Raw genomic sequence first — 47,141 nt, 5'->3', positions numbered from 1 at the left:
GCGGACCTGACGGCCCGTCCGACGTGCTGAACTTTAGCCCAGCCCCGCTCCGAAAAGCGAATCCGGCCTCACTCCCCAGAATTACCGGCACAGCAGAACAGGCGCCTCCGCGCGGGCCCGTAAAAGGGCATGCCAGCACGAAAAGCCGCGAGGGACTGCTGAAGGGTGTTTCGAGGGAGTGGCCGCTCCGGGACCGTCCGCGCAGACACGTGTCCGGTGCTCCCAGCCGAGCGACTAGAGAACACTACTCCTCTTCAGCGGCTGGGGCAAACCGGGCCACCCGGACAGTGCGGGTGCAGCGTGGCCTGCTCAGTTTCACGTACTCGCCGTTCGGCTGGTCGTTCGCCCGTACCCAGGTGCGGGCCTGCGCGAGATCGCGGCCACCGGCCAGGTGACGGGCGGTCAGACGCTCCGCACGAAGGTCGTCGGCCGCATCCAGGTACCAGACCTCGTGCAGCAGCTCGCGTACCTCGGTCCAGCCGGGTGCGTCGGCGGCGAGGTAGTTGCCCTCGGTCACGACCAGCCGGGTGCTGGGCGTGACCAGATGGCGAGCCGCCACCGGCTCGTCGAGGACGCGGTCGAAGTCGGGAACGTAGATGTCATGGAACCGGTCGCCGGCGAGCCTGCCGAGCAGGGCCACATAGCCACGGACGTCGAAGCTGGGCGGCGAGCCCTTGCGGTTACGCAGGCCGAGCCGGTCCAGTTGGCCATTGGAGAGGTGGAAGCCGTCCATCGGTGCATAGGCGGCCGTACCGGTGCCCGCCGCGCGGTTGACCCCGTCGACCAGGTAGCGGGCGAGAGTCGACTTTCCCGCGCCGGGCGCACCGGTCAGGCCGAGCAGCAGTCGCCCGCCGGACCGGGGGCTGCCCAACCTGCCGAGCAGTTCGGCGACCAGTGCGCTCGGCTGGACCTCATCGCGATGTTCGGTTCGACCGTTCTCCATCGCTCCATTGTCCAGTGAGCAGAAACGATCCAGCTGTTCAGGCAAGGGCCGGCAGGTCCAGCGTGAGGGTGCCGGCATCGGCGTCCAGTACGGCGGGCAGGCCGAGCGGCACGGTGAGGGTGGACGGACCGTGCCCGAAGCCGAGCTCCCAGAGGACGGGTACCTCCAACGGGCCGAGCCGCTCAAGGATCACGTCACGCACCCGGTCCGGCGCCCCGCACCCCTCCCAGGAGCCGAGGACGACTCCCCGCACGCCCTCCAGCGCGCCCGATCGGATCAACTGGGTGAGGATCCGGTCGAGCTGATAGGGGTGCTCGTTGACGTCCTCGAGGATCAGCAGACCGCCCGCGAAGGAAGGGCGGGCGCTGGGCGCGCCGCAGTCGGCGGCGAGCACCGACGCACAGCCGCCGGCGAGCACGCCGTGGGCCCGGCCGGGGACCAGCGGGCCGGCCTCCGGGCCGGTCAGGACCCGCACCGTCCCGGGTTCGAAGAGGGTGCGACGCAGGTGTTCGGCGGTGGCGGAGTCGGTGACGAAGGAAGCGGACGCGGCCATCGCTCCGTACAGCGAGACGAGGCCGAGGCGCTGGGCCACCTGCTCGTGCAGCACGGTGACATCACTGAACCCGATCAGCACCTTGGGCGGCACGGCACCGAGCGCCGGCCAGTCGACCAGGTCGACGACCCGCTGGGCGCCGTAGCCGCCACGGGCGCAGATCACGGCGGATATGCCGGGGTCGAGCCAGGCCTGCTGGAAGTCGGCGGCGCGCTCGGCATCGGTACCGGAGAAGTGGCGCAGCCGCGGGTGGGTGCCGAGGACATGGGGAGCCACCACCGGTTCCAGCCCCCAGGACCGGAGCAGCGCACAGCCGGCGTCGAGGCGGCCGGAGTCGATCGGGCCGCTGGGTGCCACCACGGCGACCCGGTCGCCGGGGACGAGCCGGCGCGGGCGGGTGAGGCCCCCGGGTGCGATGGAAGGGGTGGCCATGTGCGTCGTCCTTTGCGCCGGTTCAGGTGTTCGACCTTATTCTCACCGCTCAGCGGGCATCTGATGTCTGGGTGTGGACGACCGCGGACCGGGCGTGCCGGCTGATGGGTGGTCAGTTCGGCGCCGTGGCGGGAGTGGTCCGCAGGACGGCCCGTTCAGTTGACCCGGTCGCACCATGGACGTTCCCCCTCCGGTACGGCAGGATTCGGGCGGACTGTACAGCGGAGGACCTACCGATGAGCTCGTCGTTCATACCGATGGACACACCGAATCAGCCCTGTGCTGCTCCCGAGGAGTCCGCGCTGCCCCGGGTCTGCCCGCCGAACGGACCGCGCCGGTCGGATCCATCTGACGAACCGTCGGTTTTCGGTTCGGCCAACGACTCCCCGGCTGGGTCCTCCCAGGCCGGTGGCGCCGCTGCCGGGCCGGCGGCCGCTGCCCGGAGTGCCGTCGAACGGCCGGACGCAGGCGTGACGACGACGGCCAACCTCCGTGCCGGGCTTGCCGAACGGTTGCGCTCCGCGTACGAGCAGGGGGCGGACCTGGCCGATCTGGCGGTGGCCAGTCATCAGTCGGTGAGCGAAGTCCGGGACTTGCTCGCGCTCGCCGGTGCCGCGGACGACGGCCGGGCGCCGGGCGCGCCGCCGGACGGTTCGGTGCCGGCCCAGCGGGACGGCGCCCGGGCGCTGCACGCGGCGCCCGACGGCTGGACACCGCGCAGCGGGCGCCCCCGGCCGCGGGTCCGGCGCCAGCTGCCGCCGCGTCGCGCGGGCCGTCCCGGCGCGCCGAGCAGCTCAGCCGTCGGGGAAGGACACGGCTGGGCCCTGGCCGAGACCCAGGCGCCAGCGGTACCGGTCGAGCCGGAAGGGCCGTCCGGCCGCGGGGCCGGGGAGTCGGCGCCGCTGTCGGAGGCCCCGCTGGGAGTGCTGATCGGCAGTCCCCGTCCGTCGGTTCCGTTGGGCGGGGCGCGCGCGGAGGATTCCCGCCGCCGGATCGGCGCGCAACTGATCAAGGTGCGCCGCGGCACCACCCTCGCGGTGCTGCCCGCCTGGCGGCCGTCGATCGCGATCTCGGTGTCGACCGAGCTGCTGCTCGACGCCACCGGGTTGAGCCTGGCGGAGCTGGCCGGGGCCGAACTGACCGTCGTGGTGAACACCGAGGCCCTGCACGACCGGGAGCTGCGGCCCCGGGGGTGGCAGGTGGTATCCGAGCGGCCCGCGGCCCGGCGGCGTCACTGACCCTGCCTCAGTCAGGTGCGGCCTTCAGCGCGGCGGGTTCGGGACGTAGCCGTAGTGCACCGGGGTGATTCCGTCGCGTCCTTCGGCCCAGGCGGCCTGGACGGCGGTGACCAGTTCGGCGAGGGCCGGTGGCCAGAGCGGTTCGGCCTCCGGGTCGGCCAACTCAGCGGGCGTCCACCAGCGCCAGTCCAGGATCCGGTCCCGGACGTGGGCCGCGCTGACGTCTCCGACCGGACCGCGGTGGGGGCCTCGGGTGACGTAGACGTGCTCCGTTTGGCGGACCGGGATGCCCTTCCGGGTGAAGTCGTGCTCCCAGGTGCAGAGCAGCGGACCGGGAGCCAGGTCGTGCCAGCCGGTCTCCTCGCGCAGTTCGCGCCGGGCGCCCTCCTCGGGGGTCTCGCCGGGGTCGAGGCCACCGCCGGGCGGGTTCCAGTGCGGGCCGACCTCGTCGTTGTCGGAGCGGAGCAGGAAGACCGCGCCGTCCGGGTCGATCACCACGGTCCTGGCGGCCTGACGGGGAGTTCGCATCCGAGCAGCTTGCCAGTGGGGCGCTCCCGGTGTCGACTCGCCCATCCGATGCGCCCTCCTCACCATCAGAGCACCCTCTCGAGCTCCTGGTGCACACCCCGGCGCGTCGATCGGCGGACGCGCCTGCCGCGCAGCGTGGTCAAACCGACGGTTCGGCAGCCGCTGCCCCGCTACCCTGTGGGCCATGCCAGCCCCGACCATCCTGCTGCCGCAGGATCCGCTGAACCCCCGGCGCGTCGACCCGCACTACTCCTACGAGGCCCAACTGGTCCGTGGGCTGGGCGGCGAGACCGCGCTGGTCGACCATGACGCGCTGCTCGCCGGTGCGGCCGCGGCAGCGGTGCGGCAGGTGCCGGTCGGCACCGGGCCGGCCTGGTACCGGGGCTGGATGCTGCCGGTGGCCGCCTACGCGGAATTCGTCCGGGCCCTCGCGGAGCGCGACTGCCAACTGCTGACCAGCGCCGCCGCCTATGCCACTGCCCATGAACTGCCCGGCTGGTACAGCACGTTCGAGGGGGCCACGCCGGACAGCGTCTGGCTGCCTGCCGCGGCCGGCACGGAGGAACTCGCGCAGGCCGCGGCCCGGCTGGGCGGGCAGGGGCCGGCCATCGTCAAGGACTACGTGAAGTCGCGCAAGCACGAGTGGCACGAGGCCTGCTTCATCCCGGACCTCGCCGATCTTCGCGCGCTCACCCGGGTGGTCAGCCGATTCGTCGAGCTGCAGGGCGAGTTCCTGGCCGGCGGGGTGGTGCTGCGGCGGTTCCACGCGTTCGCACCCGCCGAAGGCGGTGCCCGCGGCTCGGACACCGCGGACCGGCCGGTGCGGACGACCGAGGCCCGGGTCTGGTGGGTGGACGGCGAGCCGGTGCTGACCGGGCCGCACCCGGACACGCCCGAGGTGCTCCCCGCACCGGACCTGACGGTGGTCCGCTCGCTGGTGCGCTCGCTCGGCTGCCGCTTCGTCACCACCGACCTGGCGCGACTGGCCGACGGCACTGGCTGGATGGTGGTCGAGGTCGGCGACGGCCAGGTCAGCGACCTGCCGCGGGGCACCGAGGTCTCCGGCTTGATCTCCTCGCTGATCTCGACCTAGGACTCCAGCCGACTCCGAAGCTCCGGCGTTCAGCCCTGCGGCGTCCGCTCGCCGGGTGGCCGCTGGACGGGCAGCCCCGTCTGGTTCGTGCCCTCGGACGGCGACGCGGCGGCCCGGGCCGCGGTGCGGGCGACCAGGGTGAGCGGGATCGCGGTGAGCAGCAGCACCGCACCCAGGGCGGCGCCGAGCCATCGGTAGCCGGCCCAGGCGGTCAGGGTGGCGCCGGTCAGTGGGCCGCCGGCCAGGCCGAGGGCACAGGCGCAGCCGGCCAGCACGGTCCACCGGCCGGCCGGGTCGAGGGCGGCGGCGGCCCCGATCAGGTAACTGAGCACCAGCGGGTAGAGCCCGTTCCAGAGCACCTCGCCGCCGGCGAAGCCGCTGGCTGAACGAGTCACCGCGCTCACCGTGACACAGGCCGCGATGGCCGCCGTGCCGACGCCGACCGGGAGCGCCCCGCCCACCCGGTCGCCCAGTGCGTCGGCCGCCAGTACGCCGAGCAGCCCGCCGCCGAGGGCCACGGCGAGCACCAGGCCGAGCCGACGTTCCGTCAGGCAGGCTTGGTGCAGTCCGATCTGCGCGCTCACCGCCCAGAGCGCGTTCTGCGCAAGTGACCAGAGCGCCAGGCTCGCCACCAGCGCCAGTCCGGCGCCGCGGCGCGGCAGGCGGGGCGGCGCCGGTTCGGTCGCGCGCCGGGACGGGCGGGCGGGCAGTCGCATGGTCAGCGGTAGGGCCAGCGCACCGAGCAGCATCAGGGCCAGGAACGGCAGTGCGGGATCCTGTCCGAGCCTGGGCAGCAGTAGGTAGAGGAGGCTGGCGGTGCCGGAGGTCGCGAGCAGGGCGCGCACCGAGGTGCGGTGAGGCTCGACCGCGGCGGCGATGCCGGTGGCAGCGACCGCGGCGGCGGTGCCCGCGCCCAGTCCGCCGAGCAGGCAGCCGGTGATCAGTACCCGGGGCTGCCCGGGTGGCGCGGTGCCGGCCGTCGTGGCGCCGAGCAGCAGCAGGACGAGGCCGAGCCGGGCCAGCCGTCCCTCGCCGAGCGCGGCGACCCGGCCGGCCAGGGCGATTCCCGCGCAGGCCGAGGCGAGCAGCAGGGCGCTGCCGACGGCACCGGCCTGAGCCGCCGTCAGGCCGGAGTGGCCGATCAGGCGGCTGACGATGACCGGGGCCAGGTATCCGGGCAGTGAGCCGACCGTGAACAGGGCGATCAGCGGGAGGCTGGTGACGGCGGCCGGGCGGGGAGCGTGGTGCGCAGTACTGCGGCCCGCCACGCGAAGGCGCGGGGACATGGACTCGGGGCCTCTCGACCTCAGGGGATTCAGGAGCGCGCCCCGCTCTCCCCGCACGGTCGCCCCGCATGTTTACCAGGTCGGGGCGCCACCCGCGTACCAGATGGCGCCCCGCTCCCCGGAAGTCGGCCGAGTCGGCGCTGAGCCGAAACCGCCGCGAGATCCGTCCGTAATCGAACGACCCGTCAGACGGCGACTTCGGCGGGCACCCGACCGTCGGCGACGAAGGCCCGCCAGAGTCGCGCGTACACCCCGTCGGCCGCCAACAGCTCGGTGTGCGTGCCGTCCTCCACCACCCGTCCGTGGTCGAGCACCACCACGCGGTCGGCGCGCTCCGCCGTGGTCAGGCGGTGGGCGATCACCAGGGTGGTGCGCCCCTGCGGCCGGTTCGGGCGACCCTCCCGCAGCAGGTCCCAGGCACGGTTGACGGCCGCCTCGGTGGCGAGGTCGAGGGCGGCGGTCGCCTCGTCGAGCAGCAGGATGTCCGGGTCGACCAGCTCGGCGCGGGCCAGGGCGATCAGCTGGCGCTGGCCGGCGGAGAGGTTGCGGCCGCGGCCGGTCACCTCGTGATGGTAGCCACCGGGCAGGCCGCTGATCATCTCGTGGGCGCCGACCGCCTTCGCCGCCGCCATCACCTCGGCGTCGGTTGCCTCGGGGCGGCCGTAGGCGATCGCGTCGCGCACCGTCCCGGCGAACAGGTAGGCCTCCTGCGGGACCACGCCGAGCCGGCGGCGGTAGGCCGTCATGTCGAACGTGGTCACATCGGTGCCGTCGATCCGGACCGTGCCGCCGGTGGCGTCGTAGAACCGGGCGACCAGCTTCATCAGGGTGGACTTGCCGGCGCCGGTCTCGCCGACCAGGGCGACGGTCTGGCCGGCCGGGATCCGCAGGTCGATGCCGGTCAGCACCTCGGGATTGCCCTCGCCGCCGCCGTTGTAGGCGAAGGTGACGTTGTCGAAGTCGATCTCGCCGCGCAGTTGCTCGACCGGCACCGGCGCGGTGGCCGGCGGGGTGCTGGTCGGGGTGCGCAGCAGCTCGCGGACCCGGCTCAGGCCCACCGCGGCCTGCTGGTAGCCGTCGAAGAGCTGGGAGAGCTGGTTGACCGGGGCGAAGAACAGGTCGATGTAGAGCAGGTAGGCGACCAGCGCACCGACCGTCAGGGTGTGGTCGTGCACCCTGGAGGCGCCTGCGATCAGCACCAGGGCGGCGGCGACGCTGGACAGGAACTGCACGAACGGGAAGTACAGCGAGATGTACAGCTGGGCCCGGGCGCGGGCGTTGCGGTACTCGGTGGAGCGTTCGACGAACCGGTCCACGGTGTCGTGCTCGCGCCGGAACGCCTGCACGATCCGCATCCCGGCGACGTTCTCCTGGAGGTCGGCGTTGACCACGCTGATCAGCTCGCGCGACTTCTGGTACTGCGTCTTGGACTTGCGGCGGAACACCACGGTGGCGACGGCCAGCACCGGCAGCACCGCGAAGACGGTGAGGGCCAGGCCGGCGTCGATCAGCAGCAGGGCGACGAAGATGCCGAAGAAGGTGATCAGGCTGACCACCGCGGTGACCACGCCGGTCTGCAGGAACGAGCTGAGCGCGTCCACATCCGTGGTCATCCGGGTCATGATCCGGCCGGACAGCTCGCGCTCGTAGTAGTCCAGGCCGAGCCGGTTGAGGTGCGCGAAGATCTTCAGCCGGAGGGTGTAGAGCACCCGCTCGCCGGTCCGGCCGCTGACCCTGGACTCGATGCTCTGCACCAGCCAATCGAGCAGCACCACGACCAGTGCGGTCACCGAGGCCGCGGTGACGCCGGACATCGCGGCCTTGGTGACGCCGTTGTCGATGCCGTGCCGGATCAGGATCGGCAGCACCAGGCCGGCCGCGGCGTCCAGCGCGAGCAGCATGAAGGCCAGCGCGAGGGCCGGGCGGAACGGCTTCAGCAGGCGGGCCAGCGAGAAGTCCGGGTCGCCGGCGGCGGCCTCGGCGATCGGAACGGCCGGGGTGTCGGTCGCCGGAGGCAGCGCCGCGACCTTGGCCAGCAGTTCGGCATCGGCCGAGCCCGTCCCGGTGCCGGTTCCGGCGTGCGACGCGGCGGCCGGAGCGCGCCCGGGCGTCTGGGCCGCGTCCGGGCCGGGGGCGTCGTCCGGGCGGGCCACCGGAGCGGCCTCCGGGTCGGTGATCAGCGCGCGGTACTGGGGGCAGCGCTCCTCGAGCTCCTCATGGGTGCCGATGTCGAGCAGCCCGCCGCGGTCCAGCACGGCGATCCGATCGGCGAGCTGCAGGGTGGAACGGCGGTGGGCGATCAGGACGGTGGTTCGGTCGGCCATCACCTGGTGCAGCGCCCGGTGGATCTCGGCCTCGATCTGCGGATCGACGGCCGAGGTTGCGTCGTCCAGGAGCAGCACCTGGGGGTCGGAGAGGATCGCGCGAGCCAGCGCGATCCTCTGGCGCTGGCCACCGGAGAGGGTCAAGCCCTGCTCCCCCACCTTGGTCCGGTAACCCTCGGGCAGTGCGCGGATGAACTCGTCGGCCTGGGCGGCGCGGGCGGCGGCCTCGACCTCCTCATCGGTGGCGGTCGGGCGGCCGAAGGCGATGTTGGCACGGACCGAGTCGGAGAACAGGAAGCTGTCCTCCGGAACGATGCCGACCACCGAGCGGACCGCGTCCAGGGTCAGGTCGCGCAGGTCCTGGCCGTGCAGCCGCACCGTGCCGGCGGTCGGGTCGTAGAACCGCGGGATCAGCTGGGCGACGGTCGACTTGCCCGATCCCGAGGCGCCCACCAGGGCCAGGGTCTCGCCCGGGGCGACGCTCAGCGACAGGCCGCGCAGGACGGCGGGGAGTGCGGCCGCGCCTTCGGCGTCCTCGAGGGCGGTGCGGGGCTGGTCGGCTGCCTGGTACCGGAAGTCGACCTGGTCGAACTCCAGCGCCGGGGCACCCGGCACCGGCCGCAGCTCCCGGGCGCCTGGGGCCTGCCGGACCACCGGGCGCTCGTCGACCAGTTCGAAGACCCGCTCCACGCTGGCCCGCGCCTGCTGGCCGACCGTCAGCACCATGGTGAGCATGCGGACCGGGCCGGTCATCTGGGCCACATAGGCGGAGAAGGCGACGAAGGTGCCCAGGGTGACCGAGTGGTGGACCGCCAGCCAGCCGCCCAGCGCCAGCACGGCGACCTGGCCGAGCGCCGGCACGGCCTGCAGGGCCGGGGTGAAGCGGCTGTTCAGGCGGATCGAGCGCAGCCGGGCACCGTACAGCTCGCGGGAGGCACGCTCCAGCTTGCCGAGCTCCTGCTCCTCCTGGCCGAAACCCTTGACCACCCGGACGCCGCCGATCGCGCCGTCCACCACGCCGGCCACGGCCGCCGCTTCCTGCTGCGCCGCCCAGGTGGCAGGAAAGAGCCGCTTGCGGCTGCGGTCGGCGAGCCACCACAGCGCAGGCGCCATCACCAGGGCGATCAGGGTGAGCAGCGGCGAGAGCCAGAACATCACCACGACCGACATCAGGAAGAGCAGCAGGTTGCCGGTCATCATCGGCAGCATCGAGAGCAGGCCGAGCACCAGCTGCAGGTCGGAGGTGGCCCGGCCGACCACCTGGCCGGTGTCCAGACGGTCCTGGCGGGCGCCGTCGAGCCGGGTCAGCGACCGGAACAGGTCGGTGCGCAGGTCCTGCTGCACGTCGAGGGCGAGCTGGCCGGCGGAGTAGCGGCGCACCTGGGTGAAGAGGAAGACCAGCAGCGCGGCGACGACCAGCGCGACGGCCCAGGGGCCGAGCGAGCGCTTGTGGGTGGTGATGACGTCATCGATGATCAGCTTGACGATCAGCGGAACGAGCGCCGTCACCGCCATCCCGGCGAGCGAGGCGCCGAAGGACAGCAGGAAGTTGCGGCGGTAGCGCCAGCAGTACTCGTTCAGCCGGCGCAGCCAGCCCTGGTGCGCGGGACTGCTGTCGGCTTCGGTGGACGGTGTGGGGGTCTGCCTTGCGGCGGTGGTGTCCGACGCTGTGGATGTCTCCCCAGTGGAGCCGTGAGTGTCAGGCATATTTAGGGATACTAACCATTTCCTGAGGCGGTCGTCCACGATGTTTTCGGGGCCGACGAACGAGCGCTGCGATGGGTGTTGGGCCGGCTGGATCAACAGCTCCGGGCCGGCTTTCCTTCCCGTTCAGCCTTGCGCTCTGGTGCACAAGGGCGCACCGGTCGCCGGACGGGGGTGCGCCCGGGCGCTCGTCCTAGGACCGAAGGAGCGGTCCCTGGCCTGCGGGACGGCCCGTTCGGGCGGTCCGGGTGCTTCGGGTGCTTCGGGCGGTTCGGGCGGTCCGGGCGGTCCGGGTGCTTCGGGCGGTTCGGGCCGGCAACCCAACCGACCGGCGGGGTCGTGAGCGCGTCGCTCGACCGACCGACTTGGGTGGGCAGCCCGGTTCGCCGGCTCTCGCTCGCTCCCGAATCCCTCGGACTCGCCGGCTGCCCGGGCCCACTCGGCTCGCCCGGCTTCCCGGGCTACTCGGCTCGCCCGCCGTCGGGACGGGCTGCGGCTGTGAACGCGCCTTGGGCCAGTCGGTGCAGCAGGGTCGCCATTTCGCCACGCGGCAGCAGGTCGATCCGGCCGCCACCGTCCCGGTCGGCCGACGTCGAACCCGGGGTCGACGTCGAGATCGCAGCCGGGCCCGGGACCTGACCCGGGGCCGGGACCGGGGCCGGGGCCGGGACCGGGGCCGGGGCCGGGGCCGGGGGGCGAACGCCCAGGCTATGCGGAGTCGAGTTGAGCAGCCCGAAGACGGCGTGCACGGCGGCCCGTGCGGCCGACCCAGCGGCGGGTGCGGCGAGCGCGGGGAATGCGGCCCGCACGGTGGCGACCCACAGCTCGACGTACTCGCGCTGCAGGCGGCGCACCTGGCGCCGGTCCTCCTCCTTCAGGTGAAGCAACTCGCGGTCATGCAGGATGATCAGGTCGGAGTCGTCCAACGCGAAGTCGACATGGCCGCTGATCAGCGCGTCCAGCGCGGCCGCCGGATCCGCCGCAGTGGCCGAACGGCGGCGGCCCTCGTCAAGCAAGCGCTCGCTGATGCCGATCAACAGATCGGCGAGCATCGCGTCCTTGCCGGAGAAGTGCCGGTACAGACCGGGGCCGCTGATGCCGACCGCCTTGCCGATCTCGTCCACGCCGACGCCCAGGAAACCCCGGGCGGCGAAGAGCCGTGCGGCCTCCCTGCGGATCTGGTCTCGGCGAGGGGTCACAGATGCGACAGGACTGTTCGGCATGGGCTCCATCGTAGACAGCGCCGGTTATCGGTGGTTAACCTGGCACCCGGAGTTAACCATCATTAACTTGGGGGCGAGAAGCCGATCCGGCTCTCCGCCCGCTGGTTCCCGGGCGCAAGGGAGCTCTTGGGATGACCCTGTCGACCCCCGGCTTCGTCTCTCCGCATTCACCGGAGACCGCCGGACCGCCGCGCGCTGGCGGGCCCGCGGCTCCCGGCCTGGTCCAGGTCGCGACGCCCGGTGGTCCGGGCGCGGCGGCTGCCCCGGCCCCGCGACTGCGGTCCGCCATCGACACCGGGTCGGCTGCCTTTCGGACCAACGTGGAGGCGCACGAGGAACTGGTCGCCGAACTGCGCGCCAAGCTCTCCACCGCCGCGCTGGGCGGCGGCGCCAAGGCGCGGGAGCGGCACACCTCACGCGGCAAGCTGCTGCCGCGCGATCGAGTGGACACCCTGCTCGACCCGGCTTCGCCGTTCCTGGAGATCGCCCCACTGGCTGCCGACGGCCTCTACGACGGCGCGGCACCAGCCGCCGGTGTGATCGCGGGCATCGGCCGGGTCGCCGGTCGCGAGGTGATGATCGTCGCCAACGACGCCACCGTCAAAGGCGGCACCTACTACCCGATGACGGTGAAGAAGCACCTGAGGGCGCAGGAGGTGGCACTGGAGAACCGCCTGCCGTGCATCTACCTGGTGGACTCCGGTGGCGCCTTCCTGCCCAAGCAGGACGAGGTCTTCCCCGACCGCGACCACTTCGGCCGGATCTTCTACAACCAGGCACGCCTGTCCGCCGCGGGCATCCCGCAGATCGCCGCCGTGCTCGGTTCCTGCACCGCGGGCGGCGCCTACGTGCCGGCGATGAGCGACCAGGCCGTGATCGTCCGCAACCAGGGCACCATCTTCCTGGGCGGACCGCCGCTGGTGAAGGCGGCGACCGGTGAGGTCGTGACCGCCGAGGAACTGGGCGGCGGTGAGCTGCACTCCCGCACCTCCGGCGTGACGGACCACCTGGCCGAGAACGACGAGCACGCCCTGTCCATCGTGCGCACCATCGTGGCCGACCTCGGCCCGCGCACCCCGCAGCCTTGGTCGCTGGCTCCGGTGGAACCGCCCGCGGTGGACCCGGCCGAGCTCTACGGGGCTGTCCCGGTGGATCCGCGCACCCCGTACGACGTGCGCGAGGTGATCGCCCGCCTGGTCGACGGCAGCCGGTTCGCCGAGTTCAAGGCGGAGTACGGCGCCACCCTGGTGACCGGCTTCGCCCGGATCCACGGTCACCCGGTGGGCATCGTCGCCAACAACGGCGTGCTGTTCGCGGAGTCCGCGCTGAAGGGCGCGCACTTCATCGAACTCTGTGACCAGCGCGGCATCCCGCTGCTCTTCCTGCAGAACATCACCGGCTTCATGGTCGGCCGCCAGTACGAGGCGGGCGGTATCGCCAAGCACGGTGCCAAGATGGTCACTGCTGTGGCTTGTACCCGCGTCCCGAAGCTGACCGTCGTGATCGGTGGCTCCTACGGCGCCGGAAACTACTCGATGTGCGGTCGGGCGTACTCACCTCGCTTCCTGTGGATGTGGCCTGGCGCCAAGATCTCGGTCATGGGCGGTGAGCAGGCCGCTTCCGTCCTCGCCACCGTCCGCCGCGACCAGTTCGAGGCCCGCGGCGAGGAATGGCCGACTGAGGCGGAGGAGGAGTTCAAGCGGCCCGTGCGCGAGCAGTACGAGCGCCAGGGCAACGCGTACTACGCCACCGCACGGCTCTGGGACGACGGGGTCATCGACCCGAAGGACACCCGCACCGTGGTCGGCCTGGCCCTGACCGCCTGCGCCAACGCGCCGCTGGCACCTCCCGCTCCCTACGGCGTCTTCCGGATGTGACCGCCATGGCCGGCACGGCAGGCTCCGGAGTCGCACCCTCCGGCGCGGCAGGCCCTGGAGCCGCACCCTCCGGGTCAGCTCGTCGGCGGCCGCCTGCTCGGTGGTCCCGGACGGGCCAGGCCGCGCGGGTCGGCCACCGGGTGCTTGCCGGCCGGCCAGCGCCGACCGGCCGCCGGGCACCGGGCGCCTGCTGGGCTCCGCCGGGCAGGCTGCCGTCGTCCGGCAGTCGGACAGTTACCGGCTGCCGGGCGTCACCCGGTCACCGCACATCGGCAGCAGCCGCTCCCCGAAGAGGCACGCCGCCTCCGTCGGCTCCCCCTGGTCACATCCGCTGACCGCCTTTCGTCGCCTCCCTTCCCTCGCTCCGGAGGAATGCCTCCCATGTTCGACACCGTCCTGGTCGCCAACCGCGGCGAGATCGCCGTCCGGGTCATCCGTACCCTGCGCCGGCTCAGCGTCCGGTCGGTCGCCGTCTACAGCGACGCCGATGCCGACGCCAGGCACGTCCACGAAGCCGACCTCGCCGTTCGCCTCGGTCCGGCCGACCGCAGTGACAGCAGCGCTGCGGAGACCTATCTCCGAGGTGACCAGATCATCGCCGCGGCCCTGCGCACCGGTGCGCAGGCCATTCACCCGGGATACGGCTTCCTTGCCGAGAACCCGGGCTTCGCCCGAGCCTGCGCAGAAGCCGGCCTGGTGTTCATCGGCCCGCCCGCCGAGGCCGTCGAACTGATGGGCGACAAGATCAACGCAAAGGAGGCCGTTCGTGCCGTCGGCGTGCCCGTGGTGCCCGGCAGCCGCGGCGGCGCCGGCTCCGACGAGGAGTTGATCCGCGCCGCGGAGGAGATCGGCTACCCCGTGCTGATCAAGCCGTCGGCCGGCGGCGGCGGCAAGGGCATGCGATTGGTCCGCGACCCGGCCGAGCTGCCCTCCGAGTTGGCAGCCGCCCGTCGAGTGGCCCGCACCGCGTTCGGCGACGACACCCTGCTGTTGGAGCGCTGGGTGGACAACCCCCGGCACATCGAGGTGCAGGTGCTGGCGGACGCCCACGGAACCACCGTGCACCTCGGCGAGCGCGAGTGCAGTCTGCAGCGCCGGCATCAGAAACTGATCGAAGAAGCACCCTCCGTCCTGTTGGACCCGCAGACCCGGGCCGCCATGGGCGCGGCAGCCGTCCAGGCGGCACAGGCGTGCGGGTACACCGGTGCCGGCACGGTCGAGTTCATCGTGCCCGGCGGCGAGTCCGCCGTGGACGGCGGTGACGGCGCGGTCCGCGAGTTCTTCTTCATGGAGATGAACACCCGCCTCCAGGTGGAGCACCCCGTGACCGAGCTGGCCGTTGCGGTTACGCGTCCTGCCCTGGTGGACGCCTCCGCGAGCACCAGCGCCGGCCTTCCCGGTGCGGCCACCGGCTCGGCACCCGCAGGCGCTCCCAGCGTTGAGCGTCTCGACCTGGTCGAGTGGCAGGTCCGGATCGCCGCCGGGGAGTCACTCTCGTTCGGCCAATCTGACATCTCCTTTCTCGGGCACGCCATCGAGGCGCGCATCTGCGCCGAGGACCCGGCACGTGACTTCCTGCCGACCGGCGGCCGGATCCTGCTGCTGGAGGAGCCTGCCGGGGAGGGTGTGCGGGTCGATTCCGGCCTCACGGCAGGGACCACCATCACCAGTGCGTACGACCCGATGCTGGCCAAGGTCATCGCCTATGGTCCTGACCGCCAAACCGCCCTGCTCCGCTTGCGCAGTGCCCTTGCCGAGACCCGGATCCTCGGCCTGACCACGAACGCCGGCTTCCTGCGCCGACTGCTCGCGCACCCGGACGTCGTGGCAGGACGCCTTGACACCGGCCTTGTCGAGCGGGCCGTCCAGCAGCACCCCGAACTGCTGGCCGACCAGCGCGACCGGTACGCCTCGCGGGACACTCGCGAGTCCGCCCCGAACGGCACCCCTGGCACTGCTCCGGGTGCCACGGTCACCGATGCCGCCGCTTCCGGCCACGGGCCGACGCCCGCGGCTACGGCACCGGAAGCCGTCTACCTCGCCGCAGCACTCGTGCGGCATCTGAACCTCGCTCCGGCCGCCGCCTCCGACGGCTGGACCGACCCGTATGCACTCCCTTCCGGTTGGCGCCTGGCCGGCGAGCCGGCCTGGACGACGCATCGACTCCGGATCTCCGGTCAGGACCCGGTCTCGGTACGAGTACGACCTGTCAGTGCGGACACGGTTATCGAATCCTCTGACGTCAAGTCAACTGCGTTCCCCGAGCTGCTAGTCCGTCTGGGTGAAGGTCAGATCCGCCGGGCCCGCGCCGTGCTCGGCGCCACGGATCTGTCCCTCACCCTCGACGGCCTGCGCACCACCTTCGCTCTCGCCACTGACAACACCCCTTCAGCCGCGACGTCCGGCCCGGTGGTCTGGCTCGGCGTCGACGGCGACAGCTGGGCCGTCCACCCGTACGACCCGGTGGCCGACCGAACCGCCGACGCCGCCGCCCACCATGGCGCCCTGACCGCGCCGATGCCCGGAACGGTCACCGTGGTCAAGACCTCGGTGGGCGACCAAGTCCGGCGAGGACAGCCGCTGCTGGTGCTGGAGGCCATGAAGATGGAGCACGTGATCGCTGCGCCGCACGACGGCACGGTCAGCGAACTCCCGGTCGCGGCAGGTGGCACCGTGGCGATGGAGCAGTTGCTCGCAGTCGTCCTTCCCGTGGAGGTGGCCCTCCCCACCGGAGCGGACACCGCCGCCGACGCCCAGGAGGTGGCTTCGTCATGACCAACGTCCAGGCAACGCCCAGTGCTGGGAACTCGGTGCCCGGAACGGCGGATTCCACCCGAACGGAGCAGTCTCGCGAGCCCGGGACCCTCGAGCTGGGGCTGCCCGTCATGGTCCGGGACGCGGACCTGCCGGCCCGGGTGCGGATCCACGAGGTCGGTGCGCGCGACGGCCTGCAGAACGAGAAGTCCCTGGTCCCGGTCGAGGTGAAGGCCGAGTTCATCGCACGGCTCGCCGCCGCCGGGCTGCGGACCGTCGAGGCGACCAGCTTCGTCCACCCCAAGTGGGTGCCTCAGCTGGCCGACGCCGAGGAGCTGCTGCCGCGGATCACCGGCCTGCGGGAGCAGTACCCCGGATTGCGGCTGCCGGTGCTGGTCCCCAACGAGCGGGGGTTGGAGCGGGCACTCGCCGGCGGGGCCGACGAGATCGCCGTCTTCGCCAGCGCCACCGAGTCCTTCGCCCGGCGCAACCTGAACCGCTCGATGGACGAGGTCATGGAGATGTTCCGCCCCGTCATCGCCCGGGCCCAAGGCTCCGGGGTGCCGGTCCGCGGCTACCTGTCGATGTGCTTCGGCGATCCGTGGGAGGGCCCGGTCGCGCCCGAGCAGGTGGTGGCCGCAGGCACGCGGCTGCTCGAGCTCGGCTGCGCCGAGCTGAGCCTGGGCGACACCATCGGCGTGGCGACGGCCGGACAGGTGGCCGAGCTGCTCGCCGCGTTCGGCCGCGCCGGGGTGCCGATGGCGCAGCTGGCGGTGCACTTCCACGACACCTACGGCCAGGCGCTCGCCAACACGCTCGCCGCGCTGCGCTGCGGGGTCACCGTCATCGACTCCTCCGCCGGCGGGCTCGGCGGCTGCCCGTACGCGAAGAGCGCCACCGGGAACCTGGCCACCGAGGACCTGGTCTGGATGCTGCACGGCCTGGGCATCGAGACGGGCGTCGACCTCGCCGCCCTGGTCGCCACCAGCTCCTGGATCGCGGGGGAATTGGGCCGACCGAGCCCCTCCCGAGCGGTGCAGGCCCTGGCCGGCTCCGTCAACGCCAACTGAAGCTCCGGCAGCTGAGGTGGCGCGCCGCCACCTCGCACGCCGGCAATCAGCACCGCCACACGCTGACAACACCGCGCGCTGTCATCGCACGCCATCGCGCCCGTATCACCCTCTCGGGCGAACCACTGGAGGATCAGATGCTCGACCACCGACTGGATTCCGAGTACGAGGAACTGCGGCGCACCGTCGCCGAGTTCGCCAATGACGTGGTCGCGCCGAAGATCGGCGAGTACTACGAGCGCGAGGAGTTCCCGTACGAGATCGTCAAGGAGATGGGGCGGATGGGCCTGTTCGGCCTGCCGTTCCCGGAGGAGTACGGCGGGATGGGCGGCGACTACTTCGCGCTCTGCCTCGCCCTTGAGGAGCTGGCCCGGGTGGACTCCTCGGTCGCCATCACCCTGGAGGCCGGCGTCTCGCTCGGCGCGATGCCGATCTACCGGTTCGGCACCGAGGAACAGAAGCGCGAGTGGCTGCCGCGACTGGCCACCGGCGAGATCCTCGGCGCGTTCGGCCTGACCGAGCCGGAGGGCGGCTCCGACGCCGGCGCCACCCGGACCACCGCCCGGTTCGACGAGGACACCCGGGAATGGGTGATCAACGGCACCAAGTGCTTCATCACCAACTCCGGTACGGACATCACCGGTCTGGTCACGGTGACCGCACTCACCGAACCGATCGCCCGTTCGAGTGAAGAAAGCACTGACCACTCGTCAAAGCGTGAGATTTCCTCCATCATCGTGCCTGTCGGCACCCCCGGGTTCCAGGTGTCGAAGAAGTACAGCAAGGTCGGGTGGAACGCCTCCGACACCCGAGAGCTGTCCTTCACCGATTGCCGAGTCCCTGAGGCCAACCTCCTCGGTCAGCGTGGCCGGGGCTTCGCCCAGTTCCTGCGGATCCTCGACGAGGGCCGCATCGCCATCGCCGCCCTGTCCACGGGACTGGCCCAGGGCTGCGTCGACCAGTCACTCAGCTACGCCGCGACCAGGCGCGCGTTCGGGCGTCCGATCGGGGCCAACCAGGCGATCCAATTCAAGATCGCCGACATGGAGACTCGTGCGCACATGGCCCGCCTCGCCTGGCGGGACGCGGCGTCCCGTCTGCTGCTCAGCGAGCCGTTCAAGAAGGAGGCCGCCATCGCGAAGCTCTACTCCTCCGAAGCCGCGGTCGACAACGCCCGCGAAGCCACCCAAATCCACGGCGGCTACGGCTTCATGAACGAGTACCCCGTCGCCCGCTTCTGGCGCGACAGCAAGATCCTGGAGATCGGAGAGGGCACCTCCGAGGTCCAGCGGATGCTGATCGCGCGGGAGCTGGGCATGACCCCCTGATGTCCACAACCGACCGGTGACAGGCTCCGATGGGCCGTGGCCGGAACGACCGGGCTACCCCGACCGCTGCCGTACCAGCAGCCCGGTCACCGGAGCCATCACCATGACGAGCTCTCTGGGTAAATCTGCTCGAAGCGGGTCGGCGTCAGCTGGAAAGCGGTGCGGCCGGAAGCTCCGGCCCCGTGCCGTACGGGCCGCTGTGCTGGACCGCCTACCCCACGGGGAGGTCTCGGTGGCCCCGACGCGACCGTGACCACCAGGACTACGGGAGGCGGCCGTCACGGGAGCCAGCCAGACGCCCACTGCGTAGGCGCCTGAGCGGCTGCTGTCCGCCGGGTGGCTCCCTTGGGTGGGCGGCTTGGGCAGAGCAACGGCGGGCCAGGGCAAACCCGCCCCGATGGGCGGCTCGCTCAGAGCGACGGCGGGCCAGGGCCAACCCGCCCCGATGGGCGGCTTGCTCAGAGCGACGGCGAGCCGGGGCCAACGCGAAAGCCCAGCAGCAGGGAGTGAGGCGGGGTCCTGCAGCGAGCGGGTGGCATCGGCGAGCGGTTCGAACCGGGCACTCGAGACCATGTCCCGGTGTAGGAGGTTGCCGCGGCATGCGGTGAACCGGGAGCCCAGGGCGTGGCTGGCTGTTTCCGGCCACCGTCGTGATGTGGTTCCCGTCGGGCGGTGCGAGTGTGGGTGCGGCGCTCCTGAATTCGAGGGCGCCGACCATCAAGCGAAGTACCAGGGGGTCGGACAGCCGCGGTCCCGTGGTGCGCCCTGGCGCTGCGGGACCCCCGGCGGCTACGGCAGGCAGCGGATACTCGGCGCGGCTGGTCGGGCGGAACCCCTAGCAGCTCGCTGCCACGCGTTCCCGCGGAAGAAGCGGCCCGGAGTTGCTGTTCGCGGTCGCCCGCGGTCACATGGCCTCCCTGGGCCTCACCTCGGGCGCCTCGACCCCCGACGCACCCGTCAGCCCTCTACCCCCACTCGACCCGCTCACCGCGGCCCGCCCGGATCCACCAGTCGCCGCCCCGCAGCTCTACCAGCGCCACCGCACCCATAACGATCGCGCTCAACGCCAAGCCACCCGGAATCGCCCCGACATCAGGGCCAACGCAGCCGATCGCTCCCCACGCCTGCCCCCTCGCCGGAGCCCAGCTGCCAAGCTGCACGCCGCCGCAGCCTGGGAGCCGCTGCCTCCCGGCCCATGCTGACGGCGAAGGCCTCCGGCGTACCCGCGCTTCTAAATCTCCGAGCTCTCGGTACGCACACTGACCGAACGGGGCATCGCGACTGCTAAGTCAGCATCGGGCAATTGCTTTCTCGGGTCATTCGCGTACCGCCGAGCGGATCCCGTAACTCGTCCCCGGGATCCGATCGGTGCTGACCGCCGCCATGGCTGACTGAGGCTCAGGGAATGACGATCACGGGACGATTGGCCCGCCGCGCGAGACGCCCGGAGACCGAACCGAAGATCCGACCGATCAGGCCGCGAGTCGTCCCGACGACGATGGCGTCGGCGGCGTACTCCTTGCCGACCTCCTCGATCTCGTGGCAGATGTCGCCGCCGCGCTCCACCAGGACCCAGGGGATGCCGCTCAGGAACTCGGCGCAGGCAAGTTCCAGGCCGAGCACCTCGGTCCGATGATCAGGCATGTCGACGAAGACCGGGGGCTCGCAGCCGGCCCAAACGGTGGCGGGGAGCCGGTTGGCCACGTGCACGATCACCAGCCCGCAGCGTGACCGGCGGGCCATGCCGACCGCATAAGCGAGAGCACGCTCGCTGGAGAGCGAGCCGTCGAACCCCACCACCACGCCGTGCTGGAACGCCGGGTCGCAGGAGCGCGCAGGCTCCGGCTGGAGGACGGGATCGCGCCCGTCGAGCGGAGCCGTCTGCTTGGAGTGCCGGGACTTCACGTCGCCTCCGCCATCCTCGCCGGCACCCTTCGTGGGACCGGCACCATCAAGAACCTGGGCCGCCGCCGGTGCCGGGCGGAACAGCCGTGACGCGAACCAGCCGCGACGCGACCCGCTGCCACCGGTGCGTGGCGGCAGCGGCTGCGGAGTCCGCGAAACGTCCGGCAGGGAATCCTTGGCGGAGAAATCCGCCGCGCTGAGAAAGCGAAACGGGTCTGCAGATCGGGGAGACTCAGAACCGGCCATGAATCGAGGCTCTTCGAGTGAGAGGGGCCGACAGGAAGGACTGCGCTGCCCAAGCGGCAGGCCATTCATGGGCACGGGGTCGGGAGAAGCCGAGCGGCACCGTAAGTGACCTGTTCCTTTCAGAGTACGACGGGCGACCTTGGCCGCCCAGCCTTTCCGACCGAGTACGACCACGATCCCGCTAATGGCGGCGGCGTGAAGTAATCAGCGCGCGCCCCGTAACGGCGGTATGTCACCCGCCTTCGCGCGGTTCCCAGGAGCTTGCCTGACGGAGTCAGTCGACGCAACAGGTCGGACACATACCGTAGGTGCGATGTTCAACTGGATGTGGGGCAGCTGGTGCGGCTGTGATCAACGGGACCGATGGGGTCCGCTGCGGACCGTGACGACCGCTGCACCGATCGGATCGAGTCGATCACTTGGCCGACAACCACCCCGAGCTGCGGGTTCCCTTCCTCGCCGCCACCGCCGCTGGCAGCATGCACACCATGCCGTTACTGATGCTCGACCTCGACAACACACTGCTCCCACGAGACGCAGCCTTCACGGCGTGGGCCGAGGAATTTCTCGCCCGGCATCGGCTCCCCCTGTCCGAACTGGACTGGCTGACCACGATTGACGGCGGCGGCTACATCCCGCGGAGCACCGTGCTGGGTGCCGCCCGGCGACGCTACCGCCTGGACCTTTCGGTGGAGGCCCTCCTCGCCGACTACCGACAGGGCATCAACACGCACATCCACTGCCCGGACAGCCATGTCGCGGCCCTGCGCGCGGCCCGGTCGGCAGGGTGGACACTGGCCATCGTGAGCAATGGCGGGACCGGCCCCCAGGTCGAGAAGATCCGCCGGACCGGACTCGACTCCCTGGTGGACGCCTGGGTGGTCTCCGAGGAGGCCGGCTGCGCCAAGCCCGATCCGTTGATCTTCGACATCGCGGCTCAGCGATGCGGCCTCCCAGTCGTCGGTGACTGGACCGCCAGCGCCTGGGTGATCGGTGACCACGGCCCGGCTGACATCGCCGGCGCCCAGGTGGCGGGTCTGCGCAGCGTCTGGCTCCACCACGGGCGCCCCTGGTCCGAGCTGGGGTACCGCCCCACCCTCACCGCCGCCCAGTTGCCCGAGGCCGTCGGATTGGTCCTGGCCACCCCCGCACCGCTGGCAAGCTGCACCATCGGTTGAAGCGCGCCGCCCGGCCGGAGCGCGTCCACCGGGGGCGGGCCCGCCGAGGCCGACCACGTCGAGATGTCCACGCCCACAGTCGAACGGTTCGCCAGTCCATTAGTTCAAGTTCCAGCGGCCCCCGGCCGGCGAGGCCGGTATGCCCGCCGTACCCGGTGTGCCCGCCGTACCCGGTGTGCCCGGTGTGCCCGGTCGTGCGCCCGGTCCCCCTGAGCGTCGGGGGCGACAGGCGAAGCGCAGTTGCATCGGAGGGGAATGGGGCGGGAATTCGCCCGTGGGTGAATCACCGAATGGCCAGAAGAGCCGTCAGATGCGATGAGATTGTTTTGCGATCCTTCCGCCCTCACCCCCAGTGCCGCGGCTGCCTCCGCCATGCTCCCGGCCCCTGAAGCGCCCTGCCTCCAACCGAAGTGGGAGCCGTCCGAGGGCGGGGTACCCGAAGTGGGAGCCGCCCAAGGGCGGGGTGCCCGAAGTGGGAGCCGTCCGGGGGCGGGGTGCCCGAAGCGGGCGTCACCCGAAGGGCGGAGCGCCCGAAGCGGGTGTCGGGGGACTCCGGAGCAGGTCCGGCACGAGCGCCGTGCAACACCACCGGCGCCCCGCCCACCGGGGAGCGGAAGCGCCCGGCGCAGCCCCGGCGCCGTCGCGCAACGGTCAGTCGGCTCTGGTGCGCGTGGGCCGGGGCTGACAGGGGTAGGCGACTGGCCGTGAGTGGGGGACGGAAACAGGCGGCGGACACGGCGACCGACCGGCGGCAGTGGCGACAACGCCATCGGCAGCCGCCGCACCGCCCACACTGCGACAGTCATCACACCGCAGCATGGCGAGGCGCTCAGGGCAGCACTCGCGGGCGCGCGCGTGCACCGCGCGCCCCGCAAACGCAACACCGATTTTCAGTCAGTTTCGCCCCCACCTACAGCAATTGGACAACAGGCCTGGCCACCGGCATCACCGAGGGCGCTGACCCGCCGCCACCACGGGTCAGCCGTACGGCAACCAGCCACCGGTCCACCCGACCCCTTCCCAGGGGGGTCGACGGGTGCCACGCTTCGTGATCGAATGCATCACGCCAAATTGCCATGTCGACATAGCGTCGGATGGTGAACTTGTCACAACGGTGACGGTCCACCCAGTAGATTCGATCTTGTTGAGCGTTCAGCAGTGCCGCATCACCACACCACACCACCGAGGGGGCTTGGGCGCCTTGAACAGGGTGAGCAGGAGCGAGACAGGTCCTGACAGCGGCCAGTCGCCCGCCGGTCGCGGTGGTCAGGCGCGCTCGAGTGCCCCGAGAAATGCCGTCCCGTTCAACTCCCCTTTCCGCTCCTCGCCGCAGCCCATAGCCGCCCCCTCTGCCCAATCGCCCGCCACTGCGGCACCGTTCCAGCCCGGCTCCCGACCCGTCGTCAGTTCAGTCCCACTCGGTCTCCGACCGCTCGTCAACTCGACAGCGAATCGCGCCCGTCCGATAGCCGGCCCCGCTCAGCGCGCCGCGTTCGCGGGCCCGGCGGCGACGACGATGGCTGGATCCAGCGGCCGGCCTGGTACCCAGTCCGCCTGGCCCCCCGGCACCACCGGATCGCTGGGCAGCACTGGCATGACCGGGTCGGCCGGTCCCACGGGCGGCACGCTCGGCGGGGAGGTCCAGCCTGCGGGCGGCAACCCCCTCGGTGGTCCAGCCAGCAGCCCCCTCGGTGGCCCGGCCAGCGGCTCCCACGGCGGCCCGGTCAACGGCCCCACCGGCGGCAGTCCGCTGGGCACGGCAGTCCTGAGCACCAGCGCCCAACCGACCGTCAACTCGCAGGGCGGCGCCGGCACCCCTGGCACCGCGAACGCCCCCCGGAAGCTCGCCGGCCGACGGCGCCGCGAGACCGTGGCCGTCCTGATCTTCAGTGGGGCGCCGATCTTCGAGAGCTCGATCCCGCTCTCCGTCTTCGGCGTGGACCGCCAGGACGCTGGCGTGCCGCGCTACCGGCTGCTGGTCTGCGCGGGCGAGGAGGGACCACTCACCACCACGGGCGGTGTCACCCTCACCGCTCCGTTCGGCCTGGAAGCACTGGCCCGGGCGGGCACCATCGTGGTTCCGGCATGGCGGTCGATCTCACAGCCGCCACCGGTCGAGGCGATCGCCGCGTTGCGCAAGGCACACCACGAGGGCGCCCGGATCATCGGCCTGTGCACCGGCGCCTTCGTGCTGGCCGCGGCGGGCCTGCTGGACGGCCGACCGGCCACCACGCACTGGATGTACGCGCCGACCCTCGCCAAGCGCTACCCGCGGGTCCACGTGGATCCGCGCGAGCTCTTCGTGGACGACGGCGACGTGCTCACCTCGGCCGGCACCGCCGCCGGCATCGACCTCTGCCTGCACGTGGTGCGCAGCGACCACGGCGCCGAGGCGGCGAACGCGCTGGCCCGCCGCCTGGTGGTGCCGAACCGGCGCGGCGGCGGTGGTCAGGCCCAGTACATCGATCAGTCTTTACCGGAGGAGATCGGGAACGACCCGCTGGCAGAGGTCGTCACCTGGGCACTGGAGAACCTCAACCAGCAGTTCGACGTCGAGGTGCTGGCCGCCCGTGCCTACATGAGCCGGCGCACCTTCGACCGCCGGTTCCGCACGCTCACCGGCAGTGCGCCGTTGCAGTGGCTGATCACCCAGCGGGTGCTGCAGGCGCAGCGGCTGCTGGAGACGTCCGAGCTGTCGGTCGACGATGTGGCACGGCGCTGCGGGTTCCGTTCGCCGGTGGCGCTGCGCGGGCACTTCCGGCGTCAGCTCGGGGTCTCCCCCGCCGCCTACCGGACCAGCTACCGGGCGCGCCGTCCGAGTGCCGGTCCGGCGACCGGGGTCCCCCCGCAGGGCGGAGCGGCGGCCGGTGCACCGGTCGGCAGCGTCGGGGCGCCCGGGTCGGCGGCAGGCGTCGGCGGCCCGGTGACGGCTCCGGGCGGGGCCACCGGCCAGCCGGGTGGGACCGGCGGGGGCGGTGCGGCCCCTGCCAAGGGGCGTCAGACGGCGCAGCCCGCACTTCCCCCGCCCGGCAAGAACCGGATCCGGCCGCTGGTGCCGCCGCAGCCCGGTCCGGCCACGCGGCGCGGTGCGGCCGCGCCCAGGCAGGTCGAGCACGCGGTGGCGGACGACGGTCTGGCACAGCCCGGCGCACGTGGCCCGGGAGCGGGGCACCGGACCGGGCAGCCGTCGGACGCCCGGGGCGAGGCCCGTCCGGGTGGCCGGCCCGGGACGCCGATGCGCCCGTCGACCGGACTGCCGGCCGGACCGGCGGTGCGCGGCACGGGCGTTCCACCGCTCGCACCCGGCGCGGCGGCCGGAGCCGGCGGGATGTCAGCGCCGAGGCGCGGCACCGGTCTGAACGGTGCGCCCGCGGCGCCCCGATCGGGTGGCGCGAATTCACCGGGCGGTGTCCCCGGGGCTGGGAGCGCCGTCCGCGCCCGGCCGACCGGGTCGGCCGGCCCCGGCGCTGCCGCCCCGGCCGACCCGTCGGCGGACCGTCCGTCAGTGGAGCGCTGACGGGCCGTCGGCCACCCGCTTCGGCCCGCCCGGTGCCGCCCGAGCCCCGTTCGTCGCACCTCAGCGGCGGGCGGGGCCGCGCGGCCTGCGTGCCCGCCCGAGCAACGCGCCCTGCTCGCGTGCCGCCCACCGCGTGCGCCGGTACCCGCGTGCCGCCGATGCGGCAACCCGCTCGGATCACCAAGCGCGACCGGCGCGCATGGGGGCGGCGTGACGGGCACGCACGATGCAGACAGTGGTGCGCCGTAGGCTGGGACGGGTGAACGACCGTTTGGTATGGATCGACTGTGAAATGACCGGCCTCGACCTCGAGCGCGACGCGCTGATCGAGGTGGCGGTCCTGGTGACCGACTCCGAGCTCAACATCCTCGGCGAGGGTGTCGACATCGTGATCCGCCCGCCGCAGGAGGCCCTCGCCACCATGCCCGAGGTGGTGCGTGAGATGCACACCGCCTCCGGCCTGCTCGGCGAGCTCGCGGACGGCGTGACGCTCGCCGAAGCGGAGGCGGAGGTGCTCGCCTACGTGCGCCGGTGGGCCCCGGAGGCCGGCAAGACGCCGCTGGCCGGGAACTCGGTGGCCACCGACCGCGGCTTCCTGGCCCGGGACATGCCCGCCCTGGAGGGCCACCTCCACTACCGGATCGTGGACGTCTCCTCGATCAAGGAGCTGGCTCGCCGCTGGTACCCGCGGGCGTACTACAACAGCCCGCAGAAGGGGGGAAACCACCGCGCGCTGGCGGACATTCGGGAGAGCATCGCCGAACTGCGGTACTACCGGGAGACGGTGTTCGTCCCGGCGCCGGGCCCGGAGGCGGAGCAGGCCCGGGTGATCGCGGCGAAGCACCAGGTCACCGCCGACTGAACCGCCGACTCCGCCGACGACGGGCGGCCGTTGTGAGCTGCGCCACTCGGCCGCCTCGTCGATCCCGGCCGCGGCACGGTAGTTCGGCCCTCCAGCCGCCGTCGCACGATCAGCCTCGGGAAACCCTGGCGCGAGCACCCTCTCAGATCCTGTAGAGTTCTTCCTGTCAGCGCGGGAACGCGCAAGACAGATGGTGGGCGTAGCTCAGTTGGTAGAGCACCTGGTTGTGGTCCAGGTGGTCGCGGGTTCGAGTCCCGTCGCTCACCCCATCGAAGAGGGCCCGGTCTCCTGGAGACCGGGCCCTCTTCGCATGTCCCCTCCTCCGCCCGCACCGGCATGCCTGTTCAGCAATCACTACTCGTGAGTAACATGGCGGGCATGACGACGACACCCTCGGTCGGCGAGATGCTGGCCGCCACCGTTCCGATGGCCCGCACGCTGAACCTCACCTACCTGGAGACCACCGCCGAGCGGGCCGTGCTGCAGCTGCCGGACCAGCCCGAGTACCACAACCACGTGGGCGGGCCGCACGCCGGCGCGATGTTCACGCTCGCCGAGTCGGCCAGCGGCTGCATCGTGCTGGCCGCGTTCGGCGACCAGCTCTCCCGGGCCGTGCCGCTGGCGGTGAGCGCCGAGATCGCCTACAAGAAGCTGGCGATGGGTGTCGTGACCGCCACTGCCGTGCTGGGCCGCCCGGCGGCGGAGGTCGTCGCCGAGCTCGACGCGGGCGAGCGCCCCGAGTTCCCGGTCACCGTGGAGATCACCCGCGAGGACGGCGCGGTGACCGGTGTGATGACCGTGCATTGGACCCTGCGCCCGAACAGCTGAGCACCGAACCGGGCCGGCCGGCGGCCACCGGGCACCGTCGCACGGCGGCACCCGGTGGCAGCCCAGCGTCCCGCCGACCTGGCGACCGCACCGCGCCGCGCCCGCACCGCGCCGCGCCCGGGACCGGGACCGGGACCGGGGCAGGCTCGCCGGAACGCCCGTCGCACAGCAGCGAATCGGCGCGGCACCGACTCGGCGGCACGTCCACCGCACGCCGGTGAGCGGGCGCGGCACCGACTCGGCGGCACGCCCACCGCACGGCTGCACTGAGCCGGCGGCGTACCAGCTCGCCGGAACGCCCGTCGCACAGCAGCGAATCGGCGCGGCGTCAGATCGCCCGGACATCGCCTCCGCCGGTCGTGAGCCACTAGTGCGTTCCGCTGACGGATCGCATGAACTCCGGCGCGCCGCCGTGACTTTCGCCCGGCGCGGCTCGTTCTCGTCTCACGTGCGAGCCAATCACCCGTCACCCGCGCCCGATTCCCCGCCTGCCGGGCCGTCGGCCTCCGCCCGTACGGGGGGCGGGCGGGTGTCCCGGCGCCGGCTGGGCCTGCTGGCGGCGGGTGGTGTCGCCGGCATCGTACTGGCACAGGTCTGGGGTCTGGGCCTGGACCTCGCCCGGGCCGCCGGCAGCGCCCCGGCCGCCGGCTCCACCGCCCTGCCGCCGGCCGCCGACGGCAGGGTGACCGGCAACCTGCTCGGCGCCGCCCTGGAGGCCGGCGGCACCGACGGCCTGGCGCCCGACCGCATCGACGACGGTGGGCTCCCCCTGCCGGACCGGGCGTCCGACGTGTCCGGCGCACCCGATGTGCCCGATGTGTCCGGTGCACCCGACGTGCCCGACGTGTCCGGCGCACCCGGCGTGGTCGGCGTGCCCGTGATCGCTCCCGCACTGCTGCCCTCGGCATCCGCCCCGCCCGGTTCACCCCGGGATCCGGCAGGGGGTGCCGCGCAGGAGCCCGCCGCCCCCGCTCCCGGGCCGGCGACGCAGCTGTCGCCCCGCCCGGCGGCGCAGCCCGACACGGCCGGTCCGCCCAATGGTGCCCGGCCGGGACCCACCGCTGGGAGTGACCCCGGTGCCCCAGGCCGGGACACCACCGAGCGGACCGGGCCCGGCAGCTCAGCGGCGGGTGCCCCCACGGCTGATGACGGGCGGACGATGCCGGTCGGCTCAGCGGGCGACGTCGAGCCGGGCACCCTCTCGCACACCTCGAACGCCGAACCGAGCGCCCCCTCGCACGCCTTGAACGCCGGACCGAGCACCCCGCCGCAAACCTCGAACACCGAACCGAGCACCCCCTCCCGGGGCTCGGACCGAGGCACCCGGCGCGCCGTGAACTGGCTGCCCGAGCAACGGATCACCCGGGGCCCGGCACCCGCCCAGTCCACCAGCGACCAACCCACCAACGACCAACCCATCAACGACCAACCGGCCGACGACCAGCCGGCTGCCTCCCAGGACAGCGAGCCCCGTCTGGCGGCCCGGGTGGGACGCGCTGTGCTGATCCCGATCGCCGCCGGGCTGCTGCTCACCGGCGCCGCGATGTACAAGCACCGCGGCCTGCCGCGCGGCCACGGTCACTGACCAGCGGCGGGACTCAGCTGAAGGTCCCCGGCGGTGGCGCCGGTGACGGCGCGGCCACCGCATCGGTGGCCACCGGAGCGCCGCCGGTGAAGGCGGCCAGCGCGGAGCCGTGCTCGACCCGGCCGAGCGCCGCGTCCGAGGCGGTGCGCCGGGTCAGCTCGGCGATCGGCAGCGGCGTGTGCGAGGCGGCCAGGATCAGGTTGCCGAACCGCTTGCCGCGCAGCACGGCGGGGTCGGCGATCAGCGCCACCTCGGGGAAGACCGCGCGCAGCGTGGCCACTTGGGAGCGGGCGAAGGCGAGTCCGGAGCCGTCCGTGATGTTCGCCGCGTAGCGGCCGCCGGGCGCCAGGGCTCGGGCGGCGAGGGTGGCGAACTCCACGGTGGTGCAGTGCGCGGGCACCCGGGCGCCGGAGAAGACGTCGGCGATCACCAGGTCGGCCCCGCCCTCGGGGGCACGTTCCAGCACGCTGCGGGCGTCGGCGCCGCGGACCTTGATCTGCCAGCCGGGTTGGAGCGGGAGTTCGGCGCGGATCCACTCGGTGAGTGCGGTGTCCAGCTCGGCGACTTGCTGCCGGGAGCGCGGCCGAGTGGCCGCGGTGTAGCGGGCCAGGGTGAGCGCGCCGCCGCCCAGGTGCAGCACCCGGATCGGCTTGCCCGGTTCGGCGGCGAGATCGATCAGATGCCCGAGGCGGCGTTGGTACTCGAAACCGAGGCGGCCGGGGTCGGCCAGGTCGACGTGCGACTGCGGGGCGCCGTCGAGCAGCAGCGACCAGGACTGCGGATGGTCTCGGTCGGGCACCAGCTCGGCCAAACCGGTGTCGGTGCGGTGGGTACGCGGGGCGTGCCCTTCTCGTGCTGTGCTGCCTCGTCCCATGGTGCGAAGTATCGCCTGTCGAGGCGGCGAACGCGCAGGTGGGGGCACCCGCCGCTGGGCGGCCGACGGCTTCGACGTCCGCGCGCGGCGTCAGAACGGTCCGATACCGCCGGCCGTCAGCGTGCGAGCGGCCTCGCAGAGGGCGGCGCGCAACACCCATGGGTCGGTCAGCCTCGGGGCCGGCTCGGAGCCGGCGGGCGGCACCAGCCAGCGCGGATCCGTCGCGGGCAGCGGCGCCGCCCCGGGGGTACAGCTGGTGCCGCTCAGCTGCCAGCGGTCGGCGGTACCGGCCGGGACCAGGAAGGCGACGACACCGGTCGCCCCCTGCACGACGGAGCCGCAGGCCCGGCGCAGCCGCAGGATGTCGACCGTCTCGAGGCCGTGGCGCAGGGGCACGGTCACGGTGTCGCAGCGCAGTGCCCGCTCCCGGGCGCCGACGGGCCCACCGGTGCCGCTCCGAGCGCGACGCCCGCCGACCGCCTGGGTATCTCGGGCCTCGCCGCCGAAGGCGCGGCCGCTGAGGGTGAGTCCGGCGAAGTTCAGCCCGGTGAAGCTGAGGAGACTGCGGAGGTGCGGCAATCCGGTGACCATCGTGCGGGCCTTCCTGGCTCGGTTCGCTACCCGTGACCATCGCGTCCGCTTTTCCTGCCGTTCAGCCCGCCGCGGTGGTACTTCCCACAGCATCAGGAGACTGATGGTTCGCCAGGAAGATAGTGAACTGATGGTATGAATATGACTACTTCAGAGGTCGAGTGCTGAGGATCGAGTACTGAGGGTCCAGCGGCCACTGCCATCGAGGGGCGAGCGCAGCCGCCTTCCCGCTATCAACCCAACGGGTTGATGCCACGGATAGCCACGGGGCGCCTTACAGCAAGCCATGGCATTTCATGGCAGAACCGCAAAGATTTGTCTGCTTTGCCACCAATTAGCCGCTAATTTCCCCAAAACCCATCGTGAGTGCTTGATAACAGTGGGTACTGTCGAGCCGTCGCCTCGGTCGGGCCCACCCGACCCACGGGCCCCACCCCGCACCAAGCTCGGAGCGACCTCATGGCACAACCGGTCAGCCACAGCGGCGCCTTCACCGTCGCCGCTCCCGCCCCCGTCCGCAACACGACGATGCGCGAGCTGCGCGGCGGCCTCTCCCCTGCGGAGTTCGCCAACGTGATCCGGCGGGCGGCCCGGGAGATCGGTGAACACGTCTCCTGCGACGCCCGTTACATCGGCCGCGTCGAGGCCGGCGAGATCCGCTGCCCCAACTACGCCTACGAGCGGGTCTTCCGCCACATGTGGCCCGACCGGTCACTGGAGGACCTCGGCTTCGCACCGCGCTCGGCCGTCCGACGCCGCCCCGCCGCCCGCCGGTCCGCCCCACCCGGGCCCACCGACCAGCCGCCGCACCGGGGCCTGCTGACGGCTCTCCCCGCACCCCCCCAACCTCCCCCGCCCGCACCGGACGAGGAGAACGACGACGTGCACCGCCGAACGTTCCTGACCGGCGGACCCACCGCCCTGGCCACTGTGCTCGGCCTCGACGGCCCCGCCCGCGCGGCCGACCCGCGCGCCATGCCCGCGCCGCCGCCGACGCCGCGCAAGGTCGGCGCCGCCGACGTCCAGTTCGTCGAACAAGCCGTCCGGGAGATCCGGTTGGCCGACGACGTGCACGGCGCCGACACCCTCTTCGAGCGGGCCGGCCAGTCGCTGCGCACCGCGTACGTCCTGCTCAACGAGGGCGAGTACTCGATCACCACCGAGCGCCGGCTGCAGGCCACCGCCGGCGAACTGGCCATTTCGGTCGGCTGGTTGGCCCATGACTCCAACCGGCTCGGGGACGCCCGGTCGTTCTACGCCGAGGCGCTGGCCACCGCCCGGATGGCCGACGACCCGGCGTTGGAGGCCCACGTCTTCTGCAACAGCGCCTTCCTGGCCCGGGACGCCGGCCGGCCGCGCGAGGCGCTGCGTGCCGCCCAGGCCGGTCAGAGTGCCGCCCGCCACCTGGACTCCGACCGGCTGCTGGCCCTGCTGGTGATGCGGGAAGCCGGTGCCTGGGCGCTGCTGCGGGACCGCTCGGCCTTCGCCCAGCAGCTGGCCCGGGCCCGGATCCTCTTCGAACGCGGTGAGTCCGAGGCCGACCCGGAGTGGATGTCGTTCTTCGGCGAGGCCGAGCTGGCCGGACTGGAGGCCCAGTGCTGGGCGGCACTGGGCGACTGGGAACGCGCCACCGAGCGGGCCCAGCAGGCGATAACGCTGCAGGAGCCGCACTTCGTGCGCAACCGGGCGCTCTACACGGCCGAGTTGGCGCACGACCGGCTGGGCTGCGGCGACCTGGTCGACGCCGCCCGGCACGGCAGCGCCGCCGTCGCCCTGCTCGACCAGGTCCGCTCGGCCCGGATCCGCGGCATGCTGGCGGGCACCGCCGACGGACTGCGCAACCACGGCTCGATCGCCGAGGTCCGCGACTTCCTCGAGTGCTACCAGGTCGCCACGGAGGCCGCTTGAGGCGGCGTCAGCCCGCCAGGCCGTCCAGGTGGCTGTGGTCGTTCCAGATCTCGATCGCGGGCAGCCCGTACTCCCAGGAGAGCACCGAGAGCGCGGCCGTGCCCAGCTTGAGCCGCTGGCCGAACTCCGGGGCCTGGCCGAGCCAGCGCGAGGCGAGGATCCGCAGCAGGTGACCGTGGGCGAACACCACCACGTCGCTGTCGGCCGCGTGCATGGTGGTGGTCTCCGGGTGCGGGGTGCCGTGGTCCTGCTCGATGTCGGCCAGGAAGGCGTCGGCGCGGGCCGCCACCTCGGAGATCTTCTCGCCGCCGGCCACGCCGTCGCGCCAGATGACCCAGCCCGGGTGGTCGTGCTCGCGGATGTCGGCACCGGTGCGGCCCTCGTACTGGCCGTAGTCCCACTCCATCAGCTCCGGCCGGTCCACGGCCCGGGCACCGAAGCCGGCCAGCTCCGCTGTCTCGCGCGCCCGGGAGAGCGGGCTGGTGTAGACCCGGGCCTCGGGCAGGCCGTACCAGGGCGCGCGGGCCAGTCGGGCACCGACCCGGCGCGCCATCTCGCGGCCCTCCTCGGTCAGCGGGATGTCGGTCCGGCCGGTGTGCTGGCCACTCGCCGACCAGGCGGTCTCACCGTGGCGGACGAGGATCAGACGAGCGGGCATCGCGGACTCCTGGAGAGCTGGGGCATGAGCTGGTATGCCGAACGCGTACCGGCACTGCCATGATTCCCTACCCGCCGGTCGCCCTCGGGCACCCCCCGGTTGCCGGCCCGCACTACTCCAGGTCAGCACCGCCGGACCCGGGGCCGGGGTCGCCCGGCTCGGCCCAGCGGGCCAGTTCCTCGGCGAGCATCGCCCTGGTCCGGGCCATCGCGGCCAGCGACTCGTCCAGCGCCGCGATCTGGTCGACCAGCCGTGCCCTGGCGCGGTCGCAGCCGGCCAGCCGGCCGTCGTCGGCGAAGCACGGCAGCAGCGCGGCGACCCCGGCCAGGCTCAGGCCGACCCCCAGCAGCGAGCGGATCCGCCGCACCTGTTCCACGCTCTGCTCGGTGAAGTCCCGGTAGCCGTTCGGCAGTCGAGTGGCGTTCAGCAGCCCGTGCCGGTCGTAGTGCCGCAACGACCGGGCGCTGACTCCACTGCGCCTCGCCAACTCGCTGATCCGCACCCACGACCTCCCCGGGGCTTGACCTTGACACCGATGTCAAAGTCTAGCCTGGCGACCTCAACCACCCAGCCGTCCACAGGAGTTCACGTGACAACAGATGTCCACGCGCATGTCACCGTCGATGTCCCGGCCCAGCTGGCCCGGGCGCGGCAGGCGGGCGTCGAGCGCACGGTGCTGCTGCCGACCAGCGTCCACCCGGAGGCCGCGGCGACCAACGAGGAGCTGCGCGCCGAGTTCGCCGGCCTGATGCGGCGGATCAGCGGGGCGACGCTGCCCGAGGAGCGGTTCCGGGCCGCGCTCGACGAGGTGCGCCGGGCGGTGCGCGCCCACCCGCGCGAGACGGTCGGCTTCGCCTCGGTGCCGCTGGAACTGCCGGAGCTGGAGATCCACCGCTGGGTGGCCGAGCAGCTGGCGCACCCGGAGTTCGTCGGCCTCGGCGAACTCACCCCGGCCCCGGGTGGCACGGCGGCCGTCGAACCGGTGCTGGCGGCCGCCGCCGACCACGGCGGGGTGCCGGTGCTGGTGCACGGCTTCGCCCCGAACACCCTCGACGACCTGCGGACCTACCACCTGCTGGCGGCCCGCTACCCGGCGGTGCCGGTGATCGTCGGTGCGCTCGGCGGGATGCACGCGCTCGACCTGGTCGAGCTGGCCGCCGACCGCCCCAACCTCTATCTGGACCTGTCCAGCGCGCTGCAGACCTTCGCGGTGCGCGCGGCCGCCCGGACCGTGCCGGAGCAGTGCCTGTTCGGCTCCAACACGCCGTACGGCGACGTGGTGGCGGCCCGGCACACGGTGGAGTCCGCCGTCCGGGACCAGGCGGTGCTCGACCTGCTGCTCGGCGGCAACTTCCAGCGGATCTGCGAGTGGGCGGGATAGCCGTCACCGTGCTCGCTCCCACGAGCCGCGCTTCCACTTCGCCGTACTCGACGCAGGGTGCCCGCGGGCTCAGACGAGGGCCGCGGCCAGCAGGGCGAAGGCGGCGATGATGTCGGCGACGCGGACGTAGTGGAAACGGTCCCAGCGGTTCGCCTGCTCCTTCCAGTCGGCGGGGCGGTTCTCCTGGGTCCACGTCTTGCCCCGGTTGTTGATCGGGACGAGCAGCAGGAGCGACATGATGACGCTGAGCACCAGCAGTGCGCCGGCGATGACGACGAGGCCGGCGCCGTGGCGGTGCCATCCCGCGATGGCCCAGACCGCGGCGAGGACGAGCGAGCCGATGTACCAGAACGGCATCACGGCGCCGAGCATCCGGCCGCCGTGAGCGCGGCCGCTCAGGCAGCTCTCGTCGGGGAGGGCCTTGAGGATCGGGTTGATGACGAAGGCGACCGAGAACTCCACCCCCACCATCACTCCGACGACGACGATGGTGACGACCTTGAGTGCGTCGAGCATGATGACCCCTCCTGGGATCTAGCGCCGCTAGATGATGAGCTAACGCTAGTACTGCTGCCGCTCACTTGTCTAGCGGTGCTAGGATCCAAATATGTCGGTACAGGAACGCAAGGAACGCGAACGGGCGGCCCGCGAGCGCCTCATCGTGGCGACGGCCCGTGAACTCGCCGAGCAGCAGGGCTGGGACGCGGTCACCACCCGCCGGCTCGCCGAGCGCATCGAATACAGCCAGCCCGTCCTCTACAGCCACTTCCGCGGCAAGCGCGAGATCATCGGCGCCGTCGCGCTGCAGGGTGCCGCCGAGATGGCCGCGGCGGTGCGGGCCACGGCCTCGGCCGCCGACGGCCCACGCAACCGGGTCACCGCCGTCGCCCACGCCTACCTCGACTTCGCCGAGCGCAATCCGGCGGTCTACGACGCCATGTTCCAGCTCGACGGCGGCCTGACCTTCGCGGCCGAGGACACCCCGGAGCCGCTCAAGGACGGCTTCGCCGCCCTGCTGGAGAACCTCGGCGAGGTTGCCGGGGACGGCGTCCACCCGGGGCTGTTCACCGAGGTGTTCTGGGCGGCCCTGCACGGGCTGGCCACCCTGACCCGAGCGGGACGGCTGCCGCCGGCGGAAGCCGAGCGGAGGGTGGAGCTGCTGGTCGGCCGGCTCGCCGTGGCCTGACGCGCCGTCCGAAGGCAAGGACAGCCGGGGAACCTTCCGGCCCGGCCGTCGGCCCCCCGGCGCCGCCGCTCGACGACCACCGCACTGATCATCGGCCGAGCGGGCTCGGATGCGGGTTCTGTCAGTGACGGATGCGACACTGGCGAGCACCATGAACGTCTCGCTCGCAGAACCCGCGCGGCGGCTGGCCGCGCTGCGCGGTGCGGCCGAACCGCGGAGCCTGGACGCCCGCGCACTGGCCGCCCTCGCCGCCAACCCCGGCTGCCGGCGCCGCGCCCTGCTGGACGCCGCCGGGGTGGACAAGGGCGCGGTGGCCGGCCGGATCGGCAATCCGGCGCCGTTCGGCCGCTCCCCCTTCGCGATCGCGCGCGGCACGGTCTTCGAGGCCCGGCTCAAGGCGGACGGCTGCGCCGCCCTGCTCGCCCCGCTGCGCCGACACCTCGGCCTGCCGCCGCATGACGACGACCGGCTGGCCACCCCCGATCTGCTGCCCGGCGCGGGCCCGGCCGTGCGGGCGGCCCGCACCGCCGAGGCGCTGGCCGAGGCGGTCAAGGCCTCGCTGGCCGACCCTCGGAGCTGGACGCTGCTCGACCACCCGATGCTGCGGCTCACGGTGGCCGGTGCGCCCGCCTTCCTGGAGCCGGACGCGGTGGTGGTGCACGGCGGCCGCTGCACCGTGGTGGAGATCAAGTCCTTTCCGGTGCTGGACGGTTCGGCCGACCCCGCCAAGGTGGGCGCGGCCGCCCGGCAGGCGGCGGTCTACGTGCTGGCGCTGCAGCAGGCCGCCGGGGTGGACGGCGGCGCCGGGCCCTACGCGGACAGCGCGGCACCGGGCGCGCCGGAATTGACCGTGCTGCTGGTCTGCCCGCAGGACTTCGGACAGCGGCCGACCGCGGCCGCGCTCGACATTCGCCGCGAACTGGCCACCACTCGGCGGCAGTTGGCCAGGATGGCCAGGATCGAGGAGCTGCTGGAGGCGCTGCCGCCCGGTACCAGCTTCGACCTGGCCCCCGACGACGCCGGGCAACCCACGCGTCCGGTCGAGGAGTTGGCCCAGGCGGTCGACTCGGTGCCGGCCGCCTACGGCCCGGAGTGCCTGTCCGCTTGCGAGCTCGGCTTCCACTGCCGGGCCCAGGCGCGGGACGCGGGCGCGCTCACCCGGCTCGGCCGCGGGGTGCGTGCGGACTTCGGCGAACTCCGCACGGTCGACGAGGCGTTGGGCGCTGCCTACGCGACCGGCGAGGCCGCCGAGGAGACGACCGAACGGCTGCGCCGCGCGGCCCGGTTGCGTGCCGAGGCGCTCACCGAGGCGGCCCGATGAGCCTGTTGAGCACCCTGGCCCGGCTGGAGGCGGTCCGCAGCGGGCGTGCCGAGCCGCTGGCCACCGTGCGCCACCGGCACCTGTCCGAGCGCCCGATGGTGCTGGTCCCGCTGGCCACCGCCGCCGAGGACGGTGCGCCGCTGGCCGTGCTGCTCGGCACCGACCGCGAGGCGCCGCGCCTGCACCTGGTGCCGCAGCCGCTCAACCGGGAACTGCGCACCGAGTTCCTGGCCGCCTTCGCGGACGACCTGCTGCCCTACCTGGAGTCCTTCGCCGAGGCGGTGGAGCTGATCGAGGGCTCCGAGAAGGACCCGGTGACCGGCGAGAAGACCCCGGTCACCCGGGAGCTGTGCGCCGACGCGCCACAGCTGCTGGTGCCCAACGCGGGCGCCGTCCGCCATCTGGCGCTGATCGGCCGGGCCACCAGGTTCCGCCGCACCGCCGCCGATCCGGATCCCGGCCCGCACCCGGCGCCGGCCCGGGTGCCGCTGCTCGGCCGCTGGCTGACCCATCTCACCGAGCGCGCCCAGGTGCCCGGTTCCAGCATGCTGCTGCCGATGACCGGCCTGCTCGCCCGGCACTGGGCGACCGGCCAGTCGCTGCTGGAGGACCAGCACCTGGCCGCCCAGCTCGCCTGGCACCACCCGCCGGCCGGCCTCACCGGGGCCCAGGCGGCGGAGCTGGCCGAGACCGCCCGGGACGAGCAGGGCCAACTGCTGCACCCGCCGGCCGGGCCGGCCACCGATCCGCGGTTCGACGAGAAGCTGCTGGCCCCGGCGATCGCCCGGTTCGACGCGGCGCTGACCGCCCGCCGCGGCGGGCCCGGCACGGGGGCCCCCGGGACGGTCGAGGCCTGCGTCGAGCAGTTGCGGGCCCTGCTGCTCGGCGTGCTCCTGCCCACCTGGTCGGACGTCTGGTCCGGCCTGGAGCTGCTGCGCGCCCTGCCGCCGGCCGCCCACCTGCCGGAACGCTGGGAGGGCGACCGCTGGTCGTACACCGGCCACCGCGACCGGCTGGCCGCCGGCGAGCCGCCGCAGCCCCGGCTGGACGATGCGGTGACGGCCGCCCGCAAACTGGCCCAGCGCGAGCGCGAGCAGGCCCGCCTCGATGTCCAGGAGGCGCTGGACGATCCGCTGGCGATGGCCGAACGGCGTCTGGCCGGCGAGGCGTTCGCCGCCGAGGTGGTCGAGGTGGTGCTCGACCACGACACCTCGGGGCGCACCCCCAGGCCCCGGCCGCTGCTGGTGCTGCGCACCGCCGACCGCCCGCACGCGGAGGTCGGCCGCGAGGTGCACCGGATCGGGGCGCCGAGTGCGCAGAAGGGCCGGATCGCCGCGGTCGAGGCCGAACAGGGGCTGGTCACGGTGCGGCTGCTGAGCGGCATGGGCCGCCGCAGGGACCCGGAGCCGGGCACCCTGCCCGAGCCGGGCGAGCGAGTGCTGTTCGCCCTCTTCGAGTTGACGCCACGCCAGTCCGCGCCGCTGCCCGAGCCGGATGACACCCCGTGGACGCACGGCGGGCCGCCGTCCGCCGTCCGGAATTCGACTGCCGTTGCCGAAGAGTGGGCATGACCAGCACCGTGAGCTCTGTCGACACCACCGCCGCGACCGATCCGGGAGCCGCCGCCGATGCCGCCGTGGCGGCGATCCTGGATGCCACGGTGCGCCCCGCACCCGGTGCCCCGCGCGGCGTGGTGGTCGACTCCCCGCCGGGCGCCGGCAAGTCGACCCTGGTGGTGCGGGCCGCGCAGGAGCTGGTCGGCGCCGGTGAGCGGCTGATGATCGTGGCCCAGACCAACAGCCAGGTGGACGACCTGGTCGACCGGCTCGCCTCCAAGGCACCGGAGCTGACGATCGGCCGGCTGCACGCGGCGGACACCCCGCCCACCGCCGAGGCGGTGCGGCATCCCAACGTGACCGCCTCCGCCAAGCCCGGCGACCTGCTGGCGCTGGACGCGGTGATCTCCACCGCCGCCAAGTGGCAGTGGGTGCGGGACGTCGAGCCGTGGCGCCACGCGATCGTGGACGAGGCCTACCAGATGCGCTCGGACGCCCTGCTGGCCGTGGCCCGGCTCTTCGAGCGGGCCCTGTTCGTCGGCGACCCCGGCCAGCTGGACCCGTTCACCGTGGTCGGCACCGAGCAGTGGAGCGGCCTGAGCCACGACCCGTCGAGCAGTGCGGTGGTCACCCTGCTGGCGCACAATCCGGCGATCCGCCCGCACCGGCTGCCGGTCTCCTGGCGGCTGCCGGCCTCGGCCGCGCCGCTGGTGTCGGAGGCGTTCTACCCGTACACGCCGTTCCACGCCGGCACCGGCCCCGGCGACCGGCTGCTGCTCCCGGGTGGGCGGGCCGACGGTTCGGCGGTGGACGCGGCGATCGACGAGGCCGCCGAGTACGGCTGGGCGCTGCTGGAGCTGCCGGCCCGGTACACCGTGCGCACCGACCCGCAGGCGGTGGCGGCGGTGGCGGCGACGGTCCGCCGGCTGCTGGACCGCGGCGTGCTGGCGGTCTCCGAGCAGGGCCGCAGGCCGCTGACCGCCGAGCGGATCGCGGTCGGCACGGCCCACCGCGACCAGGCCGCGGCGGTCCGGGCCGCGCTGCTGGAGCTGGGCGTGCCGGTGGACGCGACGACCGGACCGGCCGTCGCGGTGGACACCGCCAACCGGCTGCAGGGCCGTGAGTACGACGTCACGGTGGTGCTGCACCCGCTCTCCGGGCGGCACGACGCGACCGCCTTCCACCTGGAGACCGGGCGGCTGTGCGTGCTGGCCTCCCGGCACCGGCACGCCTGCATCGTGGTGGCCCGGGCCGGGATCGCCGAGCTGCTGGACGAGCACCCGGCCACCGACCCGGTGCAGCTGGGCAGCGCGGTGCGGATCCCGCAGGGCTGGGAGGAGCGGATCGGCGGCGAGGTGATCCCGCTGCTCGAACGGGTCGGCGCCCAGTTCCCGGACGGTTGGGAGGCCAACCACCGGGTGCTGGCGGAGCTGGCCGAGCACCGGGTGCGGCTCTGAACCACCGGCCCGGGCTGGCACCGGCCCGTACCCCACACGGCCGGCCGCGGCGGCGACCCGGCCGAAACGTCCGGGACGAGTCGTGCTCCGGCGTGCGGAGTCCGTGAGCGCCGTTCCGCCCGGATGGGGCAGGAGCGACAATGGACGACGGCCGAGTTTGCTCTCCCGTCCCGAAGGTGCCCGCCCATGCCTGATCGCCAAGACCCGCCACGCCGGTTGCGTCCGGCTCCGCTGCTCTTCGAGCCCGAGGAGCTGACGGCCGAGCCGGAACGGTTCTTCCAGCTGGAGAGCCTTGACGATCCGGGGGAACTGCTGCGCCGCTCCACCGAGTTGGCGCTGGCGTTCCGCGTCGCGGCCGAGCGCGCGACGGACTACCAGGCGATCGCGGCGGCCCAGCTGGCCGATCCGCACCGGTTCGACTCGCTCTCCCCCGCCGAGATCGCCGCCCGTGCCGACTGGACGGCCGACTACGCGGTCCGCATGGTCGAGTACGGCCGCGGACTGCTGCGCCAGCCCCGGCCCAGCGAGTAGAGCGCAGGGCCGCTGGCATATGCGGCGGGAAACCCTACGCCCTGCCCGGCCCCGCTGTCCGGCGATTGGGATTTTCACTGCACGCCGCGCGGCACCTGGAGCACCCTGCTTGGCGTGGACATCTGGACCTACCAATCCGTGGCGTCTCTGACCCAGGCCGGTGAGGCCTGGCTGGCCTCGGCCAGCGAATACCCGCGCAGCATGCGGGCCCTCTGGGAGGCCAGGCCGTGGACCCCGGCCGTGCTGCCCTGCGGGCGGGCCTTCGACGTGATCAGCATGCCCGCGCTGTTCGGCCGCCGGGTGCTGGACGAGCTGTGGGCCTCCGGGCCGGGCTGCGGGCCGGTGGCGGGCTTCCGGGGCCGCACCCTGCTGTTCGCCCAACCGGGCGCCGCACCCCGGCTGCGCACCCTGCTCGCCTGGGAGGAGTGGGCGCGGCACGTGCCGCCGCTGCTCTGCCACGGCCTCGGGGACGCGGTCACCGTGCCGCCGGTGCGCCGGGCAGTGGACCAGCCGGAGCCCGGGCCGGCCGACGGCCGCTGGATCGTGGCCCCGGACAGCAGGGAGCCCTGGCTGCCGGGAGCGGGCGTGCTGCTCTGGGCCTGCGTGCGGGCCGCGCGGGGAGCCGAACCGGTCCGGGCCCCGCACCAGGTGGAGCCGCGGCGCCGCGGGGCCCACCTGCCGGAGCCGACCGGCACCCGGGAACCGCTGGCCCCGCGCCCCGGCCTGCTGCGCCCGCTCTCGCCCGCCTGAAAGAAGCCCGAACACCCTGGGCCCGCCTCGCCGAGCCCCACCGCTACGCCCGCCCCGCCGACGCCCCGCCGAGCCGAGCCCGCCCGATGGGCACGTCCCGCCGAACCCGCCCGATAGGCCCGCTCCGCCGAGCCCGCTCCGCCGAGGCCCCGGAGATATGCGATTTTGGCTGGGCCCGCGGCGCTGCTAGAGTTTTCTCCGTCAGCAGGCGCCGCTAGCTCAGTTGGTTAGAGCAGCTGACTCTTAATCAGCGGGTCCGGGGTTCGAGTCCCTGGCGGCGCACAGACGACCGAAGGCCCCTCGCGAGAGCGAGGGGCCTTCGGCGTTTCCGGCTCAAGGACGGGCCCCGGGGGGTGGAGCGATGTGCGTCGCTCCACCCCCTCAGCGGCTCAGCGACCGCGCAGCGCGCGGTACTTGGCGACCAGGGCCGCGCTGGAGCTGTCCAGGTGCTCGCCGCCCTCACCGGTCAGCAGCACCGGCTCGATCTTCTTGGCCAGCACCTTGCCGAGCTCCACGCCCCACTGGTCGAAGGAGTCGATGTTCCAGATCGCACCCTGCACGAAGACCTTGTGCTCGTAGAGCGCGACCAGCTGGCCGAGCACCGACGGGGTGAGCTCCCGGGCGAGCACCACGGTGGTCGGGTGGTTGCCGCGGAAGGTGCGGTGCGGCACCTGGAACTCGGCCACGCCCTCGGCGCGGACCTCATCGGCGGTCTTGCCGAACGCGAAGGCCTGCGCCTGGGCGAAGAAGTTGGCCATCAGCAGGTCGTGCTGGGCGACCAGGCCGGGAGCCAGGTCCTCGACCGGCTGGGCGAAGCCGATCAGGTCGGCCGGGATCACCTTGGTGCCCTGGTGCAGCAGCTGGTAGTAGGCGTGCTGGCCGTTGGTGCCGGGGGTGCCCCAGACCACGGGGCCGGTGGTCCAGCCGACCGGGCTGCCGTCGCGCTGCACCGACTTGCCGTTGGACTCCATGTCCAGCTGCTGCAGGTAGGCGGTGAACTTGGACAGGTAGTGCGAGTAGGGCAGCACCGCGTGCGACTGGGCGTCGAAGAACTGGCCGTACCACAGGCCCAGCAGGCCGAGCAGGAACGGCACGTTCTGCTCCAGCGGCGCGGTGCGGAAGTGCTCGTCCACCAGGCGGAAGCCGTCCAGCATCTCCTGGAACCGCTCCGGGCCGATGGCGATCATCAGCGACAGGCCGATCGCCGAGTCGTAGGAGTAGCGCCCGCCGACCCAGTCCCAGAACTCGAACATGTTCTCCACGTCGATGCCGAAGTCGGCCACGCCCTTGGCGTTGGTGGAGAGCGCCACGAAGTGCTTGGCCACCGCCTCCTGGCCGGCGCCGAGCCGGGCCAGCAGCCACTCCCGGGCCGAGGTGGCGTTGGTGATCGTCTCGATCGTGGTGAAGGTCTTGGAGGCGACGATGAACAGGGTTTCGGCCGCGTCGAGGTCGCGGACCGCCTCGTGCAGGTCGGCGCCGTCCACGTTGGAGACGAAGCGCACGGTCAGGTCGCGCTGGGTGTAGGAGCGCAACGCCTCGTAGGCCATCGCCGGGCCGAGGTCGGAGCCGCCGATGCCGATGTTGACGACGTTCTTGATCCGCTTGCCGGTGTGGCCGGTCCAGGCACCGCTGCGCACCCGGTCGGCGAAGGCGGCCATCCTGTCCAGGACGGCGTGCACCTCGGGCACCACATTGACGCCGTCCACCTCGATCACGGCCCCGCGCGGGGCCCGCAGCGCGGTGTGCAGCACGGCGCGGTCCTCGGTGACGTTGATCTTCTCGCCGCGGAACATCGCGTCCCGGAGGCCTGCCACGTCGGCGGCCTGCGCGAGCGAGCGCAGCAGCTCGAGGGTCTCGTCCGTCACCAGGTGCTTGGAATAGTCCAGATACAGGTCCCCGACCTGCACCGTGTAGCGGGTGCCGCGCTGCGGGTCGGCGGCGAACAGCTCGCGCAGGTGCAGGTCACCGAGCTTCTCGCGGTGGTCCGCGAGGGCGGCCCACTGCTGCGCGCACTTCAGCGGCGCGCTCTGGCCGGCGGGGGTCTGCGGCATGGTTTCTCCTCTGATCGGTCTGTGACGGCCGGGGCCCGGAGGGACGGACCCCGGGTAGCGCCGACGCGTTCGGCGGCTCGACCGCGCCCAGCCTACGGAACTGTCAGCACACCTGGCGTCACCGGCACCTGACGCAGTGCCCTCACTTCCGCTCCGACCGGAGGTCCAGTCCGCGCAGCACCTCGTCGACCAACTCCGGATCGGCACCCGGCTCGCTGCGCGCCTGCACGATCTCCCGCCGGGACGCGGCCAGCAAGTCCTCTTCCAGGGCGCGGAACCGGCGCACCATCCCGGCTCGCTCGCGGGCCTCCTCGGCCTCTTCCTGCTCGTACTGCTCGGGGCAGAGGCGAGCCATCCGGTCATGCTGGCGTTCCCGGAGTTTGTCCACGAGTTCACTCGGCAGCTTGTCCTGGTCGGCCAGCTCGTGCAGCCGGTCCAGCGCCGCCTTGCTGGCCCGCCACCACAGCTCCCGCTGCTCCTGCTCGCGCCGGTCCAGGTGCGGGTCGATGCCGAGCCGCCGGACCAGCCAGGGCAGCGTCAACCCCTGCACCACCAAGGTGAACAGCACCACGCAGAAGGCGACGAAGACGATCCGGGACCGTCCCGGGAACGGCCCGCCGCCGTGCACGGTGAGCGGGACGGCCAGCGCCAGCGCGACCGTCGCCACCCCGCGCATCCCGGACCACCAGAGCACCACGCTCTCCCGCCAGCTGAGCGGGGTGTCCTCGGTGCCGTGGCTGAGCTGGTCGGAGAGCCAGGCGGCCGGCAGCAGCCACACCAGCCGCACCCCCACCACGACGGCGATCACCACCGCGGCGTCCCCCACCATGCTGTGCCAGCCGGCTCCGACGGCCCTGAGCACGGTGGCCAGTTCCAGCCCGATCAGCCCGAAGGCCACCCCGGTGATCAGGGTCTCCAGGATGTCCCAGAAGGCGCTGCCGACCAGCCGGTAGGAGACGTCGTCGGCGTCGGTGGCCCGTTCGGCCAGGTAGAGGCCGACCACCACCACGGCCAGCACCCCGGAGCCCTCGGCCTCCTCGGCCAGCGCGTAGGCGGCGTACGGCACCAGCAGGTTGAGCGCCACCTGGAGGGTCGGGTCGTCCAGCAGGGTCGCCACCTTGGTGGCCAGCCAGCCGAGCGCCACCGCGATCACCACCCCCAGCACCGCGGACTCCGCGAACCGCAGCAGCGCGTGCGGCACCGAGAAGTCGCCCGCCACCACCGCCTCGACGGCCAGCGAGTAGATCACGATGGCGGTGACGTCGTTGAACAGGCCCTCGCTCTCCAGGACCGCGACCAGCCGCCGGGGCAGTCCGACGCTGCCGGCCACCGCGACCGCGGCCACCGGGTCGGGCGGCGAGACCAGCGCGCCCAGCGCCACCGCGGCGGCCACCGGCGCGGCCGGCACCAGCGCGTGGACGGCTCCCGCCACCGCGCTGGTGGTGATCACCACCAGGGCCACGGCGAGCAGCAGGATGGACCGCAGGTTCGCCCGGAAGTAGACGATCGAGGCCCGCCGGGCGACCGCGAAGACCAGGGGCGGCAGCACCAGCGGCAGGATCAGCGACGGGTCCACCGCGACGTTCGGGATCTGCGGCACCACCGCGAAGACCAGCCCGATCAGGGTCATCAGCACCGGCTGCGGGATGCCGGTCTTCCGCCCCACCGGCACGGTGATCACCGAGGCGAGCAGCACCAGGAAGAGCAGCGAGAGCTGACCCACGGAGACGATCCCCTCCTCATCGGACAAGATCAGCGTAGATATGACAAACCATCTCATTCCTTCGGCGCGCCGAGCCCCGGGGCTCCCGCCCCGCCGCTCCCCGATTCGGCGATCCGGCCGGTGACCAGGTAATGTTCTCCACGTCAGCAGGCGCCGCTAGCTCAGTTGGTTAGAGCAGCTGACTCTTAATCAGCGGGTCCGGGGTTCGAGTCCCTGGCGGCGCACAGACGGTCGGAGGGCCCCTCGCGGAAGCGGGGGGCCCTCCGGCGTGTGTGCGGACCCGGCGCGCTTCCGTTTGCCGGGTCCCGGGGCGCATCGAAGGATGGGCCTGTGAGTGGTTACCTGCGCTTCCCCCATCTGCACGGCGACCTGCTGGCCCTGACCGCCGAGGACGACGTCTGGCTGGCGCCGCTCGCGGGCGACACGGTTTCCGGACGCGCCTGGCGGCTCACCGCCGACCGCACCCGGGTCAGCCATCCCCGGCTGTCCCCGGACGGCGCCACGGTCGCCTGGACCAGCTGGTCCGGGCCCACCCCCGAGGTGTGGACGACCCCCACCACCGGCGGCCCGTCCGTCCGGCTGACGTACTGGGGCAGCCAGGACACCCGGGTGCGCGGCTGGCTGCCGGACGGCGAGGTGCTGGCCGTCACCTCGTACCACGAGCCGTTCGCCCACTACACCTGGGCGCACGCGCTGCCGCCGAACGGCGCTCCCGGCCGCCGCGAGCCCTGGGGCCCGGTGCGCGACGCCCAGGTGTCCGAGGCGCACACCCTGCTGCTGACCAACGCCGCCCCGCACGAGCCGGCCGCCTGGAAGCGCTACCGGGGCGGCGCCACCGGCATCCTCTGGTTGGACGGCGAGCGGCTGCTGCCCGACCTGCGCGGCCACCTCTCCTCGCCGATGCTGGTCGGCGGGCCCGACCGTCCCAGGGTGGCCTTCCTCTCCGACCACGAAGGCATCGGCAACCTCTACTCCTGCGCCCCGGACGGCTCCGACCTGCGCCGCCACACCGACCACGACACGTTCTACGCCCGGGAGGCCGCCAGCGACGGACGCCGGGTGGTCTACCAGCACGCGGGGGACGTCTGGCTGCTGGACGGCCTCGACACGCCCGAACCGCGCCGGCTGGACATCCGGCTCGGCGGCAGCCGGACCGGCCGGCGGCCCTATCCGGTGACCGCCGCCCGCTCCGTCAACGACCTGATCTGCGACAGCACCGGCAAGTCCGGGGTGATCGGGGTGCGCGGCAGCCTCTACTGGCTGACCCACCGCGACGGCCCGGCCCGGGCACTGGCCGACACCCCGGGCGTGCGGGCCCGGCTGCCGGTGGTGCTCGGGCACACCGGGGCGGTGGCCTGGGTGACCGACGCCGAGGGCGAGGACGCGCTGGAGATCGCCCCGCTGCCCGGGCAGGCCACCCGCACCGAGGCCCGCCGGCTCGCCTCCGGTCGGCTCGGCCGGGTGCTGGAGCTGGTCGCCACCCCGGACGGCGCGACCCTGGCGGTCGCCGCCGGTGACGGCAGGCTGCTGCTGGTGGACGCCGCCGACGGCGGGGTGCGCGAGCTCGCCCGTTCCACCTTCGGCCCGATCCGGGGCCTGGCCTTCTCCCCCGACTCGCGCTGGCTGGCCTGGTCGCAACCGGTGGCCGGCCGCTCGCTGCGCCGGATCCGGCTGATCCGGCTGGACCGCGGCACCGAGGCGCTGCCCCTGGACGTCACCGACGGCCGCTTCGAGGACGAGCAGCCGGTCTTCACCCGGGACGGCCGGTACCTGGTCTTCCTCTCCTGGCGCGGCTTCGACCCGGTGCACGACGTGCACACCGGTGACCTGTCGTTCCCGCTGGGCTGCCGCCCCTACCTGGTGCCGCTGGCGGCCGACACCCCGTCGCCGTTCGCCGCCGCGGTCGGCGACGAGCAGGCCCCGGCCCCCGGCGACGGCACGGTGCTGGTCGACCCGGACGGGATCGGCGACCGGCTGGTGCCGTTCCCGGTGATCGCCTCCAAGTACTCCACCCCGGCGGCGGTGCGCGGCGGGCTGGTCTGGCTGCGCTGGCCGCTCTCCGGCACCCTCGGCCAGACCTTCGCCAGCCCCACCGACACCTCGGGCCGCCCCTCGCTGGAGCACTTCGACCTGGCCACCGCCTCCCGATCGACGCTGCAGGAGCAGGTGGACGGCTTCGCGGTCGCCGGTGACGGCTCGGCGGTCAGCACCTTCTCGTCCGGGCAGCTCAAGCTGGTTCCGCTGGCCGGGCCGGTGGTCAACGTGGACCTGCGCCGGATCGTGCACACCGTGCACCCGGGGGCGGAGTGGCGGCAGGCGTACCACGAGGCGGCCCGGCTGGTCCGGGACCACTTCTGGGACGAGGCGCTGGGCGGCCTGGACTGGCCCGCCCTGGTCGCGCAGTACGAGCCGCTGCTGGACCGGATCGCCTCCCCCGACGACTTCGCCGACCTGCTCCGCGAGCTCCTCGGCGAACTGGGCACCTCGCACGCCTACGTCACCGCGTCCCGGCGCGGCGAGGGACCGTCACCGGTGCAGCAGCCGCTCGGCCTGCTCGGTGCCTCGGGCAGGCACGACCACGACGGGCGCTGGCTGATCGGCCGGGTGCTGCTCGGCGAGACGTCCGACCCGCGGGCCCGGGCCCCGCTGGCCGGCCACCAGGTGCGCGAGGGCGACGAGC

General features: G+C 73.0%; 32 protein-coding genes, 3 tRNA genes and 2 pseudogenes (1 of these 37 running past the window's edge). 23 read left to right on the top strand and 14 right to left on the bottom strand.

What is annotated here, in order from left to right; genetic code table 11:
- Positions 1-244: 244 nt before the first annotated feature.
- Both LN042_RS16405 and LN042_RS16400 read right to left on the bottom strand, forming a co-directional pair.
- The gene (locus tag LN042_RS16405) at positions 245-943 is read right to left on the bottom strand and encodes a nucleoside/nucleotide kinase family protein (RefSeq protein ID WP_230051951.1); all 699 of its coding nucleotides are present in this window, start codon (positions 941-943) and stop codon (positions 245-247) included.
- 37 nt (positions 944-980) lie between these two features.
- Positions 981-1,928, bottom strand: coding sequence for a S66 peptidase family protein (locus tag LN042_RS16400; RefSeq protein ID WP_230051950.1), 948 nt, complete (start codon positions 1,926-1,928; stop codon positions 981-983).
- 470 nt (positions 1,929-2,398) lie between these two features.
- Here LN042_RS16400 and LN042_RS16395 point away from each other — a divergent pair, with 470 nt between their 5' ends.
- Positions 2,399-3,166, top strand: coding sequence for a serine/threonine-protein kinase (locus LN042_RS16395; protein ID WP_230051949.1), 768 nt, complete (start codon positions 2,399-2,401; stop codon positions 3,164-3,166).
- Positions 3,167-3,190: 24 nt separating this feature from the next.
- Here LN042_RS16395 and LN042_RS16390 read toward each other — a convergent pair whose 3' ends face one another.
- Positions 3,191-3,694: an NUDIX hydrolase gene (locus tag LN042_RS16390; RefSeq protein WP_230051948.1), complete on the bottom strand. Its 504-nt coding sequence runs from the start codon at positions 3,692-3,694 to the stop codon at positions 3,191-3,193.
- A 184-nt stretch (positions 3,695-3,878) separates the two neighbouring features.
- Here LN042_RS16390 and LN042_RS16385 point away from each other — a divergent pair, with 184 nt between their 5' ends.
- Positions 3,879-4,787 (top strand): ATP-grasp domain-containing protein, encoded by a 909-nt coding sequence (locus tag LN042_RS16385; RefSeq protein ID WP_230051947.1) that lies wholly within the window; start codon positions 3,879-3,881, stop codon positions 4,785-4,787.
- Between the two features lie 29 nt (positions 4,788-4,816).
- Here the strand turns inward: LN042_RS16385 and LN042_RS16380 are convergent, their stop codons facing one another.
- The 3 genes from LN042_RS16380 to LN042_RS16370 all read right to left on the bottom strand — a co-directional run bounded on the left by LN042_RS16380 (position 4,817) and on the right by LN042_RS16370 (position 11,324).
- A complete protein-coding gene (locus LN042_RS16380) occupies positions 4,817-6,073 on the bottom strand; it encodes an MFS transporter (protein WP_230051946.1) in 1,257 nt (418 codons plus the stop codon).
- Between the two features lie 185 nt (positions 6,074-6,258).
- Complete coding sequence (locus LN042_RS16375) at positions 6,259-10,104, bottom strand: ABC transporter ATP-binding protein (RefSeq protein ID WP_230051945.1); 3,846 nt, start codon at positions 10,102-10,104, stop codon at positions 6,259-6,261.
- Between the two features lie 458 nt (positions 10,105-10,562).
- Positions 10,563-11,324, bottom strand: a complete 762-nt coding sequence (locus LN042_RS16370) for a TetR/AcrR family transcriptional regulator (RefSeq protein WP_230051944.1) — start codon at positions 11,322-11,324, stop codon at positions 10,563-10,565.
- 131 nt (positions 11,325-11,455) lie between these two features.
- Here LN042_RS16370 and LN042_RS16365 point away from each other — a divergent pair, with 131 nt between their 5' ends.
- From LN042_RS16365 to LN042_RS16350, 4 genes are all read left to right on the top strand, one after another.
- The gene (locus tag LN042_RS16365) at positions 11,456-13,201 is read left to right on the top strand and encodes a carboxyl transferase domain-containing protein (protein ID WP_230051943.1); all 1,746 of its coding nucleotides are present in this window, start codon (positions 11,456-11,458) and stop codon (positions 13,199-13,201) included.
- Between the two features lie 381 nt (positions 13,202-13,582).
- A complete protein-coding gene (locus LN042_RS16360) occupies positions 13,583-15,976 on the top strand; it encodes an acetyl/propionyl/methylcrotonyl-CoA carboxylase subunit alpha (RefSeq protein ID WP_283843769.1) in 2,394 nt (797 codons plus the stop codon).
- 110 nt (positions 15,977-16,086) lie between these two features.
- Positions 16,087-17,025, top strand: coding sequence for a hydroxymethylglutaryl-CoA lyase (locus tag LN042_RS16355; protein WP_230051962.1), 939 nt, complete (start codon positions 16,087-16,089; stop codon positions 17,023-17,025).
- Positions 17,026-17,162: 137 nt separating this feature from the next.
- Positions 17,163-18,353, top strand: a complete 1,191-nt coding sequence (locus LN042_RS16350; protein WP_230051941.1) for an acyl-CoA dehydrogenase family protein — start codon at positions 17,163-17,165, stop codon at positions 18,351-18,353.
- A 1,398-nt stretch (positions 18,354-19,751) separates the two neighbouring features.
- Here LN042_RS16350 and LN042_RS16345 read toward each other — a convergent pair.
- Positions 19,752-20,189 (bottom strand): annotated as a pseudogene (locus LN042_RS16345) (universal stress protein); the annotation flags it as partial.
- Positions 20,190-20,923: 734 nt separating this feature from the next.
- Between LN042_RS16345 and LN042_RS16340 the strand changes: the two are divergent.
- The 6 genes and pseudogenes from LN042_RS16340 (at position 20,924) to LN042_RS16315 (ending at position 28,474) form a co-directional block, all read left to right on the top strand.
- Positions 20,924-21,682 (top strand): HAD family hydrolase, encoded by a 759-nt coding sequence (locus tag LN042_RS16340; protein ID WP_230051940.1) that lies wholly within the window; start codon positions 20,924-20,926, stop codon positions 21,680-21,682.
- 1,765 nt (positions 21,683-23,447) lie between these two features.
- Positions 23,448-24,605 (top strand): annotated as a pseudogene (locus LN042_RS16335) (helix-turn-helix domain-containing protein); the annotation flags it as partial.
- A gap of 853 nt (positions 24,606-25,458) precedes the next feature.
- Complete coding sequence (gene orn / locus LN042_RS16330; RefSeq protein ID WP_230051939.1) at positions 25,459-26,061, top strand: oligoribonuclease; 603 nt, start codon at positions 25,459-25,461, stop codon at positions 26,059-26,061.
- A gap of 193 nt (positions 26,062-26,254) precedes the next feature.
- A tRNA-His gene (locus tag LN042_RS16325) sits at positions 26,255-26,330 on the top strand.
- Positions 26,331-26,439: 109 nt separating this feature from the next.
- Positions 26,440-26,889 carry a DUF4442 domain-containing protein gene (locus LN042_RS16320; RefSeq protein ID WP_101385184.1) on the top strand — a complete coding sequence of 150 codons (450 nt, stop codon included), beginning with the start codon at positions 26,440-26,442 and terminating at the stop codon, positions 26,887-26,889.
- Between the two features lie 529 nt (positions 26,890-27,418).
- The gene (locus LN042_RS16315; protein WP_230051938.1) at positions 27,419-28,474 is read left to right on the top strand and encodes a hypothetical protein; all 1,056 of its coding nucleotides are present in this window, start codon (positions 27,419-27,421) and stop codon (positions 28,472-28,474) included.
- A gap of 13 nt (positions 28,475-28,487) precedes the next feature.
- Here LN042_RS16315 and LN042_RS16310 read toward each other — a convergent pair whose 3' ends face one another.
- On the bottom strand, positions 28,488-29,348 hold the full coding sequence (locus tag LN042_RS16310; RefSeq protein WP_230051937.1) for a spermidine synthase: 861 nt from the start codon (positions 29,346-29,348) through the stop codon (positions 28,488-28,490).
- A 90-nt stretch (positions 29,349-29,438) separates the two neighbouring features.
- The gene (locus LN042_RS16305) at positions 29,439-29,939 is read right to left on the bottom strand and encodes a hypothetical protein (RefSeq protein WP_230051936.1); all 501 of its coding nucleotides are present in this window, start codon (positions 29,937-29,939) and stop codon (positions 29,439-29,441) included.
- A gap of 459 nt (positions 29,940-30,398) precedes the next feature.
- Between LN042_RS16305 and LN042_RS16300 the strand changes: the two genes are divergently transcribed.
- The gene (locus LN042_RS16300; RefSeq protein WP_372495754.1) at positions 30,399-31,847 is read left to right on the top strand and encodes an NsdA family TPR-like regulatory protein; all 1,449 of its coding nucleotides are present in this window, start codon (positions 30,399-30,401) and stop codon (positions 31,845-31,847) included.
- A 7-nt stretch (positions 31,848-31,854) separates the two neighbouring features.
- Here LN042_RS16300 and LN042_RS16295 read toward each other — a convergent pair whose 3' ends face one another.
- Positions 31,855-32,505, bottom strand: a complete 651-nt coding sequence (locus LN042_RS16295; protein ID WP_230051935.1) for a histidine phosphatase family protein — start codon at positions 32,503-32,505, stop codon at positions 31,855-31,857.
- A gap of 112 nt (positions 32,506-32,617) precedes the next feature.
- Positions 32,618-33,007 (bottom strand): MerR family transcriptional regulator, encoded by a 390-nt coding sequence (locus LN042_RS16290; protein ID WP_230051934.1) that lies wholly within the window; start codon positions 33,005-33,007, stop codon positions 32,618-32,620.
- Positions 33,008-33,094: 87 nt separating this feature from the next.
- On the opposite strand from LN042_RS16290, the gene LN042_RS16285 reads away from it, so the two are divergent.
- Positions 33,095-33,886, top strand: a complete 792-nt coding sequence (locus LN042_RS16285; protein WP_230051933.1) for an amidohydrolase family protein — start codon at positions 33,095-33,097, stop codon at positions 33,884-33,886.
- Positions 33,887-33,955: 69 nt separating this feature from the next.
- Here LN042_RS16285 and LN042_RS16280 read toward each other — a convergent pair whose 3' ends face one another.
- Entirely contained in the window at positions 33,956-34,402 is a 447-nt protein-coding gene (locus LN042_RS16280) for an anthrone oxygenase family protein (protein WP_230051932.1), read from the bottom strand.
- A 91-nt stretch (positions 34,403-34,493) separates the two neighbouring features.
- Between LN042_RS16280 and LN042_RS16275 the strand changes: the two genes are divergently transcribed.
- The 7 genes from LN042_RS16275 (at position 34,494) to LN042_RS16245 (ending at position 40,969) form a co-directional block, all read left to right on the top strand.
- The gene (locus LN042_RS16275) at positions 34,494-35,072 is read left to right on the top strand and encodes a TetR/AcrR family transcriptional regulator (RefSeq protein ID WP_230051931.1); all 579 of its coding nucleotides are present in this window, start codon (positions 34,494-34,496) and stop codon (positions 35,070-35,072) included.
- A gap of 151 nt (positions 35,073-35,223) precedes the next feature.
- Complete coding sequence (locus LN042_RS16270; protein WP_230051960.1) at positions 35,224-36,393, top strand: hypothetical protein; 1,170 nt, start codon at positions 35,224-35,226, stop codon at positions 36,391-36,393.
- Entirely contained in the window at positions 36,390-37,964 is a 1,575-nt protein-coding gene (locus tag LN042_RS16265) for a hypothetical protein (protein ID WP_230051930.1), read from the top strand. The genes LN042_RS16270 and LN042_RS16265 overlap by 4 nt, the downstream gene beginning before the upstream one ends.
- Positions 37,961-39,406, top strand: coding sequence for an AAA family ATPase (locus LN042_RS16260; RefSeq protein WP_230051929.1), 1,446 nt, complete (start codon positions 37,961-37,963; stop codon positions 39,404-39,406). Before LN042_RS16265 ends, LN042_RS16260 begins: the two co-directional genes overlap by 4 nt.
- Positions 39,407-39,592: 186 nt before the next feature.
- Positions 39,593-39,937, top strand: a complete 345-nt coding sequence (locus LN042_RS16255; protein ID WP_230051928.1) for a DUF8844 domain-containing protein — start codon at positions 39,593-39,595, stop codon at positions 39,935-39,937.
- Between the two features lie 114 nt (positions 39,938-40,051).
- Complete coding sequence (locus LN042_RS16250) at positions 40,052-40,687, top strand: bifunctional DNA primase/polymerase (protein ID WP_230051927.1); 636 nt, start codon at positions 40,052-40,054, stop codon at positions 40,685-40,687.
- Between the two features lie 208 nt (positions 40,688-40,895).
- Positions 40,896-40,969 (top strand) — tRNA-Lys (locus tag LN042_RS16245).
- Between the two features lie 107 nt (positions 40,970-41,076).
- On the opposite strand, the gene pgi is transcribed toward LN042_RS16245, so the two are convergent.
- Positions 41,077-42,738: a glucose-6-phosphate isomerase gene (gene pgi / locus LN042_RS16240; RefSeq protein ID WP_230051926.1), complete on the bottom strand. Its 1,662-nt coding sequence runs from the start codon at positions 42,736-42,738 to the stop codon at positions 41,077-41,079.
- 142 nt (positions 42,739-42,880) lie between these two features.
- On the bottom strand, positions 42,881-44,461 hold the full coding sequence (locus LN042_RS16235; RefSeq protein WP_230051959.1) for a Na+/H+ antiporter: 1,581 nt from the start codon (positions 44,459-44,461) through the stop codon (positions 42,881-42,883).
- Between the two features lie 150 nt (positions 44,462-44,611).
- Here LN042_RS16235 and LN042_RS16230 point away from each other — a divergent pair.
- Positions 44,612-44,685 (top strand) — tRNA-Lys (locus LN042_RS16230).
- A gap of 106 nt (positions 44,686-44,791) precedes the next feature.
- Positions 44,792-47,141, top strand: the 5' portion of a protein-coding gene (locus tag LN042_RS16225; RefSeq protein ID WP_230051925.1) for a S41 family peptidase. Its footprint extends 845 nt past the window's final position; the window shows 2,350 of its 3,195 coding nt (coding positions 1-2,350); the start codon lies at positions 44,792-44,794; its stop codon lies beyond the right edge, outside the window.

Origin of the sequence: Kitasatospora humi, from assembly GCF_020907985.1 — a bacterium.
GTDB lineage: Bacteria > Actinomycetota > Actinomycetes > Streptomycetales > Streptomycetaceae > Kitasatospora > Kitasatospora humi.
The sequence above is the reverse complement of the archived record's forward strand: the minus strand, read 5'-3'. Positions and strand labels throughout refer to the sequence as shown.

Bases quoted from the DNA above. Each gene is read 5' to 3' on its own strand.
- LN042_RS16405 (WP_230051951.1), bottom strand. From the start codon at position 943: ATGGAGAACGGTCGAACCGAACATCGCGATGAGGTCCAGCCGAGCGCA.
- LN042_RS16400 (WP_230051950.1), bottom strand. From the start codon at position 1,928: ATGGCCACCCCTTCCATCGCACCCGGGGGCCTCACCCGCCCGCGCCGG.
- LN042_RS16390 (WP_230051948.1), bottom strand. From the start codon at position 3,694: ATGCGAACTCCCCGTCAGGCCGCCAGGACCGTGGTGATCGACCCGGAC.
- LN042_RS16385 (WP_230051947.1), top strand. From the start codon at position 3,879: ATGCCAGCCCCGACCATCCTGCTGCCGCAGGATCCGCTGAACCCCCGG.
- LN042_RS16380 (WP_230051946.1), bottom strand. From the start codon at position 6,073: ATGTCCCCGCGCCTTCGCGTGGCGGGCCGCAGTACTGCGCACCACGCT.
- LN042_RS16375 (WP_230051945.1), bottom strand. From the start codon at position 10,104: ATGCCTGACACTCACGGCTCCACTGGGGAGACATCCACAGCGTCGGAC.
- LN042_RS16370 (WP_230051944.1), bottom strand. From the start codon at position 11,324: ATGCCGAACAGTCCTGTCGCATCTGTGACCCCTCGCCGAGACCAGATC.
- LN042_RS16365 (WP_230051943.1), top strand. From the start codon at position 11,456: ATGACCCTGTCGACCCCCGGCTTCGTCTCTCCGCATTCACCGGAGACC.
- LN042_RS16360 (WP_283843769.1), top strand. From the start codon at position 13,583: ATGTTCGACACCGTCCTGGTCGCCAACCGCGGCGAGATCGCCGTCCGG.
- LN042_RS16355 (WP_230051962.1), top strand. From the start codon at position 16,087: ATGGTCCGGGACGCGGACCTGCCGGCCCGGGTGCGGATCCACGAGGTC.
- LN042_RS16350 (WP_230051941.1), top strand. From the start codon at position 17,163: ATGCTCGACCACCGACTGGATTCCGAGTACGAGGAACTGCGGCGCACC.
- LN042_RS16320 (WP_101385184.1), top strand. From the start codon at position 26,440: ATGACGACGACACCCTCGGTCGGCGAGATGCTGGCCGCCACCGTTCCG.
- LN042_RS16310 (WP_230051937.1), bottom strand. From the start codon at position 29,348: ATGGGACGAGGCAGCACAGCACGAGAAGGGCACGCCCCGCGTACCCAC.
- LN042_RS16305 (WP_230051936.1), bottom strand. From the start codon at position 29,939: ATGGTCACCGGATTGCCGCACCTCCGCAGTCTCCTCAGCTTCACCGGG.
- LN042_RS16300 (WP_372495754.1), top strand. From the start codon at position 30,399: ATGGCACAACCGGTCAGCCACAGCGGCGCCTTCACCGTCGCCGCTCCC.
- LN042_RS16295 (WP_230051935.1), bottom strand. From the start codon at position 32,505: ATGCCCGCTCGTCTGATCCTCGTCCGCCACGGTGAGACCGCCTGGTCG.
- LN042_RS16280 (WP_230051932.1), bottom strand. From the start codon at position 34,402: ATGCTCGACGCACTCAAGGTCGTCACCATCGTCGTCGTCGGAGTGATG.
- LN042_RS16275 (WP_230051931.1), top strand. From the start codon at position 34,494: ATGTCGGTACAGGAACGCAAGGAACGCGAACGGGCGGCCCGCGAGCGC.
- LN042_RS16270 (WP_230051960.1), top strand. From the start codon at position 35,224: ATGAACGTCTCGCTCGCAGAACCCGCGCGGCGGCTGGCCGCGCTGCGC.
- LN042_RS16265 (WP_230051930.1), top strand. From the start codon at position 36,390: ATGAGCCTGTTGAGCACCCTGGCCCGGCTGGAGGCGGTCCGCAGCGGG.
- LN042_RS16260 (WP_230051929.1), top strand. From the start codon at position 37,961: ATGACCAGCACCGTGAGCTCTGTCGACACCACCGCCGCGACCGATCCG.
- LN042_RS16255 (WP_230051928.1), top strand. From the start codon at position 39,593: ATGCCTGATCGCCAAGACCCGCCACGCCGGTTGCGTCCGGCTCCGCTG.
- pgi (WP_230051926.1), bottom strand. From the start codon at position 42,738: ATGCCGCAGACCCCCGCCGGCCAGAGCGCGCCGCTGAAGTGCGCGCAG.